54 protein-coding genes (2 of these 54 running past the window's edge) are annotated in these 56,014 nt (G+C 66.4%); 29 read left to right on the forward strand and 25 right to left on the reverse strand.

Features of this window, described 5'->3' with window-relative positions; translation table 11 throughout:
* The 3 genes in view from WKW79_RS21000 to WKW79_RS21010 are tightly spaced (at most 57 nt apart) and all read right to left on the reverse strand, a layout consistent with a single transcriptional unit that may run on beyond the window.
* Positions 1-59, reverse strand: the 5' end (the start) of a protein-coding gene (locus WKW79_RS21000) for a S8/S53 family peptidase (RefSeq protein WP_340337141.1). It extends 1,801 nt beyond the left edge of the window; the window shows 59 of its 1,860 coding nt (coding positions 1-59); it begins with the start codon at positions 57-59; the stop codon falls past the left edge of the window.
* Positions 60-71: 12 nt separating this feature from the next.
* Positions 72-1,205 carry a phosphatase PAP2 family protein gene (locus WKW79_RS21005; protein ID WP_340337142.1) on the reverse strand — a complete coding sequence of 378 codons (1,134 nt, stop codon included), beginning with the start codon at positions 1,203-1,205 and terminating at the stop codon, positions 72-74.
* Between the two features lie 57 nt (positions 1,206-1,262).
* Complete coding sequence (locus WKW79_RS21010) at positions 1,263-3,014, reverse strand: adenylate/guanylate cyclase domain-containing protein (protein ID WP_340337143.1); 1,752 nt, start codon at positions 3,012-3,014, stop codon at positions 1,263-1,265.
* 197 nt (positions 3,015-3,211) lie between these two features.
* On the opposite strand from WKW79_RS21010, the gene WKW79_RS21015 reads away from it, so the two are divergent.
* Entirely contained in the window at positions 3,212-4,615 is a 1,404-nt protein-coding gene (locus tag WKW79_RS21015; RefSeq protein WP_340337144.1) for a selenium-binding protein SBP56-related protein, read from the forward strand.
* Complete coding sequence (locus WKW79_RS21020) at positions 4,612-5,304, forward strand: hypothetical protein (protein WP_340337145.1); 693 nt, start codon at positions 4,612-4,614, stop codon at positions 5,302-5,304. The genes WKW79_RS21015 and WKW79_RS21020 overlap by 4 nt, the downstream gene beginning before the upstream one ends.
* A gap of 27 nt (positions 5,305-5,331) precedes the next feature.
* Here the strand turns inward: WKW79_RS21020 and WKW79_RS21025 are convergent, their stop codons facing one another.
* Positions 5,332-5,736 carry a cupin domain-containing protein gene (locus tag WKW79_RS21025; protein ID WP_340337146.1) on the reverse strand — a complete coding sequence of 135 codons (405 nt, stop codon included), beginning with the start codon at positions 5,734-5,736 and terminating at the stop codon, positions 5,332-5,334.
* Between the two features lie 124 nt (positions 5,737-5,860).
* Here WKW79_RS21025 and WKW79_RS21030 point away from each other — a divergent pair, with 124 nt between their 5' ends.
* Positions 5,861-6,754 carry an AraC family transcriptional regulator gene (locus WKW79_RS21030; RefSeq protein ID WP_340337147.1) on the forward strand — a complete coding sequence of 298 codons (894 nt, stop codon included), beginning with the start codon at positions 5,861-5,863 and terminating at the stop codon, positions 6,752-6,754.
* Here the strand turns inward: WKW79_RS21030 and WKW79_RS21035 are convergent, their stop codons facing one another.
* A complete protein-coding gene (locus WKW79_RS21035; protein WP_340337148.1) occupies positions 6,755-7,318 on the reverse strand; it encodes a hypothetical protein in 564 nt (187 codons plus the stop codon).
* Positions 7,319-7,496: 178 nt separating this feature from the next.
* Here WKW79_RS21035 and WKW79_RS21040 point away from each other — a divergent pair, with 178 nt between their 5' ends.
* The 4 genes from WKW79_RS21040 to WKW79_RS21055 all read left to right on the forward strand — a co-directional run bounded on the left by WKW79_RS21040 (position 7,497) and on the right by WKW79_RS21055 (position 13,118).
* Positions 7,497-8,153 carry an ABC transporter ATP-binding protein gene (locus WKW79_RS21040; RefSeq protein WP_340337149.1) on the forward strand — a complete coding sequence of 219 codons (657 nt, stop codon included), beginning with the start codon at positions 7,497-7,499 and terminating at the stop codon, positions 8,151-8,153.
* Positions 8,154-8,461: 308 nt separating this feature from the next.
* A complete protein-coding gene (locus WKW79_RS21045; RefSeq protein ID WP_340337150.1) occupies positions 8,462-11,296 on the forward strand; it encodes a xanthine dehydrogenase family protein molybdopterin-binding subunit in 2,835 nt (944 codons plus the stop codon).
* On the forward strand, positions 11,293-11,847 hold the full coding sequence (locus tag WKW79_RS21050; protein WP_340337151.1) for a (2Fe-2S)-binding protein: 555 nt from the start codon (positions 11,293-11,295) through the stop codon (positions 11,845-11,847). Before WKW79_RS21045 ends, WKW79_RS21050 begins: the two co-directional genes overlap by 4 nt.
* 2 nt (positions 11,848-11,849) lie before the next feature.
* Entirely contained in the window at positions 11,850-13,118 is a 1,269-nt protein-coding gene (locus WKW79_RS21055) for a c-type cytochrome (RefSeq protein ID WP_340337152.1), read from the forward strand.
* A 106-nt stretch (positions 13,119-13,224) separates the two neighbouring features.
* Here the strand turns inward: WKW79_RS21055 and WKW79_RS21060 are convergent, their stop codons facing one another.
* The 7 genes from WKW79_RS21060 to WKW79_RS21090 all read right to left on the reverse strand — a co-directional run bounded on the left by WKW79_RS21060 (position 13,225) and on the right by WKW79_RS21090 (position 20,631).
* A complete protein-coding gene (locus tag WKW79_RS21060; RefSeq protein ID WP_340337153.1) occupies positions 13,225-13,593 on the reverse strand; it encodes a DUF427 domain-containing protein in 369 nt (122 codons plus the stop codon).
* A gap of 78 nt (positions 13,594-13,671) precedes the next feature.
* Positions 13,672-14,496 carry an SDR family NAD(P)-dependent oxidoreductase gene (locus WKW79_RS21065; protein ID WP_340337154.1) on the reverse strand — a complete coding sequence of 275 codons (825 nt, stop codon included), beginning with the start codon at positions 14,494-14,496 and terminating at the stop codon, positions 13,672-13,674.
* Entirely contained in the window at positions 14,489-15,418 is a 930-nt protein-coding gene (locus tag WKW79_RS21070; RefSeq protein ID WP_340337155.1) for a branched-chain amino acid ABC transporter permease, read from the reverse strand. Before WKW79_RS21070 ends, WKW79_RS21065 begins: the two co-directional genes overlap by 8 nt.
* A gap of 10 nt (positions 15,419-15,428) precedes the next feature.
* Positions 15,429-16,745 (reverse strand): ABC transporter substrate-binding protein, encoded by a 1,317-nt coding sequence (locus WKW79_RS21075; protein WP_340337156.1) that lies wholly within the window; start codon positions 16,743-16,745, stop codon positions 15,429-15,431.
* Between the two features lie 86 nt (positions 16,746-16,831).
* Positions 16,832-17,734, reverse strand: a complete 903-nt coding sequence (locus WKW79_RS21080; protein WP_340337157.1) for an NAD(P)-dependent oxidoreductase — start codon at positions 17,732-17,734, stop codon at positions 16,832-16,834.
* 13 nt (positions 17,735-17,747) lie between these two features.
* Positions 17,748-19,691 carry a bifunctional 5-dehydro-2-deoxygluconokinase/5-dehydro-2-deoxyphosphogluconate aldolase gene (locus WKW79_RS21085; protein ID WP_340337158.1) on the reverse strand — a complete coding sequence of 648 codons (1,944 nt, stop codon included), beginning with the start codon at positions 19,689-19,691 and terminating at the stop codon, positions 17,748-17,750.
* A gap of 58 nt (positions 19,692-19,749) precedes the next feature.
* Complete coding sequence (locus WKW79_RS21090) at positions 19,750-20,631, reverse strand: MurR/RpiR family transcriptional regulator (protein WP_340337159.1); 882 nt, start codon at positions 20,629-20,631, stop codon at positions 19,750-19,752.
* Positions 20,632-20,743: 112 nt separating this feature from the next.
* Between WKW79_RS21090 and WKW79_RS21095 the strand changes: the two genes are divergently transcribed.
* The 5 genes from WKW79_RS21095 (at position 20,744) to WKW79_RS21115 (ending at position 25,956) form a co-directional block, all read left to right on the forward strand.
* Entirely contained in the window at positions 20,744-21,769 is a 1,026-nt protein-coding gene (locus WKW79_RS21095) for a branched-chain amino acid ABC transporter permease (RefSeq protein WP_340337160.1), read from the forward strand.
* A gap of 2 nt (positions 21,770-21,771) precedes the next feature.
* Positions 21,772-22,512 (forward strand): ABC transporter ATP-binding protein, encoded by a 741-nt coding sequence (locus WKW79_RS21100; RefSeq protein ID WP_340337314.1) that lies wholly within the window; start codon positions 21,772-21,774, stop codon positions 22,510-22,512.
* The gene (locus WKW79_RS21105; RefSeq protein ID WP_340337161.1) at positions 22,509-23,216 is read left to right on the forward strand and encodes an ABC transporter ATP-binding protein; all 708 of its coding nucleotides are present in this window, start codon (positions 22,509-22,511) and stop codon (positions 23,214-23,216) included. The genes WKW79_RS21100 and WKW79_RS21105 overlap by 4 nt, the downstream gene beginning before the upstream one ends.
* On the forward strand, positions 23,213-23,860 hold the full coding sequence (locus tag WKW79_RS21110; RefSeq protein WP_340337162.1) for an ATP-binding cassette domain-containing protein: 648 nt from the start codon (positions 23,213-23,215) through the stop codon (positions 23,858-23,860). The genes WKW79_RS21105 and WKW79_RS21110 overlap by 4 nt, the downstream gene beginning before the upstream one ends.
* 182 nt (positions 23,861-24,042) lie before the next feature.
* The gene (locus WKW79_RS21115; protein WP_340337163.1) at positions 24,043-25,956 is read left to right on the forward strand and encodes an adenylate/guanylate cyclase domain-containing protein; all 1,914 of its coding nucleotides are present in this window, start codon (positions 24,043-24,045) and stop codon (positions 25,954-25,956) included.
* Here WKW79_RS21115 and WKW79_RS21120 read toward each other — a convergent pair.
* Both WKW79_RS21120 and WKW79_RS21125 read right to left on the reverse strand, forming a co-directional pair.
* Positions 25,927-27,141, reverse strand: a complete 1,215-nt coding sequence (locus WKW79_RS21120; RefSeq protein ID WP_340337164.1) for a GAF domain-containing sensor histidine kinase — start codon at positions 27,139-27,141, stop codon at positions 25,927-25,929. The genes WKW79_RS21115 and WKW79_RS21120 overlap by 30 nt on opposite strands.
* 115 nt (positions 27,142-27,256) lie before the next feature.
* Positions 27,257-28,564, reverse strand: a complete 1,308-nt coding sequence (locus WKW79_RS21125; RefSeq protein WP_340337165.1) for an AsmA-like C-terminal region-containing protein — start codon at positions 28,562-28,564, stop codon at positions 27,257-27,259.
* Positions 28,565-28,655: 91 nt separating this feature from the next.
* Here WKW79_RS21125 and WKW79_RS21130 point away from each other — a divergent pair, with 91 nt between their 5' ends.
* Together WKW79_RS21130 and WKW79_RS21135 are read left to right on the forward strand one after the other, a co-directional pair.
* Positions 28,656-29,078, forward strand: a complete 423-nt coding sequence (locus tag WKW79_RS21130) for a hotdog fold thioesterase (protein ID WP_340337166.1) — start codon at positions 28,656-28,658, stop codon at positions 29,076-29,078.
* Positions 29,079-29,093: 15 nt separating this feature from the next.
* Positions 29,094-30,395, forward strand: a complete 1,302-nt coding sequence (locus tag WKW79_RS21135; RefSeq protein ID WP_340337167.1) for a solute carrier family 23 protein — start codon at positions 29,094-29,096, stop codon at positions 30,393-30,395.
* Between the two features lie 37 nt (positions 30,396-30,432).
* On the opposite strand, the gene WKW79_RS21140 is transcribed toward WKW79_RS21135, so the two are convergent.
* The 3 genes from WKW79_RS21140 to WKW79_RS21150 are packed head-to-tail and all read right to left on the reverse strand — an operon-like array spanning position 30,433 to position 33,059.
* On the reverse strand, positions 30,433-31,614 hold the full coding sequence (locus tag WKW79_RS21140; RefSeq protein WP_422823935.1) for an acyl-CoA dehydrogenase family protein: 1,182 nt from the start codon (positions 31,612-31,614) through the stop codon (positions 30,433-30,435).
* 21 nt (positions 31,615-31,635) lie between these two features.
* Positions 31,636-32,154: a MaoC family dehydratase gene (locus WKW79_RS21145; RefSeq protein WP_340337168.1), complete on the reverse strand. Its 519-nt coding sequence runs from the start codon at positions 32,152-32,154 to the stop codon at positions 31,636-31,638.
* Positions 32,155-32,198: 44 nt separating this feature from the next.
* Complete coding sequence (locus tag WKW79_RS21150; protein WP_340337169.1) at positions 32,199-33,059, reverse strand: HpcH/HpaI aldolase/citrate lyase family protein; 861 nt, start codon at positions 33,057-33,059, stop codon at positions 32,199-32,201.
* A gap of 91 nt (positions 33,060-33,150) precedes the next feature.
* Here WKW79_RS21150 and WKW79_RS21155 point away from each other — a divergent pair, with 91 nt between their 5' ends.
* The 4 genes from WKW79_RS21155 to WKW79_RS21170 all read left to right on the forward strand — a co-directional run bounded on the left by WKW79_RS21155 (position 33,151) and on the right by WKW79_RS21170 (position 37,895).
* Positions 33,151-33,939 carry a GntR family transcriptional regulator gene (locus WKW79_RS21155; RefSeq protein WP_340337170.1) on the forward strand — a complete coding sequence of 263 codons (789 nt, stop codon included), beginning with the start codon at positions 33,151-33,153 and terminating at the stop codon, positions 33,937-33,939.
* Positions 33,940-34,022: 83 nt separating this feature from the next.
* Positions 34,023-35,003 carry a Bug family tripartite tricarboxylate transporter substrate binding protein gene (locus WKW79_RS21160; protein ID WP_340337171.1) on the forward strand — a complete coding sequence of 327 codons (981 nt, stop codon included), beginning with the start codon at positions 34,023-34,025 and terminating at the stop codon, positions 35,001-35,003.
* 134 nt (positions 35,004-35,137) lie between these two features.
* Positions 35,138-36,613 carry an MmgE/PrpD family protein gene (locus tag WKW79_RS21165; protein ID WP_340337172.1) on the forward strand — a complete coding sequence of 492 codons (1,476 nt, stop codon included), beginning with the start codon at positions 35,138-35,140 and terminating at the stop codon, positions 36,611-36,613.
* 7 nt (positions 36,614-36,620) lie between these two features.
* Positions 36,621-37,895 (forward strand): CaiB/BaiF CoA transferase family protein, encoded by a 1,275-nt coding sequence (locus WKW79_RS21170; protein ID WP_340337173.1) that lies wholly within the window; start codon positions 36,621-36,623, stop codon positions 37,893-37,895.
* Positions 37,896-37,958: 63 nt separating this feature from the next.
* Here WKW79_RS21170 and WKW79_RS21175 read toward each other — a convergent pair whose 3' ends face one another.
* Together WKW79_RS21175 and WKW79_RS21180 are read right to left on the reverse strand one after the other, a co-directional pair.
* Positions 37,959-39,653 carry a WS/DGAT/MGAT family O-acyltransferase gene (locus WKW79_RS21175; RefSeq protein WP_340337174.1) on the reverse strand — a complete coding sequence of 565 codons (1,695 nt, stop codon included), beginning with the start codon at positions 39,651-39,653 and terminating at the stop codon, positions 37,959-37,961.
* A gap of 56 nt (positions 39,654-39,709) precedes the next feature.
* Positions 39,710-40,552, reverse strand: coding sequence for an esterase/lipase family protein (locus WKW79_RS21180; RefSeq protein WP_340337175.1), 843 nt, complete (start codon positions 40,550-40,552; stop codon positions 39,710-39,712).
* 167 nt (positions 40,553-40,719) lie between these two features.
* On the opposite strand from WKW79_RS21180, the gene WKW79_RS21185 reads away from it, so the two are divergent.
* The 9 genes from WKW79_RS21185 (at position 40,720) to WKW79_RS21225 (ending at position 47,433) form a co-directional block, all read left to right on the forward strand.
* A complete protein-coding gene (locus tag WKW79_RS21185) occupies positions 40,720-41,016 on the forward strand; it encodes a hypothetical protein (RefSeq protein WP_340337176.1) in 297 nt (98 codons plus the stop codon).
* Entirely contained in the window at positions 41,013-41,432 is a 420-nt protein-coding gene (locus WKW79_RS21190; RefSeq protein WP_340337177.1) for a PIN domain-containing protein, read from the forward strand. Before WKW79_RS21185 ends, WKW79_RS21190 begins: the two co-directional genes overlap by 4 nt.
* 90 nt (positions 41,433-41,522) lie before the next feature.
* Positions 41,523-42,272 carry a septum site-determining protein MinC gene (gene minC, locus WKW79_RS21195; protein WP_340337178.1) on the forward strand — a complete coding sequence of 250 codons (750 nt, stop codon included), beginning with the start codon at positions 41,523-41,525 and terminating at the stop codon, positions 42,270-42,272.
* A 66-nt stretch (positions 42,273-42,338) separates the two neighbouring features.
* Positions 42,339-43,151 carry a septum site-determining protein MinD gene (gene minD, locus WKW79_RS21200; RefSeq protein ID WP_340337179.1) on the forward strand — a complete coding sequence of 271 codons (813 nt, stop codon included), beginning with the start codon at positions 42,339-42,341 and terminating at the stop codon, positions 43,149-43,151.
* A gap of 3 nt (positions 43,152-43,154) precedes the next feature.
* The gene (minE, locus tag WKW79_RS21205) at positions 43,155-43,424 is read left to right on the forward strand and encodes a cell division topological specificity factor MinE (RefSeq protein WP_340337180.1); all 270 of its coding nucleotides are present in this window, start codon (positions 43,155-43,157) and stop codon (positions 43,422-43,424) included.
* A 232-nt stretch (positions 43,425-43,656) separates the two neighbouring features.
* Positions 43,657-44,202: a TIGR01841 family phasin gene (gene phaP / locus WKW79_RS21210; protein ID WP_340337181.1), complete on the forward strand. Its 546-nt coding sequence runs from the start codon at positions 43,657-43,659 to the stop codon at positions 44,200-44,202.
* On the forward strand, positions 44,199-45,107 hold the full coding sequence (locus WKW79_RS21215; protein WP_340337182.1) for an alpha/beta fold hydrolase: 909 nt from the start codon (positions 44,199-44,201) through the stop codon (positions 45,105-45,107). Before phaP ends, WKW79_RS21215 begins: the two co-directional genes overlap by 4 nt.
* A 78-nt stretch (positions 45,108-45,185) precedes the next feature.
* Entirely contained in the window at positions 45,186-46,892 is a 1,707-nt protein-coding gene (locus tag WKW79_RS21220; RefSeq protein WP_340337183.1) for a long-chain-fatty-acid--CoA ligase, read from the forward strand.
* A gap of 118 nt (positions 46,893-47,010) precedes the next feature.
* Positions 47,011-47,433, forward strand: a complete 423-nt coding sequence (locus WKW79_RS21225; RefSeq protein ID WP_340337184.1) for a hypothetical protein — start codon at positions 47,011-47,013, stop codon at positions 47,431-47,433.
* Positions 47,434-47,546: 113 nt separating this feature from the next.
* Here the strand turns inward: WKW79_RS21225 and WKW79_RS21230 are convergent, their stop codons facing one another.
* Positions 47,547-49,253: an ATP-binding protein gene (locus tag WKW79_RS21230; protein ID WP_340337185.1), complete on the reverse strand. Its 1,707-nt coding sequence runs from the start codon at positions 49,251-49,253 to the stop codon at positions 47,547-47,549.
* 120 nt (positions 49,254-49,373) lie between these two features.
* A complete protein-coding gene (locus WKW79_RS21235) occupies positions 49,374-50,267 on the reverse strand; it encodes a transporter substrate-binding domain-containing protein (protein WP_340337186.1) in 894 nt (297 codons plus the stop codon).
* Positions 50,268-50,419: 152 nt separating this feature from the next.
* Here WKW79_RS21235 and WKW79_RS21240 point away from each other — a divergent pair, with 152 nt between their 5' ends.
* Positions 50,420-51,688 carry a D-amino acid dehydrogenase gene (locus tag WKW79_RS21240; protein WP_340337187.1) on the forward strand — a complete coding sequence of 423 codons (1,269 nt, stop codon included), beginning with the start codon at positions 50,420-50,422 and terminating at the stop codon, positions 51,686-51,688.
* Position 51,689: 1 nt separating this feature from the next.
* On the opposite strand, the gene WKW79_RS21245 is transcribed toward WKW79_RS21240, so the two are convergent.
* Entirely contained in the window at positions 51,690-52,259 is a 570-nt protein-coding gene (locus tag WKW79_RS21245) for a cob(I)yrinic acid a,c-diamide adenosyltransferase (RefSeq protein ID WP_340337188.1), read from the reverse strand.
* A 99-nt stretch (positions 52,260-52,358) separates the two neighbouring features.
* Between WKW79_RS21245 and WKW79_RS21250 the strand changes: the two genes are divergently transcribed.
* Positions 52,359-53,783, forward strand: a complete 1,425-nt coding sequence (locus WKW79_RS21250) for an FAD-binding oxidoreductase (protein ID WP_340337189.1) — start codon at positions 52,359-52,361, stop codon at positions 53,781-53,783.
* A gap of 113 nt (positions 53,784-53,896) precedes the next feature.
* Here the strand turns inward: WKW79_RS21250 and WKW79_RS21255 are convergent, their stop codons facing one another.
* The 3 genes from WKW79_RS21255 to WKW79_RS21265 all read right to left on the reverse strand — a co-directional run.
* Positions 53,897-54,781, reverse strand: a complete 885-nt coding sequence (locus WKW79_RS21255) for a CsgG/HfaB family protein (RefSeq protein WP_340337190.1) — start codon at positions 54,779-54,781, stop codon at positions 53,897-53,899.
* A 120-nt stretch (positions 54,782-54,901) separates the two neighbouring features.
* Entirely contained in the window at positions 54,902-55,303 is a 402-nt protein-coding gene (locus WKW79_RS21260) for a VOC family protein (RefSeq protein WP_340337191.1), read from the reverse strand.
* Positions 55,304-55,309: 6 nt separating this feature from the next.
* Positions 55,310-56,014 carry the 3' portion of a DUF4184 family protein gene (locus tag WKW79_RS21265; RefSeq protein ID WP_340337192.1) on the reverse strand. It continues 69 nt past the right edge of the window, so 705 of the gene's 774 nt are visible here — the last part of the coding sequence; the start codon falls outside the window, past its right edge; the stop codon is at positions 55,310-55,312.

Below are 56,014 nucleotides of genomic sequence, written 5' to 3' on the forward strand. Positions count from 1 at the left end.
CAATCCATGTAGAGATCGCAGTTGGCAGGGAAGGATGTAGAAACGGCTGGATCGGGCACGGAAGCACCTCCTCAGGGCAAATCCCATTCCGCTTGTGCAAGCTCCGTGAGCCTGATCAGGTACGGTGATGGGTGGACAATATTGACAGCAGCAAGCTCATCGCCTCCATGGGGAAGGGGCGTTGTCCGCTCGCCCAGGTAGTCGTTGCGAACATCATTGCCTCCATCTTCCGGCTTGAATGTCCTCTCCTTGCACACGACGCCCTGAACATCGCACATGCACAAGAAGAACTCACCGAGGGTCAGTCCAAGCACCTCCCCGGCGGCAGCATCGATCGGGAAATGCACGCCCGCAATGACCCGATTGACGCTGATGCGGCGCGCTTGCCTGTTCAACTGCACAGCCGCCGGGTGCCCCGCCAATATCCGCAGCAAACCCTGGAGCGCAACGATCGTGGCAAAGGCCTGCGCCGCATGACCCATGGGATAAGTCCCATGCCCCGGTGTCGTGATGATCGGCTGAACCTGGGGCGAGAACTCCACCGGCCGGTAGCACGCGAAGACGTGCTTGAACATCAGCTCGACCTCGATCGTGAACTGCACCGCGACCATCAACCATTCCATCGTCCACTTCTTGCGCATGACATTGAGACCCGTCACGGCTCCGATGAACGCGAACTGGTTATCGATTTGCGTCAGCACCTCCGCAGCGCGTTCATCCCTCAGCTCGGCCCAGCTTTGCACTCTTTCCAATTGGGCAGCAAAGAAGTCCTGGGACGGGCGCGTCAAGGTCACCAAAAGGTTTGCGGAGGCCGGCGGGGTGATGTGCGATGCATCGCGGTAGAAGACCTTGTAGGCATCCGTCGTCGCGTCAGTTTCATAGGCGATATGCCGCGTAAGTTCAGTGACTGCGACCGTCGACCGCACCCACGGATCCCAGCGCCGGAGAGCATCAGCCTTGTTCAACCCGAGCGGTTGAGTGTCGGGCGGAACACTTTTGAGAAACCCCTGGTGCGCGCCAGTCTGCATGGTTCCGTCACGGCTCGACCACAGCGCGCTGACCATCAATGGATTGGCCCATCCATCCGCGAGCGAACCGGATCCGCCAGAGCCGCCAGAGCCCCCCGACCCGCCCGAGCCCCCGGAACCACCCGAGCCACCCGAGCCACCCGAACCTCCGAGCATGGATCCGCCAAGACTTCCCATGTTGCTCTCCTGGTTGTGGGCGCCGGATCGCCTTTCAAGCGCCCGATGCCGCAAGCACTACGGAACCCCTGCGGCTCGCATCGCCTTGGCGATCCGCTGCCCGAAGGGATAGAGCGCGGCGACGGAGTTCGCTTCGTACCCCGCCACCGTGTAGGCTGGCCGCAGTCGCCGGACCTCCTCGCCCAAGGCGCGAGACTGCGCCATTTCGCCGAGTTCCGCATACGCCGCAATGAGGATGCGCAATGTCGACAAATGTTGTCGGTTTCTTCGCCGTGAGGCTTCGCACCAGCGGATTGCCTCGGGCAGGTTGCCCGCACCGAACTCGCAGGAGCCCATCAAGGACTCGTAGTAGTAGCGCAGCGGGTCCATCGGAGACAGCGAGAGCGCTCGATGACCCGCCGCGAGTGCCGCCGGGGAATTGCCCTGGAACGCATGCATGACGGCCAGGAACAGCCAGGCAAAGCCTTCATTCGGGTTGACCAGGCACGCTTCACTCAACCTTGACTCCGCCGTCACCAGGTCCTTCTTGAGATGACCGTAGACGAAGCCCTCGATCGCCAGCGCAAGCCCGCTCGCGGGCTCGAGGTCGAGGGCCTTGTGCGTGTGCTGCAGCGCGAGCGCCGCCGATTCGGCAAGGTCGTTGGTCGCGCCCTGGATGGCACGCAGCACATACCACTTGCCGAGCCAGGCGTGGGGCGTTGCCACCCGGTGATGGCGCTGGGTGAGCGATTCCAGCAGGCGTCGGCTCAGCTCGAAGTCGTCCGCATTCGCCCGATGCATCATCGAGACCCCGCCCAGGAAAAGCTCGTAGCTGTTGAGCGCCGGGAGTGGCCGGGTGCCGGCCTTGGACACCGTGGTCTCCAGCAGCTTGCGATGGACGGCATCGGCCAACTGGTGCGTCACCTCGCTTTCCAGCGAGAGCAACCCGCGCCATTCCGACCGCACCCGGTCCGACCACAGGATGTGGCCGGTCGCTGCGTCCGCCAGTTCCGCCGCGATCGTCACGTCCGCGCCCACGACCGCGTAGGTTCCCGACACCACGTAGCGCACATCGAGCCGATTGGCGATTTCCGCCAGCGATGAAGAACGCGCCTTGAAGTTGGCGCTGGACAGCCGCGACACCACTCGCAGGCTTTGCGATGGCGAGAGGGCGCCGATGATGCCATCCGCCAGCAGGTCACCCACGCCCCAGAACTCCTCCGAGGCGAGCATGTTGGAAAAAGGGATGACGGCGACCGAGGCGTGAAGTGGCGTTTCGTAGCTTCGCTCCCTCGGCAGGCTCCATGCATGTCGCGCCGGACCGAGCCGAAACGCGCGAACCGGCCGCTCGACGTGCTTCAAATGGCAATCACCCAGGTCCTCGACGTCCGCATCCAGCGTGTCGCTCAACAGATCTCTGAGTTGCGCGGTTGCGATGGTCTCGCCGGACTCTCCGAGAGACGCGACACGCGCGGCAAGATTGACGCCGATGCCGTAGATGTCCGTCGTCCCATCGAAGATTCGGGTCGCATGGATACCAGCGCGCAAGCCCAGGCGCTCGCCATTCTTCAGAGGCTCGCATTCATTGGCCATCCATTCGTGCATTGCATTGGCCGCAAGCACGGCCCCATGCGCGGTGCCGAACTCCGCCATCAACCCGTCGCCCAGGTTCTTCACCAAGCGGCCGCCGCGCTCAGGCAGGACCTTTTGGTTGACATAGTTCGTGAAGAGATACCAGCGCTGGATGACGCCACCCTCGTCCGCCTCCATCACACGGACCGACTCCACCAGGTCGATCACGAGAACGATCGCGTGACGGGTCGGTAGCACGAACCCGTCGTTTGCAAGCGAAGTGTCTGGATCTGGCAAGGCGCAACCTCTTCGACCGCGAGCGGCACATGGTGGCATGCACTGTTCATGCCACGCAAGCCACGACTTCATTCTGATCGAATTGCCCAGTCTGTGGGCCACGACAAAATGCGCCGTGCGGCGCATACTGTCGGGCCGTTCTTTTGCAGGAGCCAGACATGCTCGAGTCTCTGCGAACCGACCCGACCTTCCATCCCTCGCCGCGCCTGGCGATGGAGGCCGAGCCCGAGCGCATCGCCTACACCGCACTGCTCTCGCCCGACGCCTCGCGCCCCGATGCACTCGCGGTCGTGGACGTGGACCCGGCCTCTCCCACCTACGGCACCGTGCTGCACCGGCTCGACATGCCGAACAAGGGCGACGAGTTCCACCACTTCGGCTGGAACGCGTGCAGCTCGGCGCTGTCGCCCATGTCCGGCCATGCCTTTCTGAAGCGGCGCTACCTGGTCATCCCGGGCATCCGCTCGTCGCGCATCTACATCGTCGACACGCACCCCGACCCGGCCAAGCCGACGATCGCGAAGGTGATCGAACCGGACGAGGTCACGCGCAAGACCGGCTACTCGCGCCCGCACACCACGCACTGCGGCCCCGAGGGCCTCTACATCAGCACGCTGGGTGGCGCGGGCGACGGCACGCAGGGGCCGCCGGGCATCTTCCTGATGGACTGCAAGAGCTTCGAGGTCATGGGCAAGTGGGAGATCGACCGCGGTCCGCAGAAGCTGCACTACGACTTCTGGTGGAACCTGCCGCGCGACTATATGGTGTCCAGCGAATGGGGCCTGCCGCCGCAGTTCGAGAACGGCATCGTGGCGGAGGACTTGCTCAGCAACAAGTACGGCCACCAGCTTCACTTCTGGGAGCTGAGCGCGCGCAAGCACTCGCAGACCATCGACCTTGGCGCCAACCACCAGATGGCCTTGGAGATCCGCCCTGCGCACGATCCTTCGCGGGAGTACGGCTTCGTCGGCGTGGTCGTCGACACCACCAACCTCGAGGCCTCGATCTGGACCTGGTGGCGCGAAGGCGGCAAGTTCCATGCGAAGAAGACGGCGACCATTCCGCCGGAGCCTGCCGATGCTTCGTTGCTGCCGGACCTGCTCAAGGGCTTCGGCGCGGTGCCGCCGCTGGTCAGCGACATCGACCTGTCGCTGGACGATCGCTTCCTCTACGTCGCCTGCTGGGGCACCGGCGAACTGCGGCAATACGACGTGACCGACCCGATGAACCCGAAGCTCGCGGGCAGCGTGCGCATCGGCGGCATCGCCAAGCACACGCCGCATCCGAATGGCTCGGCCTTCGGCGGCGGCCCGCAGATGACCGAGATCAGCCGCGACGGCAAGCGCGTGTACTTCACCAACTCGCTCTACAGCAAGTGGGATGCGCAGTTCTATCCCGCTGGCGTGCCGGGGCGGATGGTGATGTGCAATGTAGGCGCGAATGGCGGCATCGATCTGGACAAGAAGTTCGTGGTGGACTTTGGGGCGGAGTACGGGTCGCACCAGATTCGCTTGCAAGGGGGCGACTGCTCCACGGACTCGTTCTGTTATTCGTCGGCGTGAGCGATCTGGCGGCGTCATGGCCGCTGTGGGCCGGCGTGGTGGCGATCGGCATCTACCACGGCCTCAACCCCGCGATGGGCTGGCCGCTGGCCGTGGCGCGCGGGCTGGACCAGAAGCGCGGCGCGGCGGTGTTCGGCAGCTGGATGCCGCTGGGCGCCGGCCACCTCCTCGCGATGGCAATGGTCCTCGTGCCCTTCGCGGTGCTGGCCTGGCTGCTGCAATGGAGCCGCGAGATCCGCATCGTCGTCGGCGTGGGGGTGCTGCTGTTCGGCATCGCGCAACTGCTGCTGCCGCAACGCCATCGGCGCCTCGCGCGCATCCGGCCGACGCAACTCGCACTCTGGTCCTTCCTCATGGCCACGGCGCACGGCGCTGCGCTGATGCTGCTGCCGATCCTCATGGGCTTGTGCGACTCACCGCCTGCCACGGCTTCGACGACGATCTTCAATCACGAAGGCGTGATGGACCTCATGCGGACCAGCCTGGGCACCGCCGTCGTCGTGTCACTGGTGCACACGGCCGCGATGATCAGCTCGGGGCTCGCCGCCGCATGGATCGTCTACCGTTACCTCGGCCTGCGCGCCCTGCGCACCGCATGGCTCAACCTGGAGAAGGTGTGGGCGCTTGGCCTGATCGCATCGGGCGGCGCAGCGGTCATGACGGCGATGACGGTCACGTCGTCGATGTGAACGTCTTCTGGGTTCAGCCGTCCGCGTTCAAGAACCTGCCAATGGATAAGGCCTCACCTTGTCCTGCTCCGCCGGATCATTGCGCGACACCACTGCACGCGCCGCTTCCGTCGCGCTGAGGTTGATGGCCACATGCGGCACGCCGGGCGGGATGAACAGGAAGTCGCCCGGCTCGCTGATCACCGACTGCTCGAGGCCCTCGCCGTACAGCGTCTGCACGCGCCCTTGCAGCACGTAGATCGCGGTTTCATGGCCTTCATGGAAATGCGGCTGCGAGCGTGCGCCCGGCGGAATCACCACCAGATGCATCGACAGGCCGCAGGCACCCGCGCTGTGCCCGGAGATGCCGACGAAATAAGGCAGGCCTTGCGCGGTGGCCACTTCGCTGTTCGGGCGAATGGCGGTCACCGAGGCTGTGGAGATGGACGACATGGCGCTCCTTCCCGGCAAAGGATGAACGCGCAAATATTGCCAGATCGAGGCCGGGAATGCGCGCCGTCGTGGTCGCACTCTCCGGTGTGACCGCGCTCCTCATAATCCCCGTCAAGAGGGACACATGACGACACGCGACAGCCGATCCGAATACGAGTGGCGCATGCACAAGGTGCTGGCGCACATCGATGCGCACCTCGACCAGCCACTGGAACTGGCGGAGCTCGCCGACGTGGCCCACTTCTCGACCTTCCACTTCCATCGCCTTTTCGCGGCCTGGATGGACGAGACGCTGGGCGACTACGTGCGCCGCCGCCGCGTCGAGGTGGCCGCGCTGCGCTTGCAGACACAGCCGCGCCTGTCGGTGCTGGAGGCGGCGTTGTCGGTGGGCTTCGGTTCGGGCGAGGCGTTCTCGCGCGCGTTCCGCTCGCGCTTCGGCAGTTCGCCCAGCGCCTGGCGTGCAAATCGCAATCCGGATCAGGACGGCCTGCCAGACCTCCCGAAGAATGGGCCTTCTCCGCGCATCGCGCCTTACGCCAGGGAACCCATGAACGTCCAGATCATCAGCCGCCCGCCCACACTCATTGCCTACCTGCGCTACACCGGCCCCTTTGGCGCGCCGGTCGGCGCGTTCTGGCAGGAACAGGTGGCGCCATGGATCGGCGCCCACAAGCTGTGGCACCGCGCGCGCTACGGCATCAGCTACGACGACCCGAGCATCACGCCGCCCGAGCAATGCCGCTATGACGCCTGCGTGGAGGTCGACGAGGACTTCACGCCGACCGGCGGCTTCCAGAAGACGACACTGCCCGGTGGCCGCTATGCCGCGTTGGCGTACCGCGGCACGCCCGACGGGATCCTCCCGGCATGGAACGCGCTTTTGCGCGACTGGCTGCCGGCCAGCGGCTTCCAGTTCGACCACCGGCCCGCCTTCGAGTACTACCCGGTGGCCAATGCCTACGACGCAGCGACGGGCGCATTCGAATGCCAGATCTGCATCCCGATCGCGCCCCTTTAGTCAGCGCCCTGGCCGCAGGTCCCGCAACGCGATCGCCAGGCAGCCACCGAAGAACAACGCGCCCAGGGCGCCGTTCCACTTCTCGGTGCTGCTGTGCCCCTCCAGCACCATCCACAGGCCGCCCAGCACGAACACGAGGCTCGCGACGGCCAGCGTGGTCATGAGGATGCGCTGCGCCAGGGTGACGGGCCGCGGCGGCGGCGCATAGTGCTGCGCCGGGCCGGTAAAGCCGAGCCGCTGTGGCAGCAGGTCGAGCGCTTCATCCGCCTCGCCCGGCGACAGGCGGAACATGCGCTTCACCGCGTCGATGCGCAACTGACGCCAATGACCCTCGCTGTCCGTCACCGGCACCGCCGCGATGCCATGGCCGGGAAATACGACTGGCTCGCTCGTCACGCCGCGGTTGGGCAACTGCACCAGCACTTCCTCGCCCGGCAGCGCGACCACGCGCACGGTGTCCCAGGGGCCGCCGCGGTCGTCGTCGTAATGCCGGTGCTCCACGCGCAGCATGCCGTCGGGCGACAGCACGATGATCGGGGTGTCTGGCGATGAACTGGCGGACATCGGTCGCTCAGCGTCGTTGGTGCACTACCTTCATGGCCGCAGATTAGCGACGCCGGCGCGCACGCGCGATCCTCCGCGTGGCCTATGCCATGCGCGGTGCCTTGCGATCCTGCGCCGGAACCGGGCTGACACAATCTCCCGCAACCACACTGTGCACCTTTCCGACTGTCCAAGCTCCATGACCGCGCCCCACAACGCCATCCTGCAGCTGCAAGACCTGGGCTTCGCGTACCCGTCGCAGCCTCCGCTCGCAACGCGCTGGACTGCATCGATCGGCGCCGGCGTCACGCTCCTCCACGGCGACACGGGCAGCGGCAAGACGACCTTGCTGCGCATCCTGGCCGGCAGGCAAGCGGCCACGGGGCGCTTGTCCATCGAGGGTGTGCGCCTCGACGCCGCACCCGAGGCCTATCGCCGCAAAGTGTTCTTCGTCGAGCCGGACACCGACGCGTTCGACAAGCAGAAATCGGGTCGCGAATGCACCACGGCCTTGTGCGCCGACGATGCGCACTTCGACGCCGTCCGCTGGCAATCGCTGGTCGAGGGATTCGCCCTCGCGCCACACATCGACAAGCCGATGTACATGCTCTCCACCGGCTCCAGGCGCAAGGTCTGGCTGGCCGCCGCGCTGGCGGCGGGCCGCCCCGTGACCTTGCTGGACGAGCCCACCGGTGCGCTCGATGCCGCATCGATCCGCTGCCTCTGGCGCACGCTGGCCGAACTGTCGCGCGATGCCACGCGCTCCTTCGTCATTGCCAGTGGCGAGCGAATCACCGGCCTGCCGCTGGCCACCACCATCGATTTGCCGTTGCAAGCCGGCGCGCAAAGCACGTAGCTGCATTCGCGCAGCCGCCGCGCTGAAATTCGGCCAATGCAACTATTTGTCAATTCCATGGAGGCCATCCGAATTCCTGGATGCTTTCGATTGAATGCTCAGGTATAGGCAAAGATGGTTGACATTTGCAATTAATTCAAGACGTTGCGCCGTGTCACCACCTGAACGCAATCTGTCATTTTTTCTTTGCTTCTTTCTGGCACAGACATGACACTCGGCATGCTGCAAATGGGACACGATTCCATTTGAGGCAACACGATGAATAAGTCCGATGTCTTATCGAATGGCACGGAAATAAGGAGGTGACGATGAATCAACGCACTGGCGTGTCCAGGCGAAATTTGCTGAAGATGGGTGCCGCGGGCGGCCTCGGCGTCTGGGTGGCGCCGCTCTTCAGCCCCGCGTACGCAGCGCTGTTCGAAAGCAAATTGCTCACGCCGATTGCTTTCAACAGCGCGGACGGATCGGTCAAGTTCCGCGTCGACGGAACGGCCAAGGTCACGGGCGACAAGGTGTTCGCCTACGACATCCGATCCCGCGACCTGCCGCACTGGCCGCAGACCCAATCGCACGCATTGCTGCTGCGCGCCACCTTCGCGGATCGCGCATTCACAGGCATCGACATCTCGGCGCTCGGCGACGACCTCAAGCCGGACCGCGTCGTCACCGCCGAGGACCTCGAACGCGACAAGGTCGCCTTCCCGGCCTTCTACGGCGAGGACATGCTGCTGCCCACGGGCAAGACGCCCGCCTACCTGGGCCATGCGGTCGCGCTGCTGATCTACAACGACTTCGTGCGCTTCCGCTACGCCAAGACCAAGTTGCGCTCCCTCGACAACAACAGCGTGGTCAAGGGCGGCCCCGTCACCGGTCCGCTGGAGCGCGAGCCCTGGGCCGGCTTCCGCTACGTCCGCGTCGGCGGCGCGACGGCCTACGACGACGACAGCTTCTCCACACTGAAGGACACGGTGCTGTTCCCGTCCTTCAAGAAGCGCCAGGCCAACTGGCCCGAGGCGCTGATGGGCGGCAAGATCGGCGAACAGGGCATGGCACATGCCAAGGCCATCGCCGACGAACTCGAGAAGCCCGGCGAAGACCTGCTCGTGGTGAGCCGCGAATACTTCTCCCAATCCATCGACACCGCCGCGCTGGAACCCGACAACGCCAACTGCTGGTACGACCCCGACAAGCAGGAGCTGCACATGGTCGTGCCCACGCAGGGCCCGGTCGAAGTGGTCGAGTCGATGACGCAGATGCTGGCGAAGGCTGGCTTCCCGGTGAAGAACCTGTTCCTGCACCCGTGCTACACGGTGGGCTACGGCTCCAAGGACCACTACAACTTCCCGTACTACGGCGCGATGGCCGCGTTCTATTCGCCGGGCAAGCCGGTGCGGCTGGCCAACGACCGCTTCGAGCAGTTCCAGACCTCGCTCAAGCGCCACAGCATCCGCATGCAATACAAGATGGCGGTCGAGAAGAAGAGCGGCATGATCCGCTCCTTCAAGGGCGACTTCCAGCTCGATGGCGGCGGGCGCATGAACTTCACGCCTTCGGTCACGCTGGTGGCGGCCACCTCGGCGCAGAGCGTCTACTACCTGCCCAAGAGCGACTTCACCGCCGTCGGCCTGGCCACGCGCGCCATCGACTGCGGCTCGGCGCGCGGCTACGGCACGCTTCAGTCCATGGGCGCGACCGAGATGCTGGTCGACGAGGTGGCCGAGAAGCTGGGCCTGGACCCGGTCGAGTTCCGGCTGCGCAACGTGCTCAAGTCCGGCATGAAGAACAGCCAGGGCGCGATTCCCGGCGGGGCCATCCGTGCCGACGAGTGCATGCAAAAGCTGCAGAAGAACCCGCTGTGGACCAATCGCGCCAAGCGCAAGACCGAGTACGAGGCGGCCAACCCGGGCAAGCGCTACGGCGTGGGCTTCGGCTGCGTGCAGAAGGACTTCGGCACCGGCGCCGAGTCCTGCTTCGTCAAGCTCGAGATCACGCCGGAAGGCCGCGTCGTGATGCGCCACAGCGGCGCCGAGATGGGCACCGGCATGCAGACCTCCCAGGCGGTGGTGGTGTCGCGCTGGTTCGGCCGCGCGGCCGATGAGATCGAGACCTCGGTCACCGAATGGTCCGACTTGCCGATGGTCACGAGCGGCGACCCGTACCTGTCGAGCCAGGCCGACCAGGACAAGGCCGTGTCCAACCCGGCCTGGACGCCCAACTATTGCTCGCCCTCGAGCGCCAGCAACTCGGCCTACTACTTCTCGCACGGCACGCGCGAGACGGCGCGGGTGATCTTCGAGCACGGCCTGTGGCCGGCGGCCATGTCGATCTGGAGCGCGGGCATCGGCGGTGGGCAGGCGGCGCCGCACGTCGTGCGCATCGACGACGCGCGCTGGGTCAACGGCAGCCTCACCTGTGCCGGCATGGAGCCGCTGACGCTCGCGCGCCTGGCGCGGCGGGCGCATGAACTGGGTGTCGTGACCGGCGCGATCGGCCACACCTTCAACCGCTGGCAGTGGGCCGAGGCCGACTTCGAGGTCGACGGACAGAACATGCGCCGTCCGCTCGACGGCCTGTCCGTGCGCTACGGCGACAACGCACCCGAGGCCAAGCGCAAGACCGGCGCGACGACCGGCGGCTATCACTTCATCACGCGCAAGAAGCTGTTCTATCCGCCGATCCAGCGCAACAACGCCGGCGTGACCTACTACGCCGCGATCGCGACGATCGCCGAGCTCTCGGTCGACCGGGCCACGGGCAAGGTCGAGTTGATGAACCACCAGTCGGTGCTCGAATGCGGCAATCAGATCGTGAAGGAGCTCGTCTCCGGCCAGATCCAGGGCGGCATCGCGATGGGCATCGGGCATGCGTTGCACGAGTACCTGCCGCTGTACGAGGACGGCCCCGGCAACGGCACTTGGAACTTCAACCGCTACACGCTGCCGCGCGCGGCCGACGTCGCGGTGTGGAGCCAGCGTGCGGAGGTCCTGCCGGCGCTGTCGGACACGGATCCGCCCAAGGGCATGGGCGAAGTGACGATGATTCCCATCGTCCCGGCCATCGTCAACGCCGTGGCGCATGCCACCGGCCATCGTTTCACGGAACTGCCGATCACGGCGGAAAAAATCAGGGGGGTGCTGCAATGAGCACGATGCCGGCGGTCAAACCGCTCAAGCTCACGATCAACGGCAAGGACGTCGGCCCGACGGACGTGCCCGATGGTCTGATGATGATCGACTACCTGCACGAGTACGCGGGCCTGACCGGTTCGCGCCTGGGCTGCGGTATCGGCGAATGCCGGGCCTGCGTGGTCATCGTCGACAAGCCGGGCGGCGCCAGCGAGGAGGTGCGCACCTGCATCACCGGCGCGCACTTCTTCGCCGACAAGAAGGTGCGCACGGTCGAAGGCCATGCGCAGCGCAACGACAAGGGCGAAGTGGTCATGCTCTCGCCGATCCAGCAGAAGTTCCTGGAGCACTACAGCTTCCAGTGCGGCTACTGCACGCCGGGCTTCGTCAATGGCGCGACCGTGCTGGTCGAGCGGCTCAAGCGGCAGCCGATCGCCAAGAGCAAGGTCGAGGCGGAGATCACGAAGTCGCTCAACACGCACCTGTGCCGTTGCACGGGCTACGTTCGCTACTACGAGGCGGTCAAGGACGTGATCCTGTCGACGCCCGGCCTGACCACGGAGGGTTGAGCATGCGCGCCCTCTTTCATCACCCCCTCACGCGGGTTGCGGCTGTGCTGGGCGTGGCCCTGGCCCTGACCGCCTGCGGCGGTGGACCGACCGGCGACGGCAAGCCGGTGAAGTCCAGCGCCGACGAGATCGCACGCGGCAAGTACCTGGCCAAGGCGGCGGACTGTGCGGCCTGCCATACCGCGCCTGGTGGCGCGCCCTTTGCCGGCGGCGCGGCGCTGGAGTCGGAGTTCGGTGCGATGTATGGCAGCAACATCACGCCCGACCCGCAGCACGGCATCGGCAAGTGGAGCAAGGACGACTTCTACAAGGCCGTCCACGATGGCACTTCGCCTGGTGGCCGCCACCTCTATCCGGCGATGCCCTACGCGTCGTATCGCGCGATGCCGCGCGAGGATGTGGATGCGATCTACGCCTACCTGATGCAACTGCCTGCGGTGGCGCAGCCGAGCAAGCCTGATGAGTTGCGCTTCCCGTACAACATCCGCTTCGGCATGATGTTCTGGAAGATGCTGTTCCTGAAGGACGAGCTGCCGGTGGCGTCGCAGGGCCAGTCGCCCGAGTGGGTGCGCGGTCGCTATGTGGCCAACGTGCTGGGCCATTGCGCCGAGTGCCACACGCCGCGCGGCGCGCTGGGCCAGCTGGATCTGGGCCTGCAATGGCAAGGCGCGCAGATCGGCCGCTGGCTGGCGCCGGACATCACGCCCAAGGGCCTGGCCGAGCGCGGCTGGACGGAGAAGGACATCGGCACCTTCATGAAGACGGGCATCGCGCCGCAAGGTTCGGCCTGGGGCGAGATGCACACGGTCGTCGCGCTGAGCACGCAGCATCTCACCGAGGAAGACGGGAAGGCGATGGTGCGCTTCATGACGGGTGACAAGCCGATGGAGGCCGTGCCGGCGAAGGAAGACGCGACGGCGGACCAGAAGCTGGGGCCGGGGCGCCAGACCTACCTGAACGTGTGCGCGGGCTGTCACGGCGTGAGCGGTGAGGGCAGGTCGCATGTGGCGGTGGCGATGGCTGGCAACTCGACGCTGCGCATCGGTGATCCGCGCAACCTGGTGGTGTCGGTGCTGGACGGGATCGAGGCGCAGCAATTCACGGGGTATGAGCGCATGCAGGAGATGCCCGGGTTTGCGAATGATCTGAGCGACCAGGAGATTGCGGATCTGAGCAACTACCTGCGGGTGCGCTTTGGTGGGCAGCCTGCTTCGGTGACGGCGGATGCGGTGTCGAAGATGCGGGCTAAGGGACCTGTGGCTAAGCACTGATCTCTTTGCTTGATCGTTTGAATGACCGGCCTTGTGGATTCGCAGGGCCGGTTTTCTTTTGTGCAGTGTGCTCGCTGCGGGGAGCGCCCGTCTACGCGGCTTCGTCTCAAGTGATCCGGTCCACACGATCCGGATAGAACGCCAGATGGTCCCTGATGGCTGCCACGGCCTCGTAGGGCGCTTCGTAGGTCCAGACCGCATTGGTTGAACGCTCGCCACCCGAAGGGACGCTGTAGTAGGCGCAGTCGCCTTTGTAGGGACAGTACGTCGCGTGGTCGGTGCGTCGCAAGAGCGCCATGTCGACGTCCTTGCGCGGGATGTACTGCACTGCCGGGTAGTTCGCCTCGCGCAAGCTAAGCGCTTCAGTGGTGTCGGCGAGTACCTTGCCGGCCACAGTCACGGTCACGCGCGACGGATTGCGTGCGATCGTGATCGGATGGTCGGGGCCAGGGATCTTGATGGGCTTGTCTGGCATGAGGTCGGCTTCCTTGCGGGTGCTTCACGATAGCGCCCGGAGGAAGCCGCTTGCGCGTTGGGGTCTTGACCCGGTGCCCTACTGGCTTGCCGTGATACCGCCGTCCAGGTACAGCACCTGGCCCGTGACGAACGCGGCCGCCGGCGAGCAGAAAAACACCGCTGGCCCGGCCACGTCCGATGGCTCGGCCACGCGGCCCAGCGGGATGCGGTCGAGCACCTGCTGGTGCGTGACCGGGTTGTCCAACCAGTGCCTGGCCATCTCGGTACGCACCACGGTCGGTGCGATGCCGTTGACGGTGATGCCATGTGGCGCGAGTTCGCTTGCGTGCTGGCGGATCAGCATGACGAGTGCGCCCTTGCTGCTCGCATACGCCGAGTAGCCGCGGCCGCGCAAGCCCAGTTGCGCGCGCACCGACAGCAGGTGCACTTGCCGTCCGCCACGGCCTCCGGCGATCTGGTGCCCGGCCGCCGCTTGCGCGAGGAACATCGCTGACTTGAGGTTGACCTGCACCACCTCGTCGAAGGCCTCCTCGGACACGTCGAGCAAGGCCTGCTCGCGCTGTATGCCGACGCAGTTGAGCAGCAGGTCGAGCGCGCCGAAATGGCGTTGCACCGCATCGACCGAACGCTGGATGTCCGGGACACTGTGCGCGTCCATCGCGAGCCCGAGCGCGTCGTGGCCCGCTGCGCGCAATGTGGCGGCAAGCTCCATCGCTCTCGCTTCATCGCGACCCGACACCGCGACCTTTGCGCCCGCTTGCGCCAAGCCCCACGCGATCGCCTCGCCGATGCCGCCGTAACCACCGGGCACATAGGCAACGCGGTCGCGCAGGTCGAACAGGCCGGCGAGGGACTGCGGATCGAACGCGGTGGAAGTCGTCTTCAGGTCCTGCTCAGGCATCCAGCACGCTCTTCTTTCCAAACAATCCGCGCGAACGGAAGGTGACCACGGCGATGAACAGCAGGTACATCGACATCAGCGACCACTCCGACGCATAGGCTCCCGTGAGCCCGACCACCATGCCGACCATCAGCCCCGCGATCACCGCGCCCCATAGCGAGCCCACGCCGCCAAGCACGATGATGAGGAAGGCCGGCACCACCGCGTCGACGCCCACATGCGGCCGGATGCCCCAGATCGGCGCCATCACCACACCGGCAATGGCGGCCAGTGCGACACCCAGGCCGAACACGAACAGGCGCAGGCGGGAGAGGTTGATGCCGAGCGCGCGCACCATCTCGCTGTCGTGCGCGCCGGCCTTGATGATCGCGCCGTAGGGCGTCTTTTGCAGGAACAGCCACAGCAGGCCGATCATCACGACGGCGAACGCGCTCGCGAAGAAGCGATAGCGCGAGTACACGAGGTCGCCCATCAGCACCGCACCCGAGATCGACTCCGGCAAGGCCAGTTGCTTCTCCGACGAACCCCACACGAGCCGGATGCCTTCCTCGATGACCAGCGCCGCACCGAAGGTGAGCAACAGACCGTACAAGGGATCGCGCCCGTAGGTGCGCCGCATGCACAACTCCAGCAGCATGCCGAACACGCCGACGAACACCGGCGCGAGCACCAGCGCCAGCATGTAGCGCAAGCCGATCGGCAGGCCCATGTACCAGGCCTCGGCTTCCGGAAAAAGCCCCAACCTCGGCGCAACGATGAACAGCGCCGCATACATGCCGAGCGCGAACAGCGAGCCATGCGCCAGGTTGATCGTCTCCATCACGCCGACGATCAGCATGAAGCCCAGCGCAATCAACGCGAACAGCAGCCCGAGCGAGATGCCGTTGACCAGGAAAGGCAGCAGGTTGCCGATGAAGTCCATCGTTCTCAGATCAAACGTCGTAGCTCGGCGTGGACTCGTAGCTCTCCAGCTTGCAGGTGCCTTGCGCGTCGGTATCCATCACGTCCTTGGGGTTGGCCTGGGTGATGATCTTGAAGATGTCGTCCTTCTCGGCCGGCTGATCGTTGTAGCGCGCCATATATATCGTCTGCTGGCACTGGTGCGTGACCGGGTCCATCCAGGCGTCGAAGTGCTGAAGACGATCGGCCGCCTTCATCTGCCGGCCTTCGAGCTTCTTGATGACCGCGATGTTCTGCGTGGTGCCGGCCTCCTCGGTGCAACGCAGCAGTTCGCGCGTGGCCATGTAGCTGTTGTGATAGACGTTGCCCGGCACACGGATCGCCATGCCCGGGAACTGCTTCTGGTAGGCCGCGACGAACTCCTTCACGCCGGGCAGGTCGAGCCGGTAGTACCAGGTCGTGCCGAACACGCCGAAGATCGCCTCCGGTCCGAGACCGTAGACATCGGGCCAGTCCTGCTGGTTGTTGATCCACGCGATGCTCTGCTGCATCTTCAGTTGCACCACTTGCTGGCGCAGCGCCTTGATGTCGTCGCCGCCCACGGCGGTCGCGACCACGTTCGGCTTGAGTTGTTGCAGCTTGAGCAGGTAGGCCGAGAAGTCGCGCGTGTTCTGCGGCACCAGCAGCTCGTCGATGATCTTGCCGCCGTTGGCCTCGACGATCGCGCGCGTGGCCTTCGAGGTGGTGTGGCCCCAGACGTAGTCGTTGGTCAGCAGCACCCAGTTCTTGCCGCTGGCGGCGATGGCGTTCTTGACGATGGCATTGCTGAAGTTGGTGCCGTTGCCATCCCACACGAACTTGGTGCGGTGGCAGTCCTTGCCGGCCTCGGTCGGCGAGCTGGAATTCGTGTTGAGGAAGATGGTTCCGTACTTCTGCGCGACTTGGGAGATCGCGTTCGACACGCCCGAATGCACCGCGCCGATGAGGTAGGTCGCCTCGTTACGCGTGATCATGCGCTCGGCCACGCGCGAGCCGGTCGCGGGCGTGGTCTCGGTGTCGATGTGGATGGCCTCGATGCGCCGGCCCAATACGCCGCCCTTGTCATTGAACTCCTTGATCGCCATCATCGCGCCCAGCCGCTCCTCGCCGCCCGATGCGGCGTACATGCCAGACGCATCCATCGTGAGACCGATCACCAGCGGCTTCTTCTGCGCGGCCTGCGCCCACACGCGGTTGTGCTTCCACGGTCCCATGAAGGGCGCAACGCCGTAGAGGCCGACGCCGGCCAGCGCGAGCCCCGTGCCCTTGAGCAGGCTGCGGCGCGAAGGGAGTGGATCCGTCTTGTTCATGGTTTGTCTCCTGCAAGGTTGAGCGGCCTGTTCGAACTACAAACGGAGATCGCATTGGCCAGGCTTGCCAACGCGAGTCGACAGTCCTAGCGCGGAACGATCTTCACGTCGTTGACCCTCTCCTGCGCCTCGAACAGCGAGGCGATGAGCTTGTCGCCGAAGCCGAGGTTCACCGCCTGCACCAGGCTCTGGTGCGCGGCCTCGCCCATGAAGCTGGACACGGGCAGCATCTCGGCCAGGTGCGTGTAGTAGCGCAGGTCCTTCTGCGCATTGGCGATGCCGAACTTGAAGCCGTCGAGCGTGCCTTCGGTCAAGGTCTTCGCGGCCATCATCTGGAAGATGCCGCAGTTCACGCCGCCGACCGACACCACGTCGTAGAGACGCTTCAGGTCCAATCCCGACTTGGCCCCGACCGCGAAGGCTTCGGCGATGCACGCTGCAAAGCCCATCGCCATCATGTTGTTGACCAGCTTGAGCACATGGCCATGGCCGGGCGGGCCGACATGGAAGATGTTCTCGCAGAAGGCCTTGAGCACCGGCTCGACGATGGCGAAGTCCTCCGGCGTCGCGCCGACCATGGTGTTGAGGCGGCCCTCCTCCGCTTCCTTGGGCGTGCGTGCGAGCGGCGCGTCGATGAGCTTGACGCTGCGGGCGGCGAGGTCGCTGCGGATCTTCGTGGTGGACGAAGGTTCGGCGGTCGAGCAGTCGACCACGATGAGGCCTTCGCGCGCGCCTTCGATCACGCCGTCCTTGCCGTAGACGATGGCTTCGACCTGCGGCGAGCCGGTGACGCAGATGAAGACGATGTCGCTGGCTTGCGCGACCGCGGCATTCGTCCGTGCCTCGGTGGCACCGGCGGCCAGCAGGTCCTCGACATTGGCACGGTTGCGATGCACCTTGATCGTGACCGCGAAGCCCTTGGCCAGCAGGTTCTTGACCATGCCGTGGCCCATCATGCCGATGCCGATAAAACCGATCCGTGGATTCATTTGATTCACCTGTTCAAAGAGGAAGTGCGATGTTGTTGTTGCTGGCCTCGCGCCGCGCATGGCGCCACAGCGAGAGCAGCCGCGTATAGCGGCGTGCAATGTCCTGCACGGCCTGCGTGTCGTTGAGTCGGCCGGCAAACCATTCGTTGGCAGCGGGGCCGAAGATCGAGCGGCCCACGGCAAAGCCGCGGCAGATGGCATGCGATGCGGCGATGCGGAAGCCGCGCTCCAGTTGTTCTTCCGGCGCTTCCAGGCCGAGCAGCAGTACGCCGCGGCAATGCGGATCGCGCGCGGCGATCGTGTCGGCGATGCGGGTCCAGGCTTCGGCCGATGCGGGCGGGGGCAGCTTCCACCAGTCGGGGCGGATGCCAGCCGCGTAGATCTGCGCGAGTGCTTCGGCGAGCACGTTGTCGTCGTCGCGCAGGTTGCGAGGCGGGATCACCTCGATGAGGAATTCGTGGAAGGTATCGATGCTGGCGCTTTGCAGTTCGGCGAGCGATTGCAACTGCGCTTCACGCAGCGCCTCCGGATCGTCAGGGTGCAGGCTCACCAGGCACTTGGCGACGTGCTCGGTGGGCCAGGTGCGCATCTCCAATGCCAGGGACTTGGCGGGCTCGAATTGCAAGGGACGCGAGCCCGGAACCTCCACCGGGCGAGCCACCCACCAGCCGCGCCCGGTGAGGCTCGGCAGGATGTCGCTGCCGAAGCGGCCGTCGAGGATCACGCCGGTGGCCAGGCCCGGTTGCGCATGCACTTGCGCCGCCACCTGCGCGGCCTCGGCGATCAGGCGCTTGAAGGCCTCGATGCGTTGCGGCGCGGCGCCATGCTGGTGCGCGAGTTCCTCGAACTGCGCACGGTGGTCGAAGGCGAGGATGCCGAGTTCGTCCCAGTGCCGCGTGCGCGTGCTCACGCGATGCAGATGCTCCAGCGCGGTGTCTTCGCGCAGCCGCCGCGTCGGCGAGCCGTGTGCAAGGAATGCCTGCAATTCTTCCCAGCTTGCAATCGCCGGTGCGCAGCCGTGGCGCGAGACGACGAGGGCTCCGCAGGCGTTGGCGAATGCGCAGCAACGAAGCAGCGGCTCATCCTTCAACCAGCCGCGCAGGAAGCCCGCCATGAACGCATCGCCTGCCCCCAGCACGTTGTAGACGTCGACTGGAAAGCCCGGCCCACGCAGGCCCTGCTCGATGTCCTCAGGGATGTCGCCATCGAAGACGACGCAGCCCATCGGGCCGCGCTTCACGACCAACGTGCCCTTCGTCAATGCACGCAAGGCGCGAAGTGCGGCAAGTGTGTCGGTGCTGCCGCCTGCGATGTGGATCTCTTCCTCGGTGCCCACGACCAGATCGCAGTACCCGATCACCGACTGGATGTGCGCGCTGACCTGGTCCGATGGCACGAAGCGCTGCTCGCCCATGCCCGGGCTGGTCAGGCCCCACAGCACCGGCCGGTAGTCGATGTCGAGCACCACGCGCGTACCGTTCTCGCGTGCGAGTTGCATCGCCTTGACGCACGCACGGTAAGGCTGAGGCTGCGACAGATGCGTGCCGGAGATCAGCAGGCCGGTGGCCGATGCAAGGTAGGCGGCGGTGAAGTCCGCTTCATCGATCGCCATGTCAGCGCAGTTGTCGCGGTAGAAGACCAGCGGAAAAGTCTCGCGGTCCTGGATGCCGAGGAAGACCAGCGCGGTGAGTCGCTTCGGATCGGTCACCACATGCGCCACGTCGACGCCTTCCGCCGCCAGCGTTTGCCGCACGAAGCGGCCGTTGTGCTCGTCGCCGACGCGCGTGAACATCGAGGGCTTCAGTCCCAGCCTCGCCAAGCCGACCGCCGTGTTGGCCGGCGAGCCGCCGAGGTACTTGGTGAAAGTCTGCATGTCCTCGAGCCGGCCGCCGATCTGCTCGCCATAGAGATCGACGGCGGCGCGGCCGACGCAGATAAGGTGGAAGGGTCGGGTCAATGAAACCTCCGCGATGCGCACATCGGTGCGCGCTCTCCTGCGACGGCAAGGCCTTCACTCATGACACGCCCCTTCTGGAAGGCGCGCGGCGCACCTTGCGTTGCGAGCCTTGCTCGGCGAGTTGATGGCCCGCGCTCACCACCAGCGCCTGCGCCAGGCACAGCGGCGCGACCAGCGAGCGAAAGGGCTTGGCCGAATCGTCTGCCAGTTCGAAGCACACCTTGGCGGAAGGCTTCAGCGGCGACAGCGGCCCATCGGTGATTGCAATCACCTGCGCGCCGATGCGCTGGCCCTCCGCCGCGGCCTCGATCACGTCGGGCGAGTAGTTCCGGAAGCTCGCGACCACCAGCACCTCGCCTGGCGCGATCGCGCGCAGGCTTTCACGCAACATGCCGCCCGCGCCATCGAGCAGGTGCGTGCGCAGTTCCAACTGGCTCAGCGCATAGGCGAGGTAGGCAGCGACCGGAAACGCGCGCTTCTGCGCCAGCACATGGATGCGCGGCGCGGAGGCGAGCAGCTTCACCGCGGCTTTCAAATCAGCCTCGCGCACCTTCTCGTCGAGGTGGCTCAACTCGGTCATCGAGTCGGTCGCCAACTGGTGCAACACACTTGCCGGTGCGCTTGCGCCGTTGCCCCCCTGCGCCTGCGCGCGGCGCATCGTGTCGATGCGTTCGCGGTATGTCGAGGACCGTTCCACCAGATGGCTGCGGAACAGCTGCTGCATCTCGGAGAAGCCCCCATAGCCCAGCGCATTGGCAAACCGGATCATCGCGGACGGCTGCACCTCGGTCGCTTCGGCGATGGCCGCCACCGTGCCCAGCGCCAGCTCGTTCGGCCGCTCCAGCGCGAAGCGCGCGATGCGCTGCAACTGCTTGGACATGCCGGGATAGGCCAGCGCGATCTGGTCCTTGAGCTGTTCGTAGGTGGCAACGGAAGCCATGGCGTGGAACGGAACGTGATCGAATAAATATTCTTGAATGTTTTCATACTAGAACGTACATTCTGTTTTGTCCAGTTGCCGTTCCAACGTTTTTTTCAAGAGACCACGTTCCATGCAACTCCCCGCCGGCCGCGCAGCGCTGTTCCCCGCACCCATGCTGATGGTGCTCGTGCTGCTGCTGTCGACGCCGCTGTGGGTGACGCGCGTCGGGCTCTACCAGTACCTGGCGCTGGAAATCATGATCTGGATGATGTTCGCGCTGGGCTACAACCTGCTGCTGGGCTTCACCGGCCTGCCCTCCTTCGGGCATGGCGCGTATTTCGGCATCGGCGCCTATGCCTTCGGGCTGTTGCAGCAGAAGCTGTGGGCCAACCTGTGGTTCGACCTCATCGGCGCGGTGCTGGTGGCCGCCTTGTTCGGCGCGCTGGTTGCGCTCTTCATCTCGCACCGGCGCGGCATCTACTACGCGCTGCTCACCATCGCCTTCGGGCAGGTCGCCTGGTTCGTGGCGAACAAGGCGCACAGCATCACGGGTGGGGAAGACGGGCTGCTGAATATCCGGCGGCTGCCGGCGGACTTCGGCTTCATCGTCTTCGATCTGAAGAGCAACGACGCCCTCTTCTACTTCTGCCTCGTCGTGTTCGCGCTGGTGCTCGTGGCGCTGTGGCGGCTGGTGCATTCGCCCTTCGGTCGCGTGCTCAGTGCGATCCAGCAGAACGAGACGCGCGCGAGTTTCGTGGGCTACGACGTGTGGCTCTACAAGTGGCTGTCTTTCACGCTCTCCACCGCGCTTGCAGGGCTTGCGGGTGCGCTGTTCGCGATGACGCAGCAGTCGGCCTACCCCAACGTGATGAGCCTGCACAACTCCGGCTTCGTCGTGATGATGGTGCTGATCGGCGGCGGGCTGGTGAGCTTCTGGGGGCCGTTGATCGGGGCGGCCTTCTTCATCCTGGCGAGGGACCTGCTCGGCGCGTACACCGAGACTTGGCTGCTCTGGTACGGCCTTGTTTTCATGGCGATGGTGCTGTTCCAGCCGGATGGCATCGCGGGCGCGTGGCAGGCGTGGCGACGAAAGCCGGCGCGCGCTGCATTGCGGCCCCTCGATGCGGCAGTGGCCGTGGAAGGCGGTGCCAAGTGAGCATGCTGTTCCAGGCGATGAATCTCTCAAAGCGCTTCGGCCAGCAGGTGGTGCTGGAAGACATCACGCTGGGATTCGAGGAAGGCAAGCTCTCGGGGATCATGGGGCCGAACGGGGCCGGCAAGACCACCTGCTTCAACGTGCTCACAGGCCGCTACAAGCCGGATCGCGGCAGCGTGACTTTTGCGGGTGAAGACATCACAGGCATGGCGCCGCGCGAGATCGCCCGACGCGGCATCTCGCGCTCGTTCCAGATCATGAATCTGTTCGATGACTTCTCGGCGCTGGACAACGTGCTGATGGCCACGCCGCGCGTGCGTCGGCAAGGCTTCCATCCGTGGCGAGACCTCGGGGCCGACAGCGGCGCGCAGGAGCAGGCAGCGGAGGTGCTGAAGCGGGTCGGACTCGCGGGCAAGGAACGCGTGATTGCGAAGGGCCTTTCGTATGGCGACCGCCGCGCGCTGGAAATCGGCGTCGCGCTGGCCGCCGAACCGCGCCTGCTGTTCCTCGACGAACCCACCGCCGGCCTCGGCGCCGAAGGCACGGCCCGGCTCGCCGACCTGGTGCGCAGCCTCAAGCAGCGCATCACCATCGTCATCATCGAGCACGACATGAAGTTCCTCTTCGACCTGGCCGACACGATCTCGGTGATCCACTGGGGCCAGGTGATCGCGCAAGGCACGCCGCAATCGTTGAAGCAGAACGAGTGGGTGGCGCGCTTGAATCTTGGAGCCCTCGCATGACCGCCGAGATGCTGTCGGTCGCCAACATCGACACCTCCTACGGCGAGACTCAGGTGCTGTTCGATGTCTCCCTGAAAGTCGGCGCCGGCGAGGTCGTCGCACTGCTCGGCCCGAACGGCGCCGGCAAGACCACGGCGCTGCGTTCGATCCTCGGCCTCACGCCCGCGCGGCGCGGCGCGATCCGCTTCGACGGCCGCGACATCACGCGCGCCCACACGCACGACATCGCACGCCGCGGCATCGGCTGGGTGCCCGACGACCGGCGCATCTTCCCGACGCTGACCGTGGCGCGCAACCTGGCCATCGCCCGCAAGCGCACGCGCTTCCGCGCCTGGCAGGAGAAGGAGTGCTTCGAGATCTTCAGTGCGCTCGAATACCTCATGGCGCGCGAATGCGAGAACCTCTCCGGCGGCGAGATGCAGATGGTCGCGATCTCGCGCGCCCTGCTCGGCTCGCCCGGCCTGGTGCTGTTCGACGAGCCCAGCCAGGGCCTCGCGCCGAAGGTGGTGCAAGACGTGATGAAGACCATCACGCGGCTCAAGGCCGAAGGCATCTCCGTGCTCGTGGTCGAGCAGAACGTGCAGAGCGCGCTGGCCGTGGCCGACCGCGCCTATGTGATGCACGCAGGCACCATCGTTCATGAAGGTCCTGCCGATGCGCTGCGGCGCGACGCGGGGCTGCAACGTCGGTTGCTTGGCATATGACAACACCCCTCCTGCGCGTCGACAACATCGCGCGCCAATACACGCGCGGCACGTTCCGCAAGCAGGTGACGTTCACGCTCGCGGCCAACTTCGAAGTCGCCACGCCACGCATCATCGGCGTGCTCGGCCCCAACGGCTCGGGCAAGACCACGCTGTTCGAACTCATCACCGGCAGCAACAAGCCGAGCGCCGGCCGCGTGCTGGTCAAGGGCCAGGACATCCACCAGGTGCGCACGCACGAGCGCGACCGCCTCGCCATCCACTATCACCAGAGCTACCAGGTGCGCCACTTCAAGCAGGGCAAGCCGAACTTCCTGCTTGAGCATGCGGCCACCGATTCACCCTGGGTGCATCTCTTCGACGAGCCGCAGTTCAACACGCAGGACGGCTACATCGGCTTCATGCTCGACTTCTTCCAGCGCCTGAAGCAATCAGGCCGCCTGGTGTTCCTGTGCATGCATCCGAACGAGCCGTACCACATCGACATCCTGCGCGAGAGCTGCGAGGAATTCATCTTCGTGCACAAGGGCGTGGTCACGCAGGCCCAGGACCTGCCGACGCTCATGCGGGACGAGCGCGCGCGCAACTACCTCGGCGCATTGGCCGAGCGCGCCGGCGCACCGGCAGCGCTACAGCCCGCCTGAACCAGGGCCGGTGCGTCCGGCCCTTCGGCACCGTTCGCAAAGCCGGCTTCCTTGTGCGATATGCCCACCGACCATGTCCGCAAGAAATCAGGCAGCCGCGTTGGCTGGCCTGTACAGTTCCACCGCGGCTCGAGTTCAAGTCGGCCCGCCCGCGTTGCTGTCGCCCCACTTGCACTCACGCCATGCCTGTCGCGCCCCAACTGCCGCTGCGCCTGCGTCGTTTTCGCGTCGACGTCGGCACCATCATCACGGTCGTGATCCTGGTCGAGTCGCTGCTGCTCATCGCGCTGGGTTACTGGGGGTCGCAGCGGCTGGTGTCGCGCATCGGCGAGTCGGCGCACCAGGCCGACCACCTGCGCATCGAGGACCGCACCATCGCCTTCCTCAACCACGCCGCGACGGCCGTGCGGGCGATGAGCGAATCGCCCAGCCTTCAGACCGGCGGCGAGGGCAACAGCCAGTCGGGCGAGCTGATCTGGACGCTGTTGCAGCAGTCGCCGGAGCTCGACAGCATCTACGTCGCGGCCGCCGATGGCCGCATGCTCATGGTCACGCGCCACCCGGAACCGGCCGTGGTCAACATGAAGGCGGAACCGCAAGGCACCACCGAGGTCTGGCACTTCAAGCCGCCGGCCAGCGACAGCACCGACGTGCAGGCGCGCTTTCAGACGGTGCGCGTGGAGACGCTGCACACGCAGTACCAGCCGACTGAACGCGGCTGGTACAAGAGTGCGCTGAGCGCGGGTCGCGACGGGGCGGTCTGGTCGCAGCCGTACGTGTTCGCCGCGCAGCACGAGGAACTGGGCGTCACCTATTCCCTGCCGGCGTGGCGCCGCGCCGCCGATGGCAGCACGCAGCAACTGGTGGCCGCGGGCGATGTCACGCTGGGCCGGCTGTCCGAGTTCGTGCGCCTGTTCAGCCGTGATGGCAGCGGCGAGGCGGCGCTGCTGGGTACGGAATTCCAGGTGCTGGCGCGCAGCGATGTCGAAGGCAACGTGAAGCAGCTCGACGTGCCGCGCGGCGGCGTGCTGGGCGCGGTGCATGCGCGCATGCTGGCCGGGGGCGGCGCGCGCGCCGCCGCGGAGACGAACTTCGCGCTGGACCTCGAAGGCCGTCGCTACCTGGTGCGCACCTCGCACCTGCCATCGACGAACTGGCTGCTGGTGAGCTGGGTGCCCGAGGACGCGCTGCTCGGTGGCCTGCGGCGCAACGTGCTGTGGCTGCTGGCGCTGGTGCTGGCGTCGCTGGGCATCATCCTGGTCGTGTCGCTGCGCCTGTCGAAGGTGGTGACGCTGCCGGTCGAGCAACTGTCGCGTATCGCGCGCCGCATCGGCCGCTTCGACCTCGACAACATACCGCGCGTGCCGAGCCGCGTGCTGGAGATCCAGCAACTCGACCAGGCGCTCGACGATTCGGCGCGCGGGTTGAAGGCGTTCCGCAAGTTCGTGCCGGTGGACCTGGTCAACCAGCTCGTCGACGAAGGCCACACGCTCACGCCCACCGGCGAGCCGCGCCGCATCACCGCGATGTTCACCGACATCGAGGGCTTCACGCGCATCTCCGAGGCCATCGAGACCAAGGTGCTGGTGGACCAACTCACCGAGTATTTCAACGTGGCCACGCGCGTGATTGCGCGCCACGGCGGCACGGTCGACAAGTTCATCGGCGACGCGATCATGGTGCTGTGGGGCGCGCCCTCGGCGCTCGACGATGCCGAGTACAAGGCCTGCGTCGCCGCGCTGGACTTGCAAGCGGAACTGGCCGCGCTCAACGCGCGTTGGGCCACGCAGGGCCGGCAGGCCTTCGTCACGCGCATCGGCATCCACACCGGCACGGCCGTGGTCGGCGCGCTGGGCTCGAACGACCGGCTGGCCTACACCGCCTTCGGCGACACCATCAACGTGGCGAGCCGCATCGAGGGCGTGAACAAGGAACTCGGGACGCAGGTGCTGCTGTCGGAGGCGACGTTCGAAGGGCTGAAGGGTCGGCTGCGGACGCGGCGTGTCGAGGAGGTCGCGTTGCGCGGGCGGCTGTCGAAGATGGTGTTGTACGAGCTGGTGTCGGCATCAGACACCAGCACGCTCCCTGGCCAATGACACGCGCGCGGTGAAACAGGTCCCGGCCTCCGCCGACGAACTCACCTCCAGGCTGCCGCCGTGCGCCTTCACGATCATCGAGCAGATGTGCAGCCCCAGCCCCAGCCCGCCATTTGCTCCGCTGTCCGCAGGGCGCCAGTAAGGCTCGAAGATCTTCGCGAGGTTGGTCGGCGCGATCGGCTCGCCGCCGTTCGACACCGACACCCGCAGGCAGCCCCGCGCATCCGACCGGGCCTCGACCAGCACCGGCTGGTCCGTTGCGCCATGCGTCAGCGCGTTGGCCAACAGGTTCGACAGCAGTTGCTGGATGCGCCCACGGTCGCACCAGACGTTGGCGGCGATGTCGATGTGCTCGTCGATCTGGCGATCCGGGTGCGCGAGCCGGAGTTCGGACACCACCTCCGACAGCGACGTACCCAGGTCCGCAACCTCCGCCGGCGCCACGACCAGCCCGGAGCCCATGCGGCCACGCGCGAAGTCCAGCACGTCGTCGATCAGCAGCGCCATGCGGCGTGACGCGCCGCGGATGCGTTCACCGACCCTGGCGATCTCAGGCTCCGTATTGCGGCGCACCAGCAGTTCCGCCAGGGCGCTCACCGACGCCAACGGATTGCGCAGGTCATGGCCCAGCACCGCGATGAACTGCTCGCGCAACTCAGCGGTGGTGCGCTCGTCGAGCAGCGCGGTCTCGGTGGCCAGCTGCGACTCTTCCTGCGCCAGCTGGCGCCCGATCAGCTCGGCAAAGCTCTCGAACATCGCGACCGTCTTCTGGTCGGGCACCCGCAACGGACGCGGATCGATGGCGCACAGGTTGCCGAAGTACTCGCCACCGGGCCGGATGATCGGCACCGAGATATAGCTCTCGATGTTGTAGAGGCGCGGCGTGTGGTGGTTGCAGTAGACCGGGTCCAGGCTGGCTTGGTCGAACACCACCGGCTTGCGCGCGGCCCGTGCCTCGATGCACAAGGTGGTGCGCACATCCAGCTGGCCACCCGGCAGCAGGCCGAAGTGGATGTCGTCCTGCACCGCGCACGCCGTCCAGGTGCCGTCCGTCACCCGGGCCACCGCGGCGAAGCCCATGCCGGTGTTGCTGCAAATGATCTTGAGGAGCGTCGGCACCGAACTGATGCGGCCGATGGCGGCGACGTCACGGTAGATGGCCTCGGGGGAGTCGTGGATGTGCAAGTCGGTCAGTGTCGAGATCCTGTAAATGTCAAAGGATTGTCGACGAATCACCTGAACGCTGCCTGTTCAGAGGCGGGTGGCCGCGATCCGGGCCCCAGGCCTTGCCCCGCAACGATCACCGCGTGGCGGGCTTCTTCTTCGTCGCGCCGCCCTTGGGCGTGTCGTCACTTCCGAACAGCTTCTCCATGCGCTGCCCGATGCGCGCACCGATCGCGGTGCCCACCCCCGGCAGCACCGCACTGCCGATGGCGGCGCCGGTCAGTGCGCCGCCGGTCAGCGACAGCTCCGGCGCGTCCAGCGTGCCGCTGACCTTGAGCGGCACGCCGACCACGCCATCGACGATGTCGACCGCCAGTTCGCCGTCGATCTTGCGATTGAGCATGGTGGCGCTGCCGCTCGCGGTGAGCACGCCCGATGTCGCCTTCAGGTTGGAATAGCGCAGCACGGTGCCGTCGTCCGTCGCCTGCGTGTCGAGCGTGCCGGTGATTTCGTCGAGCGGGGTCTGGCCGCCACGGCTGATGCCGGCGGTGCGCACCGCCTTGGCGAGGTCGAAGCGGCGCAGCGTTGCGGGCCGCACCGTGAAGCGGGTGCGCGTGTGCAGCACACGCATCCACTCGGCCGGGTTGGCGCCTTCGGCCGTGACTTCGGTCTTGCCGTTGATGCGGCCGACCACGGCGGCTTGCCGCCCGAAGGCCGCCGTCAACTGCACGATGTCGACGTTGCGCGGCGCGAGGTCGGCGTGCAGGCGCAGTTTCTGGTCGTTCACGGTCTCCACGGTCGAAGTGCCGCTCCAGGTGCCCCCACCGACCTCGATGTCGGTCTGCCATTTCAAGACCTCGTCGCCTTCTCGCGTGAGCCGCAGCCGTGCGGGTGGCGTCACGCCGCGGCGCGCCACTTCCGCGTGGTGCGGCATCCATCCGGCGTCGAATTCGACCTTGCCGTCATAGGCCAGCGCGATGCCGCGCCGATCGATCCAGGTCACGTCCTGGAAGCGGACCTGCGCCACGGGCACCGGATGCGCGGTGAAGGGGCCCAGCGGCGCGGGCGTCGCATCACCGCGACCACGGAACTCGCGCGCCGATGCACGCGGGAACACCGCCCCCTCCACCTCCACGTCGTCGATGCGAATGCGCCGCGCCAGCAGTTCCCGCAGGCTGGCGTGCAGCACCAGGCGGTACACGATGATCGGTTCCTTCTGCATGGTGGTCAGGTCGCGCAGCTCCAGCGAAAGGCCCGGCCGCAGCGTCCAGTGCGCGGCACCCACGCGCAGGGCCACGCCGGTGCGTTGCTCGAACTCCGTGGCCACGCGCGCGGCGAGTTGCGCATCGCTCGGCAGCCACCAGGCCAGGCCGGCGGCAGCGACCAACACCAGCGCAAGCAGCGCGGCCGCGATGCCTGCCATCCAACGTGCAGGTCGCGTCATTGAAAAATCCGTGCGCTCATCCGCCCAGCTTAGGCCCGCGCCGCGCGCTCGCTATAGTTTTGCTCCTCTCTCCTACATCCGGAAAGCATCCATGCCCATCTGGCAAAAACCCATCTCCCTCGACATACTGAATTCGGGTAACAAGGGCACCGCGCTTGAAAGCCTGGGCGTCGAGTTCATCGAAATCGGCGACGACTTCCTGCGCGCCCGCGTGCCAGTGGACAAGCGCACCATCCAGCCTTACGGACTGCTGCACGGCGGCGTGTCGGTCGTGCTCGCCGAGTCGCTCGGCTCCTCCGGCGCCCACTTCTCCTCCCCCGAAGGCCATCGCGCGGTGGGGCTCGACATCAATGCCAACCACCTGCGCTCGGCCCGCAGCGGATGGGTGACCGGCACCACGCGCCCGGTGCACCGCGGCAAGACCACGCAGGTGTGGGCCATCGACCTGGTCAATGAAGAAGGCGAACTGGTCTGCGTCTCGCGCATCACGATGGCCATGCTTTTGCCTCGCTAGCCCCAGGAGACAAGAATGAACTCTTCAAGCGAAAGCTACCTGCCCCGCTGGCGTGAAGTGCGCATGGCCCAAGGCACCGTGGTCGCACCCGACGAGCGCCTGCCCTGGCCGCAGACCGCGGCGATGGGCGTGCAGCACGTCATCGCGATGTTCGGCGCCACCGTGCTGGCGCCGATCCTCATGGGCTTCAATCCCAACCTCGCGATCCTGATGAGCGGCGTCGGCACGCTGATCTTCTTCCTCGTCACCGGCGGGCGCGTGCCGAGCTACCTGGGCTCCAGCTTCGCCTTCATCGGCGTGGTGATCGCGGCCACGGGGTATTCGGGGACCGGGCCCAACGGCAACATCGGCGTGGCGCTCGGCGGCATCATCGCCTGCGGCGTGGTCTATGTGCTGATCGGCCTGCTGGTGCAGATGATCGGCGCCGGCTGGATCGAGCGCTTCATGCCGCCGGTCGTCACGGGCGCGGTGGTGGCGGTGATCGGGCTCAACCTGGCGAGCGTGCCGATCAAGAACATGGCGGCCAACAACTTCGAAGCGTGGATGCAGGCCGTGACCTTCCTCTGCGTCGGCCTGGTCGCGGTGTTCACGCGCGGCATGGTGCAGCGGCTCCTCATCCTCGTCGGGCTGGTGCTGGCGAGCATCGTCTACGCGGTGCTGACCAACGGCATGGGCCTGGGCAAGCCGATGGACTTCACCGGCATCGCCAACGCCGCCTGGTTCGGCGCGCCGACCCTGACCGCGCCGACCTTCACCGGCCCCGCCATGCTGCTGATCGCGCCTGTGGCCATCATCCTCGTGGCCGAGAACCTGGGCCACCTGAAGGCCGTGACCGCGATGACCGGCCGCAACCTCGACCGCTACATGGGCCGTGCCTTCATGGCCGACGGCATCGCGACCGTGGTGAGCGGCAGCGTCGGCGGCCTGGGCGTCACCACCTATGCCGAGAACATCGGCGTGATGGCCGCCACGCGCATCTACTCGACTGCGGTGTTCGTGGTGGCCGCGCTGATCGCGCTGGTGCTGGGCTTCAGCCCCAAGTTCGGCGCGGTGATCCAGGCGATTCCGCTGCCGGTAATGGGCGGCGTCAGCATCGTGGTGTTCGGCCTGATCGCGATCGCCGGCGCCAAGATCTGGGTCGACAACAAGGTCGACTTCTCGCAGAACAGGAACCTCATCGTGGCGGCCATCACGCTGATCATCGGCACGGGCGACTTCACGCTGAAGTTCGGGCAGTTCGCGCTGGGTGGGATCGGGACGGCGACCTTTGGGGCGATCCTGCTGTACGCACTCCTGGGCCGGTCGCGCAACGCATGACGGCATGCGGGGCCTCTCGGACAGGCCCCGCTTTTTTTCAGACCTTGTAGCGCTCGATCAGCTGCTTCGCGATCACCGTGCGCAGGATCTCGTTGGTCCCTTCGCCGATGCACATCAGCATCGCATCGCGGTAGAAGCGCTCGATCTCGTATTCCACCGAATAGCTGTAGCCGCCGAAGATGCGCATCGCCTCCTGCGCACAGAAGGCACCAGCCTCCGAGCCGGCCAGCTTGGCCATCGCGGCCTCCAGGTCGCAGCGCTCGCCGGCGTCGAACTTGCGCGCCGCCTGCTCGATCAGCCGCTTTGCACCCTCCACCTGCGTGACCATGTCGGCCAGCTTCATCTGGATCGCCTGGTGTTCGCAGATCGGCTTGCCGAAGGCGCTGCGCTCCTGGGCATAGCGCAGCGAATGCTTCAGCGCACCCTCGGCGATGCCGGCACCGCGTGACGCGACGTTGATGCGACCCAGTTCCAGGCCGCCGGCCGTCTGGTAGAAGCCCTTGCCCTCGACGCCGCCGAGCAGGTTGGCCTGGGGCACGCGGTAGTCCTCGAAGTTCAGCTCGCAGGTGTCGATGGAGCGATACCCCATCTTCTTGAGCTTGCCGACCACGTTGAAGCCCGGCGCCTTCTCGGCGATCAGCAGGCTCATGCCCTGGTGGCGCGGCTTGGCGGCCGGGTCGGTCTTGACCAGCAGCAGCGTGCCGTGCCCGTGCATGCTGTTGGTGATCCAGGTCTTGCTGCCGTTGACGACATAGTGGTCGCCATCGAGCTTCGCCACGGTGCGGATCGCTTGCAGGTCGGAGCCGGCATTCGGTTCGGTCAGCCCGATGCTGCCGCGGAACTCGCCGGTGGCCATCATCGGCAGGTACTTCGCCTTCTGCTCCGCGGTGCCGGCGCGCTCGATCGCCGACGCCATGATGAGGTGCGAATTGACGATGCCCGAAGGCGCCATCCAGATCGACGACAGCTTGATCACGATCTGCGCATAGGTCCAGGACGAGAGGCCCAGCCCGCCGTACTCCTCGCCGATGGTGGCGCCGAACAGGCCCAGTTCCTTCATCTGCTCGACGATGTCGTGCGGGTATTCATCGGCCAGGTCGTACTTGCGTGCGACCGGGCGCAATTCCTTCTCGGCCCAGGCTTCGACGGCGTCGACGAATTCCTGCTGGTCGGAAGAGGCGTACATGTCCGGCGCGGGGCGGGTGGTGACGGCATCCATTTCGTGTTTCTCCGGGCCGGCTCAGTAGCCGACCTTGTCTTCGACGCTGTGGCCCTGCTTAGCGATCAGCATGGTGCGGGTGAAGGTGCAGACCACCTTGTCGTCCTGGTTGGTGCCGATGGTGCGCACGGTCACGAGGCCGGCACCGGGCCGCGAGGCGGACTCGCGTTTCTCCAGCACTTCAGAGGCGGCATAGAGCGTGTCGCCGGCATAGACCGGGTAGGTCATCTTGATGTCGCCCCAGCCGAGGTTGGCGATCGCCTTCTGGCTCACGTCCGTCACGCTCATGCCGACCATCAACGCCACAGTGAAGGGGCTGCAGACGATGCAGCGGCCGAACTCGCTGGCCTTGGCATATTCGCCGTCGAAATGCATCGGGTGCGTGTTCATCGTCAGCAGCGTGAACCAGGTGTTCTCGGTTTCCGTGACGGTGCGGCCGGGGCGATGCTCGTAGACGTCGCCGACGTGGAATTCCTCGTAGTGGCGACCGAAGCTTTCGCGATAACGCTGTTCGCCGATTTTCTTGATGACCTGGACCATGGTGTCTCCTGTTTGCGGATGAGTTTGGGGTGAAGAGAGTTAGGTCAGCGCTGGCCGGCCCGGGCAAGGATGCGGCGCGCGTTGCGGATCACGGGGGCATCGACCATGCCGCCGCGGAACATGAAGGCGCCTGCGACGCCGTCGGCTGGCAATGCGTCGGCGAGTGCGCGGGCCCATTCGATGCGCTCGGCGGGTGGCATGAAGGCGTCGTGGATGACCGGGATCTGCTGTGGGTGGATCGCGGTCTTGCAGTCGAAGCCCAGCGCCAGCACGCGGCGTGTTTCGTCGGCCAGGCCCTCAGGGTTCTTCAGGTCGATGTGCGGAACGTCCCAGGCCTGCAGGTCGGCTGCGCGGGCGGCATGGAGGATGCGGGCGCGCGCGTAGAGCAGTGCGTCCCAGCCGAACTGCGCGCCGAGTTCAGCCGACAGGTCGGCACCGCCTAGCATGAGGGCGCCGAGCGGGCCGCCGGCCTGGGCAATGGCTGCAGCGCCATCGATGCTGCCTGGGGTTTCCAGCAGGGCGACCAGGGGCGGACACCTCGTACCCAGCCACGCGTGGACACATTGGAGGTCCGCGGCGGCCTCCACCTTCGGGAGCAGGACCCAATCCGGCATCACGGTCGCGTCGGCCAGCGCGAGCACGTCGCGAAGGCCTTCCAGCGTGCGGACCGCGTTCAGGCGAAGCGCCACGGCGGGCTGCACCGAATCGGTGGAGCGCTCCGCCAACCAGCGCAGCGCATCCGCACGTGCGGCCTCCTTCTTCGCCGGGGCGACGGCATCTTCGAGGTCGATGCAGACGAGGTCTGCGCCGGCCGCCATGGCTTTCGCGAAGCGCTCCGGCTTCTCGCCAGACACGAAGAGCATGGAACGCGGGGGGGCGGCGGCAGTGGAAGTCGAGGATGGCAAGCTGAGTCTCGTCGGCGTTTTAATTGTCCGTACAATAAACGAAATCCCGCGATGCTGTCAACCAATCCGTTGGCAATGGGATGATTGGCCCGTGAGCAATACCACCCCCTCCCCCTCCCCCGCGCCGGACGTCGACGAAGACGCGCCGCGCTACATGCAGATCGCACGCGAGTTCATCCGCGGCATCGCCGATGACACCTACCCGCTCGGCGCCCACCTTCCGACCGAAGCCGAACTGTGCGAGCAGTTCGGCATCAGCCGCTTCACCGCCCGCGAGTCGATCCGCGTGCTGGTGTCCGCCGGCCTGGTCACGCGGCGCCCGCGCATCGGCACCGTCGTCATCGCCAAGCCGGACACCGCCCGCTACGCCCAGGAAGCCAGCGCGCTGCCCGACCTGCTGCAGTACGCCCGCGACACCGACATGCGTTTCGTCTACATCGGCAAGGTGACGCTGGGCAAGGCGCAGGCCCAGGAATTCGGCGTTTCCCCCGGGGAGGAATGGACTTATGCGCTCGGCGTCCGCTATGCCAGCGACCCGGGAGGCGCCGATGAAGCACCCGCCCAATCGCGTCCGTTCTGCATCACACGGCTCTTCCTCAACCCGCAGCTCGAAGGCATCGGTGCGCTGCTGCGCTCAACCAAGACGGCCGTGTACGCCCTCATCGAGCGCGAGTACGGCCTGCCGATCGACCGCGTGGAACAGGAGCTCAGCGGCGCCGTGCTCGATGCCGACGATGCGGCCAACCTCGGGAGCACGCCGGGCGCGCCGGCCCTGCGCATCGTGCGCCGCTACTACGACAGGAAGGACCGCCTGCTCGAGGTCGCCGACAACGTGCATCCCAGCGACCGCTTCACCTATCGGATGAACTTGCGGCGCTGATTTCGAGGCCGGCGCGTCGGCGCTGTTGACACCGTGGCGAAAGACTCCTATATTTGTCCGTACAAATAAAGGAGACTTCATCCATGCACCTGCTTCGCCGCCCCTTCCTCCTCGCCTCGCTGCTTGCCGCCGTCCTCGGCCCACTGCCGGCGCTCGCCCAGAGCGACTACCCCAACCGGGCGGTCAAGATCCTGACCGGCTTCCCGCCGGGCCAGGCCACCGACACGCTGGGCCGGATCATTGCCAACAAGTTGCAGGAAGCGCTCAAGCAACCCTTCTTCGTCGACAACAAGCCCGGCGCCGCCGGCATCATCGCGACGCAGGCGGCGATGGCCGCGCCACCCGACGGCTACACGCTGCTGCTGACCTCCTCCGGCCCGCTGGCGGTGAACCCGGGCCTCTACACCAAGCTGCCCTATGACCCGGTGAAGGACTTCGTGCCGGTCGGCGGCATCGCCATCGTTCCCGAGGTGCTGGTCGTCAACATGGACGTGCCGGTCAAGGACGCGAAGGGCCTGATCGCGCTGGCCAAGGCCGAGCCCGGCAAACTCAACTACGCCTCGGGCGGCGTGGGCGTCACCAACCACCTGGTGACCGAGATGTTCCGCAGCACCACCGGTATCGACATCAACCACGTCCCCTACAAGGGCGGCCCGCCGGCCCTGACCGACCTGATCGGGGGTCGCGTGCAGATGATGTTCGAGACCACCGTGGCCACCCTGCCCTTCGTCAAGCAGGGCAAGATGCGTGCGCTGGCGGTCAGCAGCCCCGAGCGCATCGCCGCCGCGCCGGATCTGCCCACCATCGCCGAGCTCGGCTATCCGGGCTTCAGCGGCGTACCGTGGATCGTGATCATGGCGCCGGCCCATACGCCCGCGCCCATCGTGGCCAGGCTCAATGCCGAGATGAACAAGGCGCTCAACAGCAAGGACGTGCGTGAATCCTTCGCCGCGCAGGGCGTCGAGCCGATGGTGAAGACGCCTGAACAACTGGGCGTGTTCATCAAGTCCGAGATCGCCAAGTGGACCAAGGCGGTCAAGGACTCCGGCGCAAAAGCCGAGTAGCCCCCCCGAAGCGCCTGCGGCGCTACCCCCTCGAGGGCGCGCAGCCAGCGGCCCGGCAAAGCCGCTCCGCGGGCGCCCCCAACGAGCCTCGCTGACTTGCAGTTCGAAATCCCTGAACCACCACCGCGAACCTCATGACCCACACCACCGACACCCCCGACCCCATCGCCTCCACGCTGGCCGGCTTCACCCACCGCCTGCGCCTCGGCGAAGTGCCCGCCGAGGTGAGCCTGCGCGCACGCCATCTCATGCTCGACGCCATCGGTTGTGCGCTCGCAGCGCGGCAGGAAGATTTCGCGCTCCGCTTCGAGAAGGCCGTGCATGCACTGCCCGGCGCCAACGTGCCGGCCGCCTGCACGGCCGGCGCGATCGGCATCTCCCGCCGCCTGCCGCTGCGCGACGCCGTGCTGCTCAACGGCGTGCTCACCCACGGCCTGGACTACGACGACACCCACATGGCCGGCGTGCTGCACCTCAGCGTGAGCGTGCTGCCTTCGCTGTTCAACCTGGCCGCCGCCAACGATGCCAGCGGCGCCGACATGCTGGCCGCCTACATCGCCGGACTGGAGACGGGCGCGCGCATCGCCAGCGTCGCAAAGAGCGGCTTCCACGGGCAGGGATTCCATCCCACCGGCGTGGTCGGCGCGTTCGCGAGCGCGCTGGCCGTCGGCCGGCTGCTCGGCCTGGACGCGGATGCGCTGGTGGCGGCGCAGGGCATCGCGCTGTCGCTGGCCAGCGGCAGCCTGCAGTTCATCGAGGACGGCAGCTGGACCAAACGCATCCACCCCGGCTGGGCCGCGAATGCGGGCCTGACCGCCGCCAGCTTCGCGCAGCAAGGCATCCCTGCGCCCAATGCGCCCTACGCAGGCCGCTACGGCCTGTTCCGCAGCTACCTCGACACCGCCCGCCAAGCCCAGGTCGACATGACACTGGGCACCGCCGGCATCGGCGCCGATGGCCGGGCCAGCGCCTGGGAGTTGGACAACATCGCGGTCAAGCCCTTCCCGATGTGCCACTTCGTCCATGCCAGCGCCGACGCGGCCATCACGCTGCACCGCAAGGGCCTCGACGTCGACAAGATCCGCGGCGTCGAGGTGGCCGTGCCGGCCGGCGTGGTGCAGGCCGTGTGCGAGCCGCTGGCCGCCAAGCGCCGCCCGACCAGTGACTACGAGGCCAAGTTCAGCCTGCCCTACGCGGTCGCGAGCGGCCTGCTGCGCGGCCGTCTCGGCCTGAAGGAACTGGAACCCGCGGCCTTCGGCGATGCCACGGTGCGCGCATTGATGCAGCGCATCCGCTACGTCGAGGACCCGGCCTCGACCTTCCCGCGCCACTACACCGGCGAGGTGCGCGTCGAGATGACCGACGGCAGCACGCACGTACACCGCGAACCCGTCAACCGCGGCCATGCCGAACGCCCGCTGACCAACGCCGAGGTGCGCGAGAAGTTCATGGACAACGCCACGCTCTGGTTCCCGCGCAGCCATGCGGAAGCGGTCTGCGAGCAGGTCCTTTCGCTCGACAAGCTGCCGTCGGTGCGCACGCTCGAATCCATGCTTGCAACAGATCCGACGCCGGCCACCACCTCCATCCCCGCGGCCGTCCTGAATTGAACACGCCATGTCCAAGCAACCCACCTCCTCCCTTCCCCTCGCCGGCCTGCGCGTGCTCGCCGTCGAGCAGTACGGCGCCGGCCCCTTCGGCACCTCCTACCTGGCCGACCTCGGCGCCGAGATCATCAAGGTCGAGAACCACAAGGACGGCGGCGACGTCGGCCGCCACGTCGGGCCGCATTTCTTCGGCGAGGAAGACAGCCACTTCTTCCAGACCTTCAACCGCAACAAGCGCAGCATCACGCTCGACCTCAAGCATCCCGAAGGCATGGCCGCCTTCCGCAAGCTCGCAGCCAGTGCCGACGCGGTGCTCGACAACCTGCGCGGTGACCTCCCGGTGAAGCTGGGTCTCACCTATGCGGCGCTCAAGGACGTGAACCCGGCCATCGTCTGCACGCACCTGTCCGCCTATGGCCGCGAAGGCTCGCGCCGTGCGTGGCCGGGCTACGACTACCTCATGCAGGCCGAGGCCGGCCACCTCACGCTCACCGGCGAGCCGGAGGGACCGCCCACACGCTACGGCCTGTCGATCATCGACCTCATGACCGGCCTGGTTGCGGCCTTTGCGCTGCTGGCCGGCGTGACGCGCGCGCGGCAGACCGGCATCGGGCTGGACATGGACACCTCGCTCTTCGACGTGGCCCTGCACAACCTCAATTACCCCGGCACCTGGTTCCTCAATGCCGGCGTGGTCACAGGCCGCACCGCGCGCAGCGGGCATCCGAGCCTGGTGCCCAGCCAGCTCTACCGCACGCAGGATGGCTGGCTCTTCATCATGTGCAACAAGGAGAAGTTCTGGCCGATCCTGGCGCGCGAACTCGGGCATCCCGAATGGGCGACCGACCCGCAGCTCGCCACCTTCGCCGTGCGCCTGGCCAACCGCGACCGCGTCACGCGCCTGCTGGACGACGCGCTGATGCAGGCGCCCACCGCGCAGTGGATCGAGCGGCTGTCCGGCAAGGTGCCGGTATCGCCGGTGTTCGACGTGGCACAGGCGCTGGAGAACCCCTTCGTGCACGAGCGCGACGGCGTGGTCGACTACGACTACGAGGACGGTCGCGCCGCGCGCATGATCGCCAATCCGATCCGCGTGCCGGGCGTCACATTGCCGCACCGCGCCGCGCCTTGCATGGGCCAGGACAACGATGCGCTGCTGCGCGAAGCGGGGTTCGATGAGGCAGCCATTGCCAAGCTGCGCGACCTCGGCGTGATTGCCGAAACCCGCGGGGAGCGCGAGGAGCTTGCGCTGGCTGAGGACATCGGCCACGCGGCCGGGCCTTGAGCCACACGCACCCTCCAACGAAAACGGCGCCCACTTGGGGCGCCGTTCTTGCAAGTGGGTGCCTTATTCGGCAGCGACAGCGGTCTTGGCCGGCGTCTTGCGGGCGCGGGTCTTCTTCGCGGCTGCAGCGGGTGCGGGAAGCTCCGCCGCGGCTGCCTTCTTCACAGCGGCCTTCTTGGCCGCAGGCTTCTTCGCAGCGGCCGCCTTCGCTGGCGCCTTGGCCGGCGCCTCGACGACCTCCGCCTTCGCCTTCGGCTTCACCACCTCCGGTGCAGCGTGCGGGATCGCAGTCTTCGCCGCAGCAGCCTTGGCCGCCGCGCCAGCCGACTTCGCATCGCCCGGCAAGGTGTTCGTCAGTTCCAGCAGCATGCGGTGCTCGGCCAGCATGTAGTCGCCCAGGTCGGTCAGGTCCGGCAGCACGCGGCGGCAGGCGATCAGGCCGTAGTCCATGCGGCCGTTGTAGCTCTGCACCGTGATGTTCAGCGCCGTGCCATGGCTGGCGATCGACACCGGGTAGTAGCAGGTGACGTACGCGCCGGCAAAGTACATCGGGAAGGGCGCGCCGGCCACGTTGGAGATGGCCACGTTGGCCATCGGCGGCAGCACGTTGACCAGGCCCGAGCGGCCGTACATCGTCGCCATCCCCGACATCAGCCAGGGCGCGGCGAACATCGGGAAGTCGTCGATCATCACCGACTTGAAGCGGTTCATCACGCCCTTGGCCGAGGTCGACGAGGTGTTGATCGCGCGCATGCGCTCGATCGGGTCCTTGATGTCGGTCGCCAAGCTCACCAGGATCATGCTGGCCTGGTTGTTGGCCGTGTCGTCACCGGCTTCGCGCGTGCTCACCGGCACGCCGGCCACCAGCGACTGCTCGGGCAGTTCGTTGGTGTCCTTGAAGAAGTTGCGCAAGGCGCCGGACACGGTGGCCATGACCACGTCGTTCAGCGACACGCCGAAGTGCTTGCCGATCGCCTTGGTCTCGGCCAACGGGATCGTGCGGCCGGCAAAGGTGCGCTGGTTGGTGATGGCCACGTTCAGCACCGTGCGCGGCGCGAACAGGTTGAACTTCTTGGGCGCCGCTTTCGCCTCCTTGCCCTCGGCGGATTCCACCGGCTTGGCCAGCCCCGCAATGGCCTTGCCCAGCGCCGGCGCCATCTTGAACAGCTTCACGTACTGCTGCACCGTGTTCTTCATCGCCGCGCTGGCGAGTTCGGCCATGCCCAGCTGGTACTTGTTGCCGCGCGGCTTGACGCGCGGCGGCTTGATCACGCGGCCGGTGGGCGCCGTGTCGAAGATCGCCTTGCCGACTTCCACGCCGGCCTGCCCGTCGATGCCCGCATGGTGCACCTTGGTGTAGAGGCCGACCTGGCCGCTCTTGAGGCCGTCGATGATGTAGAACTCCCACAGCGGACGGCTGCGGTCCAGCAGCGCCGAATGCAGCCGCGCCACCACCTGCTGCAACTGGCGGTTGCTGCCCGGCTTGGGCAGCGTGATGTGGCGGAAGTGGTGGTCGATGTCGAGGTCGTCCTCTTCCACCCACACCGGGTTCGACAGGTCGAAGGGCATCAGCGCCAGCTTGCGCGTGAACACGTCGGCCAGGTGGATGCGCGCCAGCATGTTGGCCTTCGCGTCCTCGAAGAAGTTGCCCTCGTAGCCCTCGGGCAGGTCGAGCACGTTCAGCGAGCCGACGTGCATCGGCATCTCGGGGGTTTCAAGGTGCAGGAAAGTCGAGTCGAGTCCGCTCAGGTGTTTCATGGGTTGTCTCTCTGGTCGCTTTTATGGGAATGCGGGAGGGAGCGCGGGCAGTGCGCTCAACGGGACGGGGTGTCGGCAGGATACAAGGCGCGCTCGGGGCCGGTGGGCTTGAAGTGTGTCCATCCGTCTTCCGGCTGCGCGAGGCGATCGCCAATGGCATAGAGCGCCAGCGGATGCACCCCGAGACCGGAGTGCGATGCGCCGACGATCTCGATATTGTCGCTGAGCGGGCCCTTCTTCTCGATGCTGCAACCCCAGCCGACGATGCCATCGGAGCGCGTGAAGATCGCCGTCATCGGCACGCCCGGCGGCGGACCGTCGCCGCGTTCGCCCGGGTCGACGTCGTTGCGCCCGCTGACGAACTTGTAGAGCTGCGATGCGTTGCTGCTGCTGTCCGGGTGGCCGTAGAGCGGGCTGCCCAGCGAAACAGCTTGGCGCACCTTGCCAGGAAACTCGCGGGCCATCTCGCGGGCATACACGCCACCCAGGCTCCAGCCGACGATGCTGACCTTGCGGCCGGACTGCGCATGCAGGTCGGTGAGTGTCTGGCGCAACTGCGTCAGCACGCCCCGGCGCGGCCCCAGGTTCGCACCCTGGCCCCAGCCCGCCGTCTGATACCCGCGCGAGTTGAGAAAACGCCGCAGCGGAATGGTCGAGTTGTCGTCGGCCATCAGGCCCGGCAGCACCAGCACCGTGTGCCCGTCACCCTTCGGCACGCGCGACATGAGCCAGGGCATGGCCAGGGGCAGCGTCGAGAACTCCAGCAGCGCCCGACCCTCGAGCAGCATCAGCCACCTGGAAGGCCGCCGCTCGTCAGGCGTCGTGCCGAAGATGTTCCTGAAGGGCAGGACGTCGTTGAGGTTGAGGTTCAAAGGCACTCCCTGGTTGATATGGGCCATAAGAGAGGCATTCTGAGAGCACGGCCACAAAAGTGGAGCACTTCCGGGTCGCCGCCGCGACTAGGGTTTACCGCAGACGGGATCGGTTGTGGATCGCGTTGAAACGGATGATTGCAAGACTCAACAAACTTGCTATCATTGATAGCATAATCACAAGGAACGCAATCGTGCCCACCACCCTGATCATCCGGGACCTTCCCGAGGAAGTGCACCTGCAGCTGAAGTCGATGGCCGCCAGGGAACTGGAACGCGGCGGGCGCGGCAGTGTCGCGGCGGTGGTCCGCAACATCCTCATCGAGGCGACGCAGCGCCAGAAAGGTGGCCTGGGCGCAGCCTTCATGGAGATCAACCGCAAGTTGCAGGCGGAACTCGCCGAGGCCGGCGAGGAAGCGTTCTCCGACACGGAGCTCGACGCTCTCTTCAAGCGCTCCGATGAAGTCAGCCAACCCGCGAACTTCGAATGATCATCCTGGACACCAACGTGCTGTCGCAACCCAGCAGACAGGTACCCGAAGCGGCCGTGATCGCCTGGCTGTCGCGTCAACGGCCCGACGACCTCTGCGCCACGTCGATCAACGTGATGGAGTTGCTCGACGGGGTCATGCGCCTGCCCCAGGGTGCCCGTCGGCGCTCGATCGAAGCGGCCAACACGGCGGTGATCGCCACGCTCGCTGGCCGCGTTCATGCGTTCGACGAGGCCGCTGCGGCCGCCTGCGCCGAAGTCATGAACAAGGCGCGCAAGACCGGCTTCATCGTGGGCCTTGCCGACGGCATGATCGGGGGCATCGCCTCGCTGCACGGCTGCTCGATTGCGACCCAGGACGAGGCGCCTTTCAATGCGATGGGGCTGCATGTGATCAACCCCTGGACTGCACGCTAGCGTGCCCCGAAATTAAAACCAAGCGCAACAGTCTCGGCCCCGTCCCGCCGCGCCCGTTAGACTTGACCGCTTTCCGCACAGACGTTTTACATGGCAGATGCATCCGCCGCGCGTACCAAAGCGGTTTTTGAATTCAAGAGCGCGACGCTTCCGCTGATTGCGGTGATCCTCAAGACGGCCGACCTGGCCGTGCTCACCGAGGCCATCGACGCACAGCTTGCGGACTCTCCCGATTTCTTCGAGCAGGAGCCGGTGGTCATCGACCTCTCGCAACTGCCCGCGGAGGACGCCGCGACGACGCTCGATTTCGCGGCATTGCGCACCTTGCTGGCGCGCCACCAGACGCAACCCATCGCGGTGCGCGGTGGGAGCGACGCACAGCACCGGGCCGCGCGCGCCGCCGGCCTGTCGATCGCGGCCATGCCGGTGGCGCCACCGGCCCGTCCTGCGCCGCCCGCCGAAGCCCCCAGCCCCGCGCCGCAGATCGTGCGCGAGGTCCCGGTGCCGGCCAACGGCACGCTGGTCATCGACAAGCCGCTGCGCTCCGGCCAGCAGGTCTATGCACGCGGCGGCGACGTCATCGTGACGGCCGTGGTGAGCGATGGCGCCGAGGTCATCGCCGACGGCAACGTGCACGTTTATGCGCCCTTGCGTGGCAAGGCAATTGCAGGGGCCCGGGGCAACACCGCCGCGCGCATCTACACGACCTGCCTGGAAGCCCAGCTCGTGGCCATCGCCGGCATCTACCGCACCGCCGAGGTGCCGTTCCCGGCCAAGGTGGCCGGCAAGGCGGCGCAGATCAGCCTCGACGACAAGAAACTCGTGATCGACCCGATATGACCCGGAAGCAATCCGTCAGGAACGCCTCCCAAACCAACAGCATTTGAGAATTCAGAAGGAACGTAGATGGCCAAGATTGTGGTGGTGACCTCGGGCAAGGGCGGCGTCGGCAAGACGACCACGAGCGCGAGCTTTGCGTCGGGGCTCGCGCTGGCGGGCAAGAAGACGGCAGTGATCGACTTCGACGTCGGCCTGCGCAACCTCGACCTGATCATGGGTTGCGAGCGCCGCGTGGTGTACGACCTGATCAACGTGATCCAGGGCGAGGCCAACCTGAACCAGGCGCTGATCAAGGACAAGCAGTGCGACAACCTGTTCGTGCTGGCCGCCTCGCAGACGCGCGACAAGGATGCGCTCACGCAGGAGGGCGTCGAGAAGGTGCTGAAGGACCTCGCCGACATGGAGTTCGACTACATCATCTGCGACTCCCCCGCCGGCATCGAGACCGGGGCGCTGATGGCCATGCACTTCGCCGACGAGGCCTTGGTGGTGACCAACCCCGAAGTCTCCTCGGTGCGCGACTCCGACCGCATCCTCGGCATCCTCAGCAGCAAGACCCAGCGCGCGATCGAGGGCAAGGAGCCGGTCAAGGAGCACCTGCTCATCACCCGCTACAACCCGAACCGCGTGGCCGGCGGCCAGATGCTGTCGCTGGAAGACATCCAGGACATCCTGCGCATCAAGCTGATCGGCGTGGTGCCCGAATCGGAAACCGTGCTCAACGCGTCGAACCAGGGCATCCCGGCCATCCACGACAAGGGCACGGACGTCTCCGAGGCCTACACCGACGTCGTCGCCCGCTTCCTCGGCGAAGACCGGCCGCTGCGCTTCATCGATGCGCAGAAGCCCGGCTTCTTCAAGCGCATCTTCGGGAGATAAGCCATGTCTTTTCTCTCGTTCCTGCTCGGCGAAAAGAAGAAGACGGCCACTGTGGCCAAGGAACGGCTGCAGATCATCCTGGCCCACGAGCGCAGCGGCCGCAGCGCCCGGCCCGACTACCTGGCCGATCTGCAGCGCGAACTGGTGGCCGTGATCTCCAAGTACGTCTCGATCAAGCCCGAGGACATCAAGGTGAACCTCGAGCGGCAGGACGATCTCGAGGTGCTCGAGGTCAAGATCGAACTGCCCGATGCCATGGTGCCCGCACGCTGATTTCCATCGATGCGCAAGTCACCGTTTCGATAGCCACATACACGCCCGCCGGCCTTGCGCCCGCGGGCGTCGTTGCTTCTGGCGCCCTCATTCGCGCGACGCGTTCCCAGTCCCGCGCGGGACAGCGGGAAAGCCCGATGCAAAAAACCGGCGATGAGGCTCCACGAAAGTTCGCTCTCAGCGTATCGTGTCACCCCAATTCATTCACCACCCCCCAGAGGAGATTCACACCATGGCAACTGCAAAGAAATCCGCCGCCAAGAAGGCACCGGCTGCTGCCAAGAAGGCCGCAGCACCCGCGACCAGCGCCGTGCAGGACATGCAGGAAGCGATGACCGCGCCCTTGAAGGGCGCTGTCGAGAAGCTCAAGAGCCTGAAGCTGCCCGGCGTGCCGGAAGCCTTCAAGAACGTGAATCTGCAAGGGGCGGCGAGCGCCGTGCTGGACAACCGCCGCAAGGACCTCAAGGCGCTGGTCGAGGCCAACGAGAAGTCCTACAAGGGTTTGCAGGCCGTGGTGCAGCGCCAGGCCGAGATGCTCAAGACCTCCATCACCGAATGGCAGAGCGCGGCGAAGGAAATGCCGGGCAAGGATCCGAAGGAACAGCTGGCCAAGCTCGACGAGATGGGCCGCGCCGCCTTCAAGCAGGCGCTGGCCGACATGAAGGAGCTGGCCGAGCTGGCCGCCAAGTCGCAGGCCGACGCCTTCAACGTGGTGCGCGACCGCATCAACGACAACGTCAAGCAGGTCAGCGACCTGCTCAAGTCCGGCGGCAAGTGAGTCGTCCGAACTTCGCGAAGGCCAACGGCGTCGAGTTGGCCTGGGACAGCTTCGGCGACCCGGGTGCGACGCCCCTGGTGCTGGTCATGGGGCTCGGCGCCTCGATGATCGCGTGGGACGAAGTGTTCTGCGCGCACCTGGCGGCCGCGGCCAACGTGCACGTGATCCGCTTCGACAACCGCGACGTCGGGCTGTCGACCTCGATGTCGCAACTCGGCGTGCCCGACGTGCAGGCGCTGATGATGAAGGCGCTGGCGCGCCAGAGCTTCACGACGCCCTACACGCTGGTCGACATGGCGAACGACGTGGCCGGCCTGATGGACACGCTGGGCATCGCCCGCGCGCACATCGTCGGCGCCTCGATGGGCGGCGCGATCGGGCAGGAAATGGCGATCCATCACGCGGACCGCATGTTGTCCTTCACCAGCATCATGTCGAGCACCGGCGACCCGTCGCTGCCGCCACCGACGCCGGAAGCGCTGGCCGTGCTGTTCACCCCGGCGCCGCAGACGCTGGAGGCCTACCTTCCCCACTACGCCAAGGTGTGGCGCGTGCTGCGCGGCCCGCATCCCTTCCCGGAAGACGAGGCGCGCGATGCCGAGCGCGGCCGCGCGGTCTTCGAGCGCGGGCTCAACCCGGCCGGGACTGCGCGCCAACTGGCGGCCATCTTCGCCTCGGGCAACCGCAAGCCGGCGCTGCGCAACACGCATGTGCCGACGCTCGTGATCCACGGCGACGCCGACCCGCTGGTGCCGGTGGAAGCCGGCATCGACGTGTCCGCGGCCATTCCTGATGCGAAGCTCCTTCGCCTGCCCACCATGGGGCATGCGCTGCCGGTGTCGCTGTGGCCCGCGGTGATCGAAGGCATTGCCAACCACACGGCGCGGAACGCTCCCACGCGCTGACTTCAAGACCTGGCGCCCGCCGGCAACCGCTGCCGGGCGCCCCACTTCCCCCTAGAACAATATCTCAAGGAGACAACAATGCCCAACAACGCCCAACCCTGGACTTCCTCGTATCCCGCCGGTGTGCGCTGGGATGCGCCGCTGACGATCTCGCCGGTGCAGCAGCTGCTCGACGAAGCGATCGCCCAATGGCCGGACCGGCCCTTCCTCGAATTCATGGGCCGGCGCATCAGCTACCGTGAGTTCGGCGCGATGGTCGACCATGCGGCCAGCGGATTCCAGAAGCTGGGCGTCAAGCCGGGCGTGCATGTCGGCTTGTATCTCCCCAATTCGCCGCACTACCCGATCGCCTTCTTCGGCGTGATGAAGGCCGGCGGTACGGTGGTCAACTATTCGCCGCTCGATGCGGAACGCGTGCTCGAGCACAAGGTCGAGGACAGCGAGACCGACATCCTCGTCACGCTCGACCTGGCCGCCCTCTACCCGCAGATGTCGCGCCTGCTCGGCCATTCGCGCCTGAAGAAGCTGGTGGTCGGCACGCTGCCCGAATACTCGGCCGCGCCCGGCCCCATCCGCGCGCAGCTGGAGGCCGGCAAGATGCTGGCCCCGGTGGCCACCGACGACTTCCACATGAGCTTCGCCCAGTTGCTCGACAACGACGGCAAGTACACGTCGCATCCCATCGCCGACCCGGCCGACACCGTGGCCGTGCTCCAGTACACCGGCGGCACCACCGGCCTGCCCAAGGGCGCGATGCTCACGCACGGCAACCTCACCGCCGCTTGCAGCCAGTATGTCGAGAGCCTCTCGGGCGACGACCCGATCGTCAATTTCGGCGAGGAGCGCGTGCTGGCCGTCCTGCCGCTGTTCCACATCTATTCGCTCACGGTCAACATGCTGATGGCGATCCGCCTGGGCGCGGAGATGATCCTGCACACGCGCTTCGACCTCGAGACCGTGATGAAGGAATTCGAGGCCAAGAAGATCACCATGTTCGCCGGCGTGCCGACCATGTACACCGCCATCGCCAACCATCCGAAGGCGAAGGACATCAACATGACCTCGTTGAAGTCCTGCGGCTCCGGCGGCGCGCCGCTGCCGGTGGAAGTGGCGCAGAAGTTCTTCGCGATGACCGGCTGCAATCTCAACGAAGGCTGGGGCATGACCGAGACCTCGCCCACCGGCAGCTTCACGCCGGCGCGCGGTCGTCGAAAGGCGGGCTCCTGCGGCATGCCGCTGCCGGGCATCACGCTGTCGATGCGCAGCCTGGACAACCCCGACGAGCAGGTGCCGACCGGCGAGCGCGGCGAACTGTGCATCTCCGGCCCGAACGTCATGAAGGGCTACTGGCACAACGACAGCGCCACGAAGGGCAGCATGACCAGCGACGGCTTCTTCCGCAGCGGCGACGTGGCCATCATGGACGAGGACGGCTTCGTCTTCATCGTCGACCGCACGAAGGACATGCTCCTGTGCGGCGGCTTCAACGTCTACCCGCGCACCATCGAGGAAGCGATCTACGAGCATCCGTCGGTCGAGGAAGTCTCGGTGATCGGCGTGCCCGACCCGTACCGCGGCCAGTCGCCCAAGGCCTTCATCAAGCTCAAGGCCGGCGCCGAGCCGGTGACGCTGGAGTCGCTCAAGGCCTTCCTGAAGGACCGCCTGGGCAAGCATGAAATGGTGGGCGAGATCGACGTGCGCGACGAACTCCCCAAGACCGCCGTCGGCAAGCTCTCCAAGAAGGAGCTCTACGACGAGGAAAACGCAAAGCGGGCAGCCGCGTAAGCGCCTCGTGTGCTGTCCCGCAAGTAGCTGCACAAAATGAAATCGATGCGTTTCGGGCCAGGGCAAGGCGCAAACCGCAGCGATACCAACAGGTATCGCGAGGATTTGCAACGCGGCCATGGCTCGAAAGGCGCGATTTCATGTGCAGTTATTTGTGGGACAGCACACCTGGGCGCGTAACTTGCTGCACGGATTGCGAACTGGAAGTTTCAACAGTCAGAAAAAAGAATACGCCGGCAACTCGTACGGCGTACATTGGGGTTCTCATTACAGGTTCCAGAACGGACAAGCAATGGCAGCAATTTCTCGTGCGTCCAAGTCGCTCGAAGAAGCGAATGAGCGGGCAGCACAACGTGAACGTCTGAGGCAGGCCCTCCCCGGTACGGTGGATCTGCTGAAGCAACGACACGCGGACCTGATCGATGCCGACGACATCGAGGCCTACGTGGCGCTCAACTGGCTCGAATGGCACGGCGGCGGCCTGCGACTGACCATCACCGGCCGCAACGTCCGCGCCCAGTTGGCGCCCTCTTCACTCTGAGCGCTCCAGGCACCTCCTCTTGCGCCCAGGAGCCGGCCGGCCCCTGGTGATTCATGCCGGCGGCCGTGGGCGTCCGCTGACCGCCCGGGTCTGGGCGCGTTCACGAACAGACCCTAGCGCCCTGGATTCGCGACCTCCACGGAAGTCCGCGTCAGCCCCCTGGCGGTCTCTTCCCCGACCGACGTCGAGCCACGCGGACTGACGGGCGCGTCGCCCATCCGCACCACGGCCGCGACCGTGAGCACGCCGGCGAGTCCGATCGCGAACGCCAGCGCCACCTGGGCCACCAGCGAGCGCATCGGCGGGTGCGATGCCATGTGCCTGGCATCTGGCGCGGGCGAGTTCGTGCCCGCGCTACTCTCGAAAGGGTCGCTGGCAGCCAGAGGCATCGGCCCCGAGGTGCTGCCCCAGCCTTCGGGTGGCGCCTCGGGCGTGAGCCAGCCGAGGTGGTAGCGGGCCGACGCGGCCAGCGCATGGTCCTCCACCTGCTCGGCCAAGGCAAAGGATTCACGCAGCAACTGGGCCGCCAGGGGCGGATAGCCCTGCGCCAGTTCCAGCGTCCCGCGCTGGTGCAGCGCCCAGGCGCGTTCGCGCTCGTCGCCGAGTTTCCAGGCAGCCTTGGCATGCCAGTCGAGCGCGCGCTTGGCGGCATCCCACTGGCAAGCGAGGACCAAAGGGACATCCCAAGCGCGCACGATCGCCATCACGTCGAGCCAGGCATGCGTCCTGCGCGCCGCATCCAGCGCCGACCAGAGCAGGGGCAAGGCGACGAGTCCCGATGCCATGGCCCGCGGCTGGCGGGCCGCGCGGTGCGCGAGCCGCACCAGCCCGTCGATGCGCCGCTGGGCGACGCGCACCGGCGCCGCCTCGAGTGCGGTCACGACATGGGGCATCAACCGCACCTGGCCATCGTCCTGATAGACCCAGCCGGCGCCGATCAGCAGTTCGATCGCGGGCAAGGCGTCACGCCTGCCGCAGAGGTCGGTCATCACCGCGGCCTGCACGGCCTGCGGGTGGAACGCGGCCAGCATGTCGAGCACCGCGCGCGAAGTCGGGTCCAGTCGGTCCAGCGAGGCCGGGTCGGCCCCGCCGCTGCGCGACAGGTGCTCGGGGTGCCCGCGCGTCGCGTGGCAGTGCTCCAGCGCCTCGCCGAGTTCGGGGCCGGTGATGGGAGCGCCGCGCAAACGTTCCAGCAGGGCCATCGAATCGGCGGCGGACAGCCCGCCCAGCACGATCGGCCCGACGTCGCGCTGCAAGCGAGGCTGATGGGTGGCGAGCAGCACCGCGCAGCCCGGTGCCACGTCCTGCAATTGCTCGATGGCGTTGTCGTCGAGCGCCGCATCATCGACCAGTAGCAGCGCCCGCGTGCCCACGAAACGCTCGCGCAACTCCTGCCGCCCCGGACGGCATCGTTCCTCGACGCCATAGAACGCCTCGAACAGGGCTTGCAGCAGGTCGGAGCCGCCGAAGGTGCCGGGCGGAACGCGCACCACGCCGTCGCCGAACAGCGACTGCGCCTCGGCGCCCGCACGGCGCAGCATCCAGCTCTTGCCGATGCCGTGTTCGCCCGTGACCTCGACCGAGGCCAAGCCAACTTGCAGCGTACCGAGGACAATGCCGGTGGCTTCCTCGCGATCGATGAAGCCAGGCGGCGTGGCGGGCGCACGTCGATAGTCGATGCCACGCTCGACCACATGGCGCTCGCCCAGCGAGACGTGGACGATCTCGCCATTGCCCGCGCAGAGCAAGCCCTTCTGCCGCTCCATGCGGTAGTGATTGGCGCCCTCGGCGCGCGGGAGAGAAAGGGCTGCGACCGGCAAGAACTTCCTTCCGGGAAACCTTGCGCGCATCGAGTGGTGCACGTTTGTTAGTGCTCCCTTAACCGCCCCTCAAATGTAGATCACAAGTACGCAATTCGCCAAAGGGGGTTTACCGCTGCTTCAGGTCGCCGGCTTGTCGTTGGGGGCCTTGATGTTGTCCTGCAACTGCGGGCTCATTGGCAGGCCGATGGGCTGGTTCTTGGGCGGGATCGGCTGCATGAACCACTTGTCGTACAGCTTGGCGAATTCGCCCGACTTCATCATGCCGGTGATGACGCCGTCGACCAGCGCCTTGAACTGCGGGTCGTCCTTGGGCAGCATGCAGGCATAGGGCTCGACCTGAAGCGACTCGCCGACCACTTCCAGTTCCGCCGGCGACTTGGCGTTGGCCTTGAGGCCGAACAGCAGGATGTCGTCCATCGCGAAGGCGGTAGCGCGGTCGCTTTCCACCAGCAGCAGCGCGTCGGCATGGTCCTTGGCCGAGATGATGTCGATGCCGAGTTTCTTCTCCTCGTTGTACTTGCGCACCACCTGCATGTTGGTGGTGCCGGCGGTGATGGCGACGTTCTTGCCCTTGAGGTCGGCATAGTCCTTGACGCCCGAGGTCTTCTTCACGAGCAGCCGGGTGCCGGTGTAGAAGTGGTTGATGGCAAAGCTCACGTCCTTGCCGCGCGCGGTGTTGTTGGTCGTGGAACCGCACTCCAGGTCGATGGTGCCGTTGGTGATGAGCGGGATGCGGTTCTGCGAGGTGACGGCCATCAGGCCGACTTCGAGGTTGGGCTTGTTGAGCTTCTTCTTGACCTCGGCCGCCACGGCGTTGGCGATGTCGACCGAGAAGCCGATCGGCTTCTCCGGCCCGTTGAGGTAGCTGAAGGGCACCGACGATTCACGGTACGCGAGGGAGATCTTGTTGGCCGCGGCAATCTTGGCGAGCGTGTCGGCCGCCTGGGCGCCTCCCGCGAAGCTGGCAAGTCCCAGCAATACCAGGGCGGAGGTCACGGCAGAAATCTTCATGTGGCAGGTTCCCTTCAGGATGTGGCGTTGGTCAGTGATCGGTCAGTCTAGGAGCGAAGTGCGATGGCCCGCCCCCTCCATTTCCCGAACGGGTGCGGCCCCGGCTACAGTGCATGGGCAGTCACCCCATCCAAAGGACGTCGAAACCCCTCATGCAAGTCACAGTGCTCGGCGCCGGCATCGTCGGCCTTGCCGCCGCGTGGGAGTTGTCGCTGCGCGGCCACGCGGTCACGGTGATCGACCAAGCCGCACCGGGCCATGGCGCCAGCGGCGGCAACGGCGCGCAGCTGAGCTACTCGTATGTGCAGCCGCTGGCCGACCCATCCATCTGGGCCCAGTTGCCGAAGCTCTTGCTGTCGCGCACTTCGCCGCTCAAGCTGCGACCGCAACTCGATCCCCAGCAGTGGCGCTGGGGGCTGGAGTTCCTGGGCGCCTGCAATGCCGAGACCTCGCGCAGCACCACCGAGCAGTTGCTGGCGCTGGCGATGCGCAGTCGCGCGGGCTTCGAATCGATGATGGCCGAGCTGCAGCCGGACTGCGACTTCTCAGCCACCGGCAAGCTGGTGATCTACCGCAGCCAGGAGGCCCTCGACGGCGCCGCGCGGCAGGTCGCGTTGCAAGCCGAACTGGGCAGCGCGCCGCAGCGCATCGTGTCGCCGGATGAATGCATCGCGATCGAGCCCGCGCTCGTCGCCGTGCGCAACGAGATCGCGGGCGCGGTCTACACGGAGAGCGAATGTGCCGCCGATTGCCTCAAGCTTTGCATCGCGCTGGTCGATGCGCTGCAGGCGCGCGGCGTGCACTTCATGCTGGGCGAGACGATCGACGGCTTTGCCTTGCGCGGCGACACCATCAGCGCGGTGACAACCTCGCGCGGCGCGGTGGATGGGGATGCCTTCGTGCTGTCGCTGGGGAGCGCATCGAACGCGCTCTCGCAACGGCTCGGCGTGCGGCTGCCGGTGTATCCGCTGAAGGGCTACAGCATCACGCTGGCGGTGGACGAGACGCCCGGCGCGGCGCCCACGGTGAGCGTGACGGACAGCGCGCACAAGGTGGTGTTCGCGCGGCTCGGCCAGCGGTTGCGCGTGGCCGGGATGGCGGAGCTGGTCGGGGCGGATGCGTCGATTCCGGCGGCGCGCATCGAGTCGCTGGTGGCTTCGACGCGCGCGGTGTTTCCGAAGTGCAGCGACTTCGCGGAACTGAATCCGTGGACCGGCATGCGGCCCGCGACACCCACAGGCCTGCCGATCGTGGGGCAGCTTCCCGGCGCGCCGCGCAACCTGCTGTTCAACACGGGGCATGGGGCGCTGGGATTCACGCTCTCGTTCGGTTCCGCGGGGCGGATTGCGGATGCGCTCAACGAGTTCGCGCCCTCGCCCGCGCCGCCGGAGACGGGATGGGGGCGGGATACGCAGGATTGATTCAGTCCTGCGCCTGCGCTCGCGCCAGGCGTTCGCTCTTCCAATACACGTCATCGCCGCCGTCGACGCGGTTCAGCACGCGGGCCAGTACGAACAGCAGGTCGCTGAGGCGGTTGAGGTACTTGCGCGGGGCGTCGTTGAGCTGCTCGCCCTGCCCGAGCGCCACCACAGCGCGCTCCGCCCGTCGCGCGACGGTGCGGCACACATGCGCATGCGAGGCGGCGCGCGTGCCGGCCGGCAGGATGAATTCGGCCAGGCGCGGCAAGGTGGCGTTGTGCTCTGCCAGAGCGTTGTCGAGTTGCAGCAGCGCATCGGGCTTGAGCAGCGTGTAACCCGGCATCGACAGCTCGCCGCCGAGGTTGAACAACTGGTGCTGCACGTCGACCAGCAACTCGCGCACCGCATCGGGCATCGGCTCGCACAGCAGCAGGCCGATGTTGGAATTGAGTTCGTCGACGTCCCCCATCGCGTGCACGCGCAGGTGGTCCTTGGGCACGCGCGTATTGTCGCCGAGGCCGGTGCTGCCGTCGTCGCCGGTGCGCGTGGCGATCTGTGTGAGGCGATTGCCCATGTGGGTAGCTTTCTGGAGTGCGGTTCCTAGAATGGTAGACCGCCAATCGCCGCGCGCCCGATGCTGCGACCGGGAGGCCCCTTTTCTGGAGACAAGCCGATGAACGCCCCTGCCGACCTCGCCCACCTGACGCCCGAGATTGCCTTGCGCGACGTGCCCGAAGCCTTGATCGCCGCGCTCAAGGCGCGCTTCGGCGCCAACTGCTCGACGGCCATGGCGGTCCGCACGCAACATGGCCGCGACGAGTCCTCCTTCGACGCGCCGCCACCCGCGGCCGTGGTCTTCGCCGAGTGCACGCAGGACGTGGCGGATGCGGTGAAGCTGGCCAGCGACTTCAGCGTGCCAGTGATCCCCTTCGGCGTCGGCTCTTCGCTCGAAGGCCACCTGCTCGCGGTGCAGGGCGGCATCAGCATCGACCTGCAGCGCATGAACCAGGTGCTGTCGATCAACGCCGACGACTTGACCGTGACGGTGCAACCCGGCGTCACGCGCAAGCAGCTCAACGAAGAGATCAAGAGCACCGGCCTGTTCTTCCCGATCGACCCGGGCGCCGATGCCTCCATCGGCGGCATGACGGCCACGCGCGCCAGCGGCACGAACGCGGTGCGCTACGGGACCATGCGCGAGAACGTGCTGGGCCTGGAAGTGGTGACGGCCAGCGGCGACGTGATCCGCACCGGCACGCGGGCCAAGAAGTCATCGGCCGGCTACGACCTCACGCGACTCATGGTCGGCAGCGAAGGCACGCTCGGCGTGGTCACCGAGATCACGCTGCGCATCTACCCGCTGCCCGAGGCGGTGTCGGCCGCGATCTGCTCATTCCCGAGCATCGAGGCGGCGGTGCGCACGACCATCCAGATCATCCAGCTCGGCGTGCCGATCGCACGCGTGGAGCTCATCGACGTGAACGCGGTGCGCATGGTCAACGCCTATGCCAAGCTGGGCCTGCGCGAGGAGCCGATGCTGCTGATGGAATTCCACGGCTCGCCAGCCGGTGTGAAGGAGCAGGCCGAGACGGTGCAGGAAATCGCCAGCGACCACGGCGGCAATGCCTTCGAATGGGCCAGCACGCCCGAGGAGCGCACACGACTCTGGACGGCGCGGCACAACAGCTACTTCGCGGCGGTGCAGTCGCGGCCCGGCTGCCGCGTGATCTCGACCGACACCTGCGTGCCGATCTCGCGGCTGGCCGACTGCCTGCTCGAATCCGTGGCCGAGACCGATGCCAGCGGCATCCCCTACTTCCTCGTCGGCCATGTCGGCGACGGCAACTTCCACTTCGGCTACCTGATCGACCCGAACATCCCCGAAGAGCGCGTCAAGGCCGAGAAGCTGAACCACGACCTGGTCAGCCGTGCACTGTCGCTGGAAGGCACCTGCACCGGCGAGCACGGCGTGGGCCTGCACAAGATGGACTTCCTCATCACCGAGGCCGGCGCCGGCGCGGTGGACATGATGCGCACGATCAAGCGGGCGCTGGATCCGAAGAACATCATGAATCCGGGGAAGATCTTCAGCTTGTAGATGGGTCGCGGGGCGCCTGCCGAGCGCCGGGAGCGTTTCCAGACCCGATCGAAGAATGGGAATTCGGTCGTTGGGCCCTCAGGCGTCAACGACTTGAATCGAAGCTCCGAGACTCACTTCTTGCGCACGGGCGGCGGCGCAGAGGTTTGCGAAGGTGCCACGCCACCATCGACCCCGAGCCTGCCCCCGCCGCCGAGGCCTTGGCCTTGCACCGTCTGCGCCCTGTAGCTGCGCAGTGCGACGACCATCTGGTTGTACGCATCCATGAAGGCCGCGGCGATGACCTTGCCCTGCGCCGTGTTGGTGTAGCCGCCCAGCCCGCCGGCGCCGCCGCTGCCGAAGACCGAGCCGAAGGCGCCGAAGTCGGTCTTCGAGGCGCTTCCCTCCGAGGCCGCGACTTGCACACCGGAACGGTTGTCGATCAGCGTCAGCATCGCATTGGCTTCTTTGGTCTGCATGTTGCCGCCAACAGCGGTCAACACACCGCTATAGCGCCCGCCGACCAATCCACCCAGGGCGGCCCCGGCGCCCCCGGCATTGCTGTTGCTGAAGATGATGTCGGGCGACATGCCGTAGTCCGAAGCGACCATCTGGCCCGCGCCGAAATTGCTGCCCTGGCGCATTTCGCCGGATTGCATCAGCTGGCGCTCGCGATTCATCGCGTTCATGCCGGCCGCACCGCGCTCGACCACCACGAAGCAGTTCGATTGCTGGATCAGCAGGCGCAGAAGGTTCGAGGTCGGCGGCAGGCGGTATTCGTTGCGCAGGATGGTGTACCAGCCGGCGTTCTGGTTCTCGACGAGGGAGACAGTGCCCAGGGGTGAGGCGCAGCGCTCGAGCTGGCCGCTGGCATTGGCCGTGGCACTGCCCGCCGCACTGCCGGTGGCCGTGGTCTTGGCAGCCGGGGAACCCATTTGCATGTTCGTCGATTCGCAGCCGCCGAGCAGCAGCAAGGCGCCCGCCGTCGCGGCGCCGATGGACAGTCTGCCGAATTGCATGATGCACCCCACTCCATGTTTTGCTTGACGAAGCTTAGAGAGAAAGGGCCTGCCTGCTCATTCGCCAAAAGACAGCCGCGTGGAGCTATGCCGTCCGACGGATGTAGTCGATGCTTCCGTTCAGTGCCCGTGCTGCCAACTCTTGTAAACCGCTTCGAGGCTGTAGCCATCGGGGTCGAGAACGCTCGCCGCGTAGTAGCGCGGGTCGTAGTGGAGACGTGCGCCGGGCTCGCCGTTGTCGGTCGCGCCTGAGCGCATCGCGGCCTCGTGGAAGGCATTCACTTCGTCCTGGCTGCTGGCGACAAAGCCGACATGCACGGACCTCGCGTCCGCATCTCCCTGCCGGAGCCAGAAGAACACACGGCCATCCCGTCCGAAGCCCTTGAGGTCGGGATGCCCTTCGGGACCATCCTTGCCGTCGTAGTCGAGCACATGCGCGATGCCGAGCGGCCGGAGCGCTGCCTCGTAGAAGTCCATCGAGCGATCGAGGTCGCTGACGGTCAGGAAGATGTGGTCGAGCATGATGGGTCAGGCGTTCCTGCCTTTGCTCAGCCAGAGCGCGGCACAGGCGAGGAAGACGAAGAAGGCCGTTGTTGCGTGCATGACTTCCAGGATCAGCAGCCTGGAATAGTTGATCGCCCCGTCCGTGCCCGTGGCGCCCGAAATCGCAAAGGGCGTGGCGCAGACAAGGGCGGCAACAAGAATGCCGACAAGCAAAGCGAGGCGGCGACGATCGCCGGCACCCAGCACATCGAGGGCGCCGAAGCGTCTGGCGTAGCGGCCGTAGGCAAGGGCCAGGCAGAGGGTTCCAAACGCCGTGCTCGCATGCTGCGCGATGTTGAAGACCAGGACATCGCGACCGAGCACGGTGACGACCGGCTCACGAAGCATCGCAATGCCTTGCACGAAAAGACCTCGTTCATGCGTGAAGGCATCCCAGGCGATGTGCGTGGCCGCGCCGATCGCCAGCGACACTGTGACCAGCAGGATCGAACGGATCCCGGTCGGCCCACGGACAGCACCCATTGCAAGCAAGGCCTGGCGATGCGGCTTCGGCAAGAGATGCGCGACAGGCTCGCGCATCCGCAAGGCCACGAAAAGGACCAACAGCCCTGCAGGCAGGCAGACCGCAAGAATCCCGGGCGGCGTGTGCGCGAAGCTGGCGAGCCCGAAGCTGCCGATGTAGTAGCCGAAGTCGGGGCTCATGCTCCCCACCACCAGGCCTGCGAAGGA

Source organism: Variovorax robiniae, from assembly GCF_037889955.1.
Lineage (GTDB): Bacteria > Pseudomonadota > Gammaproteobacteria > Burkholderiales > Burkholderiaceae_C > Variovorax > Variovorax robiniae.

Excerpts from the sequence above, each read along its gene's own strand:
- WKW79_RS21005 (WP_340337142.1), bottom strand. The coding sequence starts at position 1,205 with ATGGGAAGTCTTGGCGGATCCATGCTCGGAGGTTCGGGTGGCTCGGGT.
- WKW79_RS21015 (WP_340337144.1), top strand. The coding sequence starts at position 3,212 with ATGCTCGAGTCTCTGCGAACCGACCCGACCTTCCATCCCTCGCCGCGC.
- WKW79_RS21025 (WP_340337146.1), bottom strand. The coding sequence starts at position 5,736 with ATGTCGTCCATCTCCACAGCCTCGGTGACCGCCATTCGCCCGAACAGC.
- WKW79_RS21030 (WP_340337147.1), top strand. The coding sequence starts at position 5,861 with ATGACGACACGCGACAGCCGATCCGAATACGAGTGGCGCATGCACAAG.
- WKW79_RS21035 (WP_340337148.1), bottom strand. The coding sequence starts at position 7,318 with ATGTCCGCCAGTTCATCGCCAGACACCCCGATCATCGTGCTGTCGCCC.
- WKW79_RS21040 (WP_340337149.1), top strand. The coding sequence starts at position 7,497 with ATGACCGCGCCCCACAACGCCATCCTGCAGCTGCAAGACCTGGGCTTC.
- WKW79_RS21045 (WP_340337150.1), top strand. The coding sequence starts at position 8,462 with ATGAATCAACGCACTGGCGTGTCCAGGCGAAATTTGCTGAAGATGGGT.
- WKW79_RS21050 (WP_340337151.1), top strand. The coding sequence starts at position 11,293 with ATGAGCACGATGCCGGCGGTCAAACCGCTCAAGCTCACGATCAACGGC.
- WKW79_RS21055 (WP_340337152.1), top strand. The coding sequence starts at position 11,850 with ATGCGCGCCCTCTTTCATCACCCCCTCACGCGGGTTGCGGCTGTGCTG.
- WKW79_RS21060 (WP_340337153.1), bottom strand. The coding sequence starts at position 13,593 with ATGCCAGACAAGCCCATCAAGATCCCTGGCCCCGACCATCCGATCACG.
- WKW79_RS21065 (WP_340337154.1), bottom strand. The coding sequence starts at position 14,496 with ATGCCTGAGCAGGACCTGAAGACGACTTCCACCGCGTTCGATCCGCAG.
- WKW79_RS21070 (WP_340337155.1), bottom strand. The coding sequence starts at position 15,418 with ATGGACTTCATCGGCAACCTGCTGCCTTTCCTGGTCAACGGCATCTCG.
- WKW79_RS21075 (WP_340337156.1), bottom strand. The coding sequence starts at position 16,745 with ATGAACAAGACGGATCCACTCCCTTCGCGCCGCAGCCTGCTCAAGGGC.
- WKW79_RS21080 (WP_340337157.1), bottom strand. The coding sequence starts at position 17,734 with ATGAATCCACGGATCGGTTTTATCGGCATCGGCATGATGGGCCACGGC.
- WKW79_RS21090 (WP_340337159.1), bottom strand. The coding sequence starts at position 20,631 with ATGGCTTCCGTTGCCACCTACGAACAGCTCAAGGACCAGATCGCGCTG.
- WKW79_RS21095 (WP_340337160.1), top strand. The coding sequence starts at position 20,744 with ATGCAACTCCCCGCCGGCCGCGCAGCGCTGTTCCCCGCACCCATGCTG.
- WKW79_RS21100 (WP_340337314.1), top strand. The coding sequence starts at position 21,772 with ATGCTGTTCCAGGCGATGAATCTCTCAAAGCGCTTCGGCCAGCAGGTG.
- WKW79_RS21105 (WP_340337161.1), top strand. The coding sequence starts at position 22,509 with ATGACCGCCGAGATGCTGTCGGTCGCCAACATCGACACCTCCTACGGC.
- WKW79_RS21110 (WP_340337162.1), top strand. The coding sequence starts at position 23,213 with ATGACAACACCCCTCCTGCGCGTCGACAACATCGCGCGCCAATACACG.
- WKW79_RS21115 (WP_340337163.1), top strand. The coding sequence starts at position 24,043 with ATGCCTGTCGCGCCCCAACTGCCGCTGCGCCTGCGTCGTTTTCGCGTC.
- WKW79_RS21125 (WP_340337165.1), bottom strand. The coding sequence starts at position 28,564 with ATGACGCGACCTGCACGTTGGATGGCAGGCATCGCGGCCGCGCTGCTT.
- WKW79_RS21130 (WP_340337166.1), top strand. The coding sequence starts at position 28,656 with ATGCCCATCTGGCAAAAACCCATCTCCCTCGACATACTGAATTCGGGT.
- WKW79_RS21135 (WP_340337167.1), top strand. The coding sequence starts at position 29,094 with ATGAACTCTTCAAGCGAAAGCTACCTGCCCCGCTGGCGTGAAGTGCGC.
- WKW79_RS21140 (WP_422823935.1), bottom strand. The coding sequence starts at position 31,614 with ATGGATGCCGTCACCACCCGCCCCGCGCCGGACATGTACGCCTCTTCC.
- WKW79_RS21145 (WP_340337168.1), bottom strand. The coding sequence starts at position 32,154 with ATGGTCCAGGTCATCAAGAAAATCGGCGAACAGCGTTATCGCGAAAGC.
- WKW79_RS21160 (WP_340337171.1), top strand. The coding sequence starts at position 34,023 with ATGCACCTGCTTCGCCGCCCCTTCCTCCTCGCCTCGCTGCTTGCCGCC.
- WKW79_RS21165 (WP_340337172.1), top strand. The coding sequence starts at position 35,138 with ATGACCCACACCACCGACACCCCCGACCCCATCGCCTCCACGCTGGCC.
- WKW79_RS21170 (WP_340337173.1), top strand. The coding sequence starts at position 36,621 with ATGTCCAAGCAACCCACCTCCTCCCTTCCCCTCGCCGGCCTGCGCGTG.
- WKW79_RS21175 (WP_340337174.1), bottom strand. The coding sequence starts at position 39,653 with ATGAAACACCTGAGCGGACTCGACTCGACTTTCCTGCACCTTGAAACC.
- WKW79_RS21180 (WP_340337175.1), bottom strand. The coding sequence starts at position 40,552 with ATGGCCCATATCAACCAGGGAGTGCCTTTGAACCTCAACCTCAACGAC.
- WKW79_RS21190 (WP_340337177.1), top strand. The coding sequence starts at position 41,013 with ATGATCATCCTGGACACCAACGTGCTGTCGCAACCCAGCAGACAGGTA.
- minC (WP_340337178.1), top strand. The coding sequence starts at position 41,523 with ATGGCAGATGCATCCGCCGCGCGTACCAAAGCGGTTTTTGAATTCAAG.
- minD (WP_340337179.1), top strand. The coding sequence starts at position 42,339 with ATGGCCAAGATTGTGGTGGTGACCTCGGGCAAGGGCGGCGTCGGCAAG.
- minE (WP_340337180.1), top strand. The coding sequence starts at position 43,155 with ATGTCTTTTCTCTCGTTCCTGCTCGGCGAAAAGAAGAAGACGGCCACT.
- phaP (WP_340337181.1), top strand. The coding sequence starts at position 43,657 with ATGGCAACTGCAAAGAAATCCGCCGCCAAGAAGGCACCGGCTGCTGCC.
- WKW79_RS21220 (WP_340337183.1), top strand. The coding sequence starts at position 45,186 with ATGCCCAACAACGCCCAACCCTGGACTTCCTCGTATCCCGCCGGTGTG.
- WKW79_RS21225 (WP_340337184.1), top strand. The coding sequence starts at position 47,011 with ATGGCTCGAAAGGCGCGATTTCATGTGCAGTTATTTGTGGGACAGCAC.
- WKW79_RS21235 (WP_340337186.1), bottom strand. The coding sequence starts at position 50,267 with ATGAAGATTTCTGCCGTGACCTCCGCCCTGGTATTGCTGGGACTTGCC.
- WKW79_RS21240 (WP_340337187.1), top strand. The coding sequence starts at position 50,420 with ATGCAAGTCACAGTGCTCGGCGCCGGCATCGTCGGCCTTGCCGCCGCG.
- WKW79_RS21245 (WP_340337188.1), bottom strand. The coding sequence starts at position 52,259 with ATGGGCAATCGCCTCACACAGATCGCCACGCGCACCGGCGACGACGGC.
- WKW79_RS21250 (WP_340337189.1), top strand. The coding sequence starts at position 52,359 with ATGAACGCCCCTGCCGACCTCGCCCACCTGACGCCCGAGATTGCCTTG.
- WKW79_RS21255 (WP_340337190.1), bottom strand. The coding sequence starts at position 54,781 with ATGCAATTCGGCAGACTGTCCATCGGCGCCGCGACGGCGGGCGCCTTG.
- WKW79_RS21260 (WP_340337191.1), bottom strand. The coding sequence starts at position 55,303 with ATGCTCGACCACATCTTCCTGACCGTCAGCGACCTCGATCGCTCGATG.